This window comes from Sphingomonas sp. DC5200-1 (assembly GCF_049897245.1).
GTDB lineage: Bacteria > Pseudomonadota > Alphaproteobacteria > Sphingomonadales > Sphingomonadaceae > Sphingomonas > Sphingomonas aquatilis.
Map to the genome: position 1 here is coordinate 332,056 of NZ_JAFCVW010000002.1, position 57,671 is coordinate 389,726.

The window sequence follows — 57,671 nt, forward strand, 5'->3', positions numbered from 1 at the left end:
CTCGCAATTCCCGCGCGGCTTCGTCTCGCTGGGCGATTTCGTTCCCTATACCGTGCCCGCCAAGGACACTCTGCGCTGATGGCATCGGGGGTCGTCCCGCGTTAGGGGGCGGGATGGACCTCGATGACCAGATGCGCCGCTATTTCGGCACCGCCGACCTCGATGCGGTGCCGCCCGCGGCCTATGACGCCGGGATCGAACGAATGCAGGTCGATCTCGGCCTCGAGACCGATCGCGCGCGACGGTTCGCCTTGTGGACGTTGCTGCACATGTTGGGCGCGGCGCCGGCCCTCGACATCGTCTTTCCCGACGCTGCCGATCGCGATGCCGCGCGCAACTGGATGGAATTGACCGAGCGGCTCGCGGACGCAGCTACATCGCCACCACACGACTGAGCCGCGACACGCCGCGCTCGTCGAACGCCTCCACCGCGACGTAATAGCGCTGGCCGACGGTCAGCGCGCGGACCGGCAGCGTTGCCGCCTCGCCACGCGCGACCCGGTCGGCGAAGACCTGATAGGTCAGCGCCAGACGATCGGGGCGGATCCCCCAGCGCACATTATAGCCGACCGCGCCCGGCACGCGCCGCCAGCGGATCGTCGCATCACGCGTGTCCGTCGCGCGCGTCGCTGCAAGCAGGTCCGGCGCGCCTGGCGGGGGGCCATCGGCATTGCCGAACACGCGCAGGTCGCTGATCGCGAGGTGCGCCCCCCCGATATGGCCGTGGACGTAGCGAACGTAGCGGGTGCGCGCTGGCTGCGGCAGCTCGATATAGGCGTTGGGCCGATCGCGACGCGGCCCCTCCGTCGTGGCGAGCGGCCGCCATGTCCGTCCGTCGAGCGACTGTTCCAGTCGAAACTCGGTGTAGATATCCGGCGCATCGCCGAAGCGGCCCGCCTTGTAATCGGCAAAGTTGACCTGCACCGCACGCACCGTCTTCGGCCCCCCCAGATCGACCGTCAGCGTCGCGCCCGGCGCCTTGCTGGGCGACAGCCAGAAGGTGCGCGGGTTTTCGTCGGTCGCCTGGTCCGGCGCGAAGCCGGGAACGCTCGCGCTCGCCGTCGCGGACTTGCGATAGGACAGCAGCATCCAGCCGGTGAACAGCGAATCCGGATCGCTGAAGCGGCGCGTCGGCATGCGCTGCGGAAAGTCGCCGAAGCGTGTCGACACGCGCATCTGGCCATCCGCGTCGAACACCGTCGGCCACATCCCGATCCGCCGCTCGAACGTCCAATTGTAGCCGATCCACGGCGTACCGGTATTCCACCAATTGCCGTTCAGATCCTGGAACGTATTGCCGTGCCCTGCCCCCTGCACGAACCCACCGGGCTTGTAGCCGACGGGGTTGTAGGCGGCGTAGGTGAACGGCCCCATCGGCGACGTGCCGACGTAGGTGCCCGTGGCATAGGCGTTATATTCGGTGCCCGGAGCGCCATATTGCAGATAGTAGCGGCCGCCGACCTTCGTCATCCAAGCCCCCTCCATGAAGGGCTTGATCGGCGTGCCGTTCGGTAACGTGCCGCTATGATCCTGACCGAACCGTTCCCAGCCGTGATGATCGGGATCGAGCAGGATGAACGATGCGCGAGGCGTGCCATAGGTCATCTTGCCATCGGCGAAGTGGACCGGCGCGCCGTAGATCGGAAAGACGTTCGACGAGTTCCAATAGAGATACCAGCGCTTGTCGTCGTCCTGGAACAGGTCGGGGTCCCACGGGCCCGGCGGCACCTGCCCCGGCTTGATCGTATCCTCCAGCCCCGACTTTACCGCGCCAGGCAGCGGCGGCATGCGGCGGACGAAATAGTCGATTTTACCGCTCGCCGGGTCTTCGGTGCTGTAGATCGTGCCCTGCGTCGTCATCGACGGCATGATGAGCAAACGCTGGCCGTCCGACGTGACGGCGGACGCGACGATCCCTTCGGCCGGCCAGCGGCTTGGCGTGATGAAGTGCCACGTGAGGAGGTCGGTCGATCGCCAATATCCGTCGGCGAGCGTCAGGAACAGATAATAGGCGCCCTTGAACGGCACGATGACGGGATCGGCGCCGGTGCGATACGACACGCCCTCGTTCACCTGCTCGAAATTGTAGCGATAGTCGATGTCGACCGGATTGGCGTAGGTCTGCGGCGTCGCAGCCGCCATAATCGAGAGCAGCAGGGTCATCGGTGCGCCTGTACGAAGAGGTTGGTGGTCAGCCGCCCGACGCGCGGGTCGGCGGACAGCGGCATGTCGGCGGGGATGATACCCGAATGGAGCAGGCAACCCTGATAGAGAACGACGCGGTCCCGCTTCGCCGCAACCGCGCCGATCTGATCGAATGCGGCGTTGCTGGCATTGGTATAGCCTGACAGCAAAGCGCTATCGCGCCGGGCAGCGGCGATGAAGGCGTCGCGGTTGCCGGCATCGACCCGCTCGATCCCGGTACTGCGCTGGCGGTAGAAGGCGGTGCCGCTGCCGGGCGTATCGGACAGATAGTGGAGCACGGCGAGATAACCCGGATCGACCGCATCGAAATGCGGCGCGCGTTGCGCCGGTGACAGCGTCGCGGGCGGCGCCGTGACCATCGAGAAGCTGCCCTCGATCCAGTCGAAGCCCTCGACGTCGAACGCCCCGCCGATGAAGGGCGCCAGCGTCTGGAGCAGCGCGGTCGCATAGTCATGCGCCGCGCCGTCCGCCGGCGTCAGCACACGCCGTACGCCGGGGTAATAACTGCCCGCCACCGCCGGAAACGGCGCCAGCGCCGCAGCCAGGTCGACGATCCTGCCGACATCGCCGACGACATCGTCGACCACGACGACGGGACTGTCGCTGGCCCCGACCCGGATCAGCCGCGGCGTCATGCGAACGCCGAGGCCACGCGGGCAGGCGCGGGGATCGTCACGACCCCCGCCCCCGTCGGATCAGAAGCTGAACTTCGCACCGACCTGGAACGACCGCGGAACACCCGTCGTGCCGTCGCCGTCATTCTTCTTGATCGGGTTGGTGCCCGATCCGGCGCCCCAGGCCGAATAGTTGCGGTTGATGGAGTCGAACAGGTTGAACGCAGCGAAGCTGACCTCCAGCCCGCGGCCCCAAGGCAAGTTGAACGTCTTCGAGATGCGCGCATCGACACTGCCGTAGCCCACGACCTCACCTGGCCAGAACACGCCACCGAAATTGCCGTAGCAGCAGGCGTTTTCGGGCGGGTTGGAGCGGAAGATGACGTTGCCGAACGACGGACCCGAGCTGAACGTGCCGGTCAGCGAGACCTTCGTATCCCACGGGCCGCGCGCGATGCCGGTGCCGACGAAGCGCCACTTTTCGACCCCCGCGACATAGTTCATGCCATAGGCACCGAAGCGCGGTGCGTTGTACATCTCGTCACCCTGCAGTTCCTGCGGCACGTTCGAGCGTGCGCGCTGCAGCGTCAGCGTCGAGGTGAACCCCCACCTCGATCCGGTCACGAACGGTTTTTCAGCCGTGAAGTAGATCGCGGTGTAATAGGCCTTGCCGTCGTTCGAGCCGATGTTCAGCTTGCCCGAATAGCCCGGCAGCTGGCCCGACTGCGGGAAGTTGTCCTCGATCCACTGGTCGCCCTGCGTGGTGTACAGGCCGTTGGGCAAGCGGTTGCCGCGCACGAATTTGAAGATGTTGTGGCTGCGGACGTGGCTGAACGTCACCGCCGTTTGGATCCCGCCGAAGCGCTTGCGCACGCCGAAGTTGAACTGATCCGAATAGGGCAGCTTGGTGTCGTTGTTGAGCAGCCAGACGTCACCGCCCAGACCCGAAGCGGTCACCGCCGAGCGCAGGCCATCGACCGTCTTCAGCGACGCATTGTAGGCGAGGTAGTTGTTCGGCAGCACGCCGCCGTTGGATGCGCGCGCCTGCGCACAGGTCGGCTGGCCGGCGCCATCGCAGAAATACACCGTCGGCGCCGACTGGTAAATCGCCTTTACCGTCTCGATGCCCGCCGTGATGAACAGCGGACGGTCGTAATAGCGACCGGCACCGGCAAACAGGATCGTGTCGCGATCGCCGTACACGTCGTACGACACGCCGAGACGCGGCTGGAATGCCTTCCAGTAGGGCTTACGGTTGTTGCCGGTCGAGATATAGTCCTCGGGGTTAATCCCCGCGGCCTTCCAGCCCTGATAGTTACGCAGCGCAGTCGCGATACGCGCGGGTGTTACGAAATTCTCGTTCTTGGCGTTGCTTTCATAGTCCCAGCGGATACCGGCATTGATCGTCCAATGCTCGTCGGGCGACCAATCGTCCTGCAGGAACAGGCCCACCTGCGTGTTGTTCGCCGTTGCCGCACGCACGGGCACCGTCGTCACCGAACCCGCGATCGGGGTCGATGCGTCGAACGTGGTGTAGGACGGCGCAGCGAAGAAGAAGGTGCCGTTGCTGCGGAAGTCCTCCGAGCGGCCGTACTTGTTGAACGACAGGCGCACGCCTGCCTTCACGATGTGCTTCTCACCGAAGAAGGTGACGTTGTCCTTGATCGTCCAGCTCTTCTGATCGTCGAACTGTTGGAACGAGGCGGCGCCCAGTTCCGCCTGCGTATCGAGCGACGCACCGACGCCGACCGGACCCGATGCCGGTCCCTGCGACAGAATGATCTCAGGCCCGTTGCTGACCCGCGGGGTGCCGTTGAACACCTTCTGGTACGCGCCGGTGAACTCGTTGAGGAAGCCCTCGCTGCGGTGGGTCCATTCCAGCTGGTACGTGTCGTTATTGCTGGTCAAGAACCGGCCATGCGACGGGACCGACGTTCCCTGGAAGTCAGCCAGATTGCTCTCGCGGCGCAGGAACGCGCTAGCGTTGATCGTGTCCTTTTCGCCCGCGAACAGCGTCAGCTTGCCGAAATACAGGCGCTGCTTGAAGCTCTGCGGATAACTGCCGTTGAACTGGCTGGCGATCGCCTGCGGCACGTTCGGCACCGCGACGCCGTCGACGTTGCGGGTCGTCAGCAGGTTGATTGCATTCGACGGCAGCTTCTGATCGGTCGCCTCGAACGCGCCGTAGAAGTGCAGCACGTCCTTGATGATCGGACCGCCCAGATCGGCGCCGTACTGCTTGCGATCGTAATCCGCCTTCGGGCGGCCCTCGCGGTTGTTCGTCTTGCCGGGCCGATCGAAATACGGAATGCCGATGAACGCCTTAGGCTGCCATTCGCCGAAGATGTCGCCGTGGAAGCTGGTGCCACCGGTCTTCGTCACCGCGCTGATGATGGCGGATCCGGCCTGTTCGTATTCCGCCTTGAAGTTCTGCGTATCGACGCGGAATTCCTGCACGGCCAGCTGCGGGAAGGGGTTGCCGCGACTGAAGTTCTGGCCCGCGACGCCGCCGTGATTGACGGCGTTCTTCTGGCTGAGGCCGTCGATGAAGACGTTGATGTTGTCGGCACTGACCGCACCGGCCTGCACCTGGCGGCTGCCCGGCGAGGTCGAGATCGCGACGCCCGGCGCGAGCGCGGCGAAGTTCAGGAAGTTGCGATCGTTCTGCGGCAGGCTGTCGATTTGCTGCGTCGACACGTTGGTCGACACGATCGCCGAGCGGACTTCCTGCCCACGGCGACCCGTGACGACGATGTCGGTGCCCGTGCCTGCGTCCGTGCCGGCGGTATCTGCCACAGGCGCCGCCGCACCGATGTCGAAGGTTACGACCTGACCGACCGGAATGACCAGCTGCTCGGCCGGCAGACCGGTCGCCTCGACGCGATAGGTGCCCGGGCGCAGGCCCGCGATGGTGTAGCTGCCGTCGGCGTTGACGCGGCCGCTGATGCGCTGGCCGGTATTCACGTCGGTCGCAGTGACGGTCGCGCCGGCCTGCGCACCGGTCACGCGGCCGCGCAGCGTCGAGTTGATCTGCGCCATCGCGGGCGCGCTGATGACCAGCGTTGCGGCGAGGGCCGCTGCCGAAATGCCGCGCCCGAAGCGCGCACGATGAATCCTGGATGCCATTTCAAACCCCTCCACGTCGGTCCCATCGCCCCGTTTTTGCTCCCGTGGAAACCGCCGACGCGCGACGGCTCCACGGATCGCGGAGGGCGTATGGAACCGGTTACTCGCCCGCGTAACCGGTTACAACCGCCTGTCTGACGCGCCGGTCAGGATCGGTTCATTATCCGCCGGATTGTTGCTTGCGTGTCACAGTCGGTGGCGGGCGGAGCCGCTCAGCCGACTTTGGGCGCCTGGCAGTGGCGCGCGATGAAGGCTTCGTGCGTCGGCAGGCCGGCGGCGACATCGGCGACCACGTCCTCGACATCCTTCAGAAATGCGGTGGTTTGTTCGGCGGGAATCATGTCGACCATCGGGTCGTGATGCGCCTGCAACCCCTGCCCCAGCAGCACCTGCACCCAGCTTTCCTCACGGAACAGTTCGGCCTTGGCATGCATGAAGAACCGGCCTGAGGATCGGAACAGCTCCAGTCGCTCGGTCAGGCTGTCGGGCACGGGCATGTGCTTCAGGTAACGCCAGAACTCCGTGTCCTCGCGCGCCGTCACCTTGTAATGCGCGATGATGAAGTCGCGCACGTCGCGATATTCGAAATCGGTCTGGCGGTTGTATTCGTCCGTATCGGCGGCGTTGAAGCCGCGTCCCGGGAACAGCGCGATCAGCCGCAGGATGCCGGTCTGGATCAGATGGATGCTGGTCGATTCGAGCGGCTCGAGGAAGCCGCCGGCCAGACCCAGCGCGACGACGTTCTTCTCCCATGCGCGGTGGCGCTTGCCGGGGCGGAAGCGGACGGGGCGCGGATCGCCGAGCGCGGGCGTGTCGAGATGCTGGAGCAACGTCGCCGCCGCGTCCTCGTCCGACACGAAGCGGCTGGCATAGACATGGCCATTGCCGGTGCGATGCTGCAACGGGATGCGCCACTGCCAGCCCGCCCCGTGCGCGGTCGCGCGCGTATACGGCGTCAGCGGTCCCGCCCCGCGCGCGCTCGGCACCGCAAGGGCTCGGTCGCACAGCAGCCACTCGCTCCAGTCCTCATAGCCCACGCCCATCGCGTCGCCGATCAGCAGACCGCGCATGCCGGAGCAGTCGATGAACAGGTCGCCATCCACCCTGCGGCCATCGGCGAGCAGGACATGGTCGAGGAAGCCGTCACTACCCCGCCGGTTGGCGGCGACGATGCGCCCTTCGATCCGCTCGACGCCCGCCGCCTCTGCCCGGCCGCGCAGGAAGCGCGCGAATAGCGAGGCATCGAAATGATAGGCGTAATCGATGTCGGCGATCGGCGATTGCGGATTGCTGGGGTCCGGCATCGCAAAGCGGTTCATCCGCGCCGCCAGCGTGTTGAGCGCATAATGGTCGAGGTGCTTCGCTCGTCCGCCCGCGCGCTCCTTCAGCCAGAATTGGTGGCAGTGCAGCCAGTACAGGTCCTGCCCGATCTTGCCGAAGCCATGGATATAGCTGTCGCCGGGCGCGCCCCAGTTGCGGAATTCGATGCCGAGCTTGAACGTCGCCTGCGTCGCGCGCACCATCTCGAACTCGTCGATGCCGGCGAGGCCGTTGAAGGTGCGGATCGCGGGGATGGTCGCTTCGCCGACGCCGATCGTGCCGATCTCTTCCGATTCGATCAGGCGGATCGTGTAGGCGCCGAGCGTCAGGCGCGACAGCAGTGCCGCAGCCATCCAGCCGGCGGTGCCGCCGCCGACGATCGTGATCGTCTTGAGCGGGGGATTGGGATGGGCGTCGGTCATCGAAGGCTCGCTCAACATAGTACGTCCCAATAGCCGTCATCCACGCGCAGGCGGGGATGACAGGCGGGCTTATCTCACCCCAGCCATCCCCCGGTGAAGCCCGCCCGCTGCAAGCCGCGGCGGATCGTGGGCGAGCGGCGCATCACGCGCCACACGCCCTCGTCGCGGGTGTTCGCGATGGCGCCGGCGATCGCGCCCTGGTCGATGCCGAGGTAATCGCGCGCCACCCAGCCGCTCTTGGGGTCGACCGATCCCGTCTCCAGCTTCACGTCGGTGTAGCGGAACGAGGGGTTGAAGCTGTCGAGGAAGCCGTACTTGCCATACAGGTGCGGCCAGCGCTGCATCGCGTTCGCCGCGGGTACGCAAATCTCGGGCGCGAAGGCGAGGCTGCCCAGCGCCGCAGTCGGCGCGATCGTACCGTCGTCGCGCTCGTCGGGCTGGCCCAGCGGTCCGCGCGCGGCATAGCCGAAGAACTCCGCGCTCCGCCCCTTGAACGGCAGCTGGAAATTGCCGGGGCCGTCACAGGCGGTCAGGCCCCAGATGTCGCGCGAATAGCCGTCCCAGTGCATCGGATTGGCGATGCAATAGGCGCGATTGGCATAGGTGGCGCGGCGGCTGTTTTCGAAATAATCGAAGCCGGCCTGCCGCATCGTCGCATCGCGAATGCCGCGGAAGTCGATCCACATCTGGCTGTATTGATGGCCGAACAGCGGCGCGAAGGCGAGGTGCCGCGTGTCCCCCTGCCCGCGCCAGAAGGCGGGATAGGTCTGCGCCCAGGCGTCCCACGCCCCATCGGCGAGCGGCTTGCCGCGGCTGCCAAGGCCGACGACATAGACCATCATCCCCTCGTTATACCCGTCCCACGCGCGCTCGATGAAGCCCTTGCCGGGATGCCAGCCCATCGACACGGTGCCGCGCGCATTGGTGAACCACGGCCAGTCGGCCCGGTCGGTGATCGTTTCGGATAGCCGGCGGATCTCCGCCTCCACCGGATCGGCCTGATCGTACCAGGCACCGGCGAACAGGATGCCGAGGAACAGCAACGTCGTGTCGACGCTGGACAGCTCGGTGTCGCGATAGCGCTGCCCGGTTTCCATATCGAGGAAGTGGTAGAAGAAGCCCTTGTTCCCGGTCATGCCGGTCGGCGCATCGCCCTGCGGCGCGGTCGCGAAGAAACGCAGCGTCGTCAGTGTCAGGTCACGGGCTTCTTTGCGGGTGATCCAGCCGCGCTCCACCCCGATCGGATAGGCGGTCAGCGCGAAGCCGACCGCGGCGATGCTGGCGAAGGACGGCGTCGGCCAGCGGTCGGGCACCAGCCCGTTCTTGCGATTGGCGAGGTCCCAGAAATAGCGGAAGGTGCGCTGTTCGAGGTCGCCGAACCATGCCGGCAGCGTGGTTGCGGCAGGGGCGGCCAGCGCGTGGCGGGGCAGCGCGCTCGCGGCGGCGGCAAGCGGCGCATGGCGCAGCAGCGCGCGGCGATCGAGAGACAGGGTCATGACGTAAGGGCTTCCGTGGTGGTGCGGATGACGAGATCGGTGGCGACGACCTGCGTGTCGGGGGTCAGCGTGCCGCCCTCCAGCGCGTCGATCAGCCGCGCGACGGCCCGCGCGCCCATTTCAGCGAGCGGCACGCGCATCGTGGTGAGACCGAGATACCGCGCGAGCGGAATGTCGTCGAAGCCGGTGACCGCGACGTCGCCCGGCACCGACAGGCCCTGTTCGCGCAAGGCCGCGAGCACGCCCAGCGCCATCATGTCGTTGGCCGCGACGATGCCATCGAAGGCGACGCCGCGCGCGCGCAGCATGGCGACCGCCGCCGCGCCCGAATCCTCGCGGAAGTCGCCCTCGATCACCACCGGTTCGATGTCGGGCGCGTGGCGCGCCATCGCGGTGAGGAATCCCTCGCAGCGTTCGCGCGCGTCGATATTGCCCGCAGGCCCGCCGACATGGACCAGCCGCCGCCGCCCGGTCGCGGCGAGGTGCGCGACGACCGTCGCGATCCCTTCGGCATTGGCGATGCGGAAGCCGGCGCGCCCTGCCCCGTCGAGCGAATTGACCAGCACCGCCGGCACGCCACCCGGCAGCGCCTCGCGCAAGCCCTCCGCATCCAGCTGCGGCGCCATGACGATCAGCCCGTCGACACGCCCGCGCATCGATCGCATCGCCTGCGCCGCCAGTTCGGCATCGGCGTGCATGTTGGACAGCAGCAGGTGATAGCCGCGGGCGCCGACCTCGCGATCCATGCCGCGCACGATTTCGGAAAAGAACTCTCCGTGCAGGTCGGGCAGCACCACGCCGATCGCATGGCTGCGCGCCAGCGACAGGCTGCGCGCGCCGGCGTGCGGCACATAGCCCAGCGCCTTGGCCGCCGCGAGCACGCGGGCGCGCGTGTCGGGATGGACGCTGCTATGGCCGTTCAACGCACGTGAGACAGAAGCGACCGATACTTCAGCGACTTGCGCGACGTCGCGGATCGTGGCCGATGCCGACTTCAACCCTTGTCCTCCCCCTGCCGTCCGCTGGTCGCGAACGATCATCCGTGCGTGAACCGACACGTCTTGTACCGCACGCCCGGCCTGTGTAACCGGTTACAGGCAACGGTCAACGCGAAAAGCCGGAAGCATCCGTGCAAGCGCGGACGCTGGACGATAGCAGATCAGGGGAGAGGCTGGAACATGACGGATCACACCATTTCGCGCCGCGCGGCGCTGCTCGGCGCCGGCGCGGTCGCCGCCTGGGCGGCCAGTCCGGCGCGCGCGCTGCTGGCGCAGGCGGACGGCGTCGCATTGCCGCCGCGGGTCGAGGCGATCCTCGCCGCGATGACGCTGGAGGAAAAGGCGGGTCAGCTGCAGCTCAACGCCGCGGCGTGGAGCGGTGGCGTCGCCACCGGCCTCAACCCGCCGTCGAACGGCCCCAACTTCGACGGCCAGGTCGCCGACGCGGTCGCGGGCAAGCTGACCGGCGTGTTCAACGGCAATGGCGCGGAGATGGCGCGGCGGATGCAGGCCGCGGTGATGCGCGATTCGCGCCTCAAGGTCCCGCTGATCTTCGCCGCCGACGTCATCCACGGCCACCGCACGATCTTCCCCGTGCCGGTCGCCGAAGCCGCCAGCTTCGACCCCGATCTGGCGATGCGCACCGCGCGCATGGCAGCGTTCGAGGCGGCGGCGGCCGGCATCGACTGGACCTTCTTCCCGATGGTCGACATCGCGCGCGATCAGCGCTGGGGCCGCACGATGGAAGGCGCGGGCGAGGACGTGTTGCTCGGCAATCTGTTCGCCGCCGCGCGCGTGAAGGGCTTCCAGGGCAAGAGCCTCGACGCGAACGACGCCGTCATGGCCTGCGTCAAGCATTTCGCCGCTTATGGCGCGGCGGAAAGCGGCCTCGACTATAATATCGTCGACCTGTCCGAACGGACGCTGCGCGAAGTCTATCTGCCGCCGTACAAGGCGGGGTTCGATGCCGGCGCGATGAGCGGCATGGCCTCGTTCAACGAGATCGACGGTATTCCGTCCACCGGCAACCCCTGGCTGATGAAGCAGGTACTGCGCGACGAGTGGAAATTCCCGGGCATCATCGTGTCCGATTACACCGGCGACGAGGAAATGATCGCCGCAGGCTTCGCCAAGGACGGCAAGGACGCCACGCGCATCGCCTTCCTGGCGGGCGTCGATATGAGCATGCAGTCGAACTATTACGCACAATACCTCCCCAGTCTCGTGCGTGAAGGCGTGGTGCCGCAGGAGGTGCTCGACCGCTCGGTCCGGCGCGTGCTCGCGGTCAAGCAGATGCTCGGCCTGTTCGACGACCCCTTCCGCCGCATCGACCGCAAGCGCGAGGTGGCGCGGTCGCGCACCAAGGCGGCGATCGCGCTGTCGCGCGAGGCGGCGCAGAAATCGATGGTGCTGCTGAAGAACGACGGCGACCTGCTGCCACTCGATCCAATCCGCAAGATCGCGCTGATCGGCCCCTTCGCCAGCGGCCAGCACGACCTCAACGGCCCGTGGGTCGTCTATGGCGACAACAAGCAGGCGATCGACCTCGCCACCGGCCTACGCAATGCGGGCGCTGCCAACGTCACGGTGACGCAGGGGTCGAACGTCGAGGAGTCGCTCGCCGGCGGCATCGACGCGGCGGTCGCGGCGGCGCAGGCGGCGGATGTCGTCGTGCTCGCGATCGGCGAGAGCGAGAATATGTCGGGCGAGGCGCAGTCGCGCACGTCGATCACCGTGCCGGCGCCGCAGATGGCGCTCGCCGAAGCGGTGGCAAAAACGGGGAAGCCGATCGTCGTCCTGCTCAAGAACGGCCGCGGCCTCGCGCTGGAGGGCGCGGTGAAGGACGCAGCTGCGATCCTCGTCACCTGGTTCCTCGGTTCCGAAACCGGCAACGCCATCGCCGACGTGCTGTTCGGCAAGGTCGGGCCGTCGGGCCGCCTGCCGCTGAGCTTCCCATATGAAAGCGGGCAGGAGCCTTATTATTACGCGCACAAGGCGACCGGCCGCCCCGCCCCCGCCGGCCCGCGTCAGCCTTACAAGGCGCAATGGCGCACCGCGCCCAATGCCGCGCTCTATCCGTTCGGCCACGGGCTGACCTATGGCGCGGTCAGCTACGACGCGCCCGTGGTGCCCGCGACGCTGTCATGGGATGGCAAGATCACCGTGTCCGCCACGGTGACCAACACGGGCAAGCGCGCGTGCGAGGAACTGGTACAGCTGTACATCCACGACCGCGTCGCCAGCATCACGCGGCCGGTGCGTGAGATGAAGGCGTTCCGCAAGGTCGCGCTGAAGCCCGGCCAGAGCGAGACGGTGACGTTCACGCTCACCCGCGCGCAACTGGAATTCCTGGGCAAGGATCTGGCGCCGACGGTCGAGCCGGGTACGTTCGACGTCTGGATCGCGCCGTCAGCCCAGGCCGACGGCGTCCACGGAACGTTCGATCTGGTGCGCTGAATGCCCATAGCGTGATGACAGGGCGTTGATCCCACCGCACCGTTCGCCCTGAGCCTGTCGAAGGGCGGGGCGCCCCTTGCAAGGTCTGTCCTTGCGGGCGCCTGTGCTTCGACAGGCTCAGCACGAACGGTTCTCCGTTATGCCGTCCGGCTCTATGCCCGCCGACGCGGGCGGATCGGGTTGAACGCCATCACCAGCGCGGACAGCGCGAAGCAGGCCAAGGGGATCAGCGCGATCGTCGTCCGCATGGTCGCCAGCATCTCGGGCGTCTGCGCGACATTGGCGACATAGCCCGCCTGTCCGAACGCCTGGCCGATCACCACCGTCGCCAGCCCGATCGCAACCCGCTGCAACAGCGCGGCGAGGCCGAACAGCGTGCCCTCGACCCGCACGCCGGTGGTGCGCTGGCCATGGTCGACCGCATCGGGCAGCATCGCCCAGAAGGCGAAGTGCAGGCCGACCGTCGCCGCCTGCATCGCGATCAGGAACAGCTGCGCCGTGCCCGCTCGGGTAACATCGGCCAGTGCGAAGACGATCAGGCCGGCGGCGCACAGGCCGACCGCGACGAACCACAGCCGCCGCACGCCAATGCCGCGCGCCACCGCCATCCACGCCGGCACCGCCACCGCGCTCACCGCCATCATCGATGCCAGCGCCAGCTGCCCCGCGCCCTCGTCGCCGACCGAATATTTGAAATAATAGAGCACCGATTTGTTGAGCACGGTGGTCGCGACGATCATCGCCATCATCGCCCCCGCCAGCGTCACGAACGCCCGGTTGCGCACCGCCAGCAGCAGCGAGGTGGCGATCGAGGGCACCGGCCCTACCGGCCCGTCCTGCGCCGCGATCGCATCGCGGAACGTCCAGCCGACACCGACCAGCACGAGGCTGGCGATGCCGGCGAACAGCCACGCCGCGCCCAGGAAGGCGCGCGGCCCCTCCCCCACCTGCATCAGCGCGCCGCCCAGCGGGACCGTGCCGATCGCCACCACCACCGCGGCGAGCGTGCCCGCCAGCATGCGCAACCCCGCGACGAACGCCCGGTCGCGATCGTCCCCGCTCACCCGCGCCGACATGGCGAGATAGGGGATGTTGACGCAGGCGTAAGCGGTGCGGAACAGCAGATGGCCGCCGACGACGAACACCGTCGCCGCCACGCCCGTCACCGGCGGCGGCGCATAGGCGGCGACGAAGGCGAGCCCCAGCGGCACCGCGCCCCCGACCAGCGCCAGCCGATAGCGGCCGGGCGCCGCGTGCCGATCGACCAGCGCGCCGACCGCGAAACTGACAATCCCGTCCCACACCGATGCGGCAAAATAGATCGCCGCCGCCGTCTCCACCCCGATGCCGAGCGCGTCGGTGTAATAGAACAGCAGATAGAGCATGGCGCTCTGCCAATAGAGATTGAAGGCGAAGTCGCCGGCCGCGAAGCCTGCAAGGCGCCATCGGCCGACGCGGCCCGGCTCACGCTGATCCTGCTCCATCCCCGCCCCATCGACTGCGCGGGCGGCGATGTCGAGAGGGCGTTACCCCAGCGTCCGGTCGAGCCAGCGCGCGAACAGCTGCGGCCACAGGCCGGCGGGTGCGTTGTCGGGGCCGATGCCGTAGCCGTGGCCACCCTCTTCGAAAAAATGTGCCTCCGCCTTCACCTTCGCGGCCTTCAACGCGGTGAGGAACAGCTCGCTATTCTGCCACGGCACCGCGCCGTCATCCATCGAATGCGCGAGGAAGGTCGGTGGGGTCGTCGCGGTGACATGCTGCGCGGGCGAGCGTCGTGCCACCAGCGCCGCATCCGGGTTCGGCCCCAGCAGCAGTTGCGCGGACAGTGGGTGGGTGAGCGGCGGCGCGGCGGCGATCACCGGATAGAGCAGCCCGCCGGCATCCGGTCGCGCGCTGCCCCGGTCCGCGGCGTCGCGTGGTGCATAGACGCGCTCGTCATACCCCGTCAGCAGCGAGGCGGCGAGGTGCCCGCCCGCCGAAAAGCCCAGCACCGCGACCTTGGCGGGATCGACGCCATATCGCGCCGCCCGCGCCCGGATGAGGCGCATCGCCCGCTGGGCATCCTGCAACGGCACGTCGGCGCGCGGCGTCCAGCCCTCGCCGGGCAGGCGATAGGTCAGCACGAACACGGTATAGCCCAATTTGGCGAACACGTTCGCCACGCCGACACCCTCGTTGCGGATCGATACGAAGCTGTAGGCGCCGCCCGGAATGACCAGCAGCGCCAGGCCGTTCGCCTTGGCGGGCTGGAAGACGTGCAGGTCGGGCATCGTCACGCCGGTAACGAAGGTGGGGCCGCGCCGGTCGAGGTCCTTGCGCGCCGCGAACGGACCGCCCGGCGGCGCTCCATCCCACAAGAGTATCCGCTCCGCCGCCTCCCAGGCCGGCGGCAGTTCGCCACCGCCGGGCGGCGTGTGCAGCGGCTCGCGCGCCGCGGATGCCGCGCCGGCCACCATCGCGGCCGCACCTGCGCCCAGCAGCAGCGCGCGCCGATCGATCCGTCCCGTGGCGTCGTCCATGCGGCCCCTCCCTCGTCACTCCGGTCCGGACGGATGCCATAGTGGAGTCCCGGTGCATAGGCCGTCGCTGCCCGGGCCACGATGCCGGAATGCGACCAGTGGCGATTGCCTTGGTGCGTCGCGGGAGTAAGAGGCGAGGCCGTGACCGCTACCGCCCTCGCCCGCCGGACCCGCGTCCTGTTCGCCGCTTGTGCGCTCGCCGCGATGGGTGTCGGCAACGCCGGGGCGCAATCGACGGGGTTCGATCTGGCAGGCCCGTCGCTGACGGTCAGCGTCACGCACGGCGGCGTCACGCTCCCTTTGTCGCAGGTGCCCAATCTGGCGGTGGGTGACCGCGTCCGCGTCGCGGTCGACCTGCCGCGGGCGCAGGGTGCGCGCTACCGGCTGGTGCTCGCCTTCCTGCGCGGCGCGACCAATCCGCCGCCCAAGGACTGGCTGTTCGACGCCGAACCGTGGAAGGCGAAGAAGGCGACGATCGACGCGACCGTCCCCACGGGCGCGGAGCAGGCGATCGTGCTGCTGGTCCCCGATACCGGCGGCGCGCTGGATGCCGTGTCGTCGGCGATCCGCGGGCGACCCGGTGCGTTCGTGCGCGCATCGCAGGAGCTGAATCAGGCGATGCTCGACCGGGCGCGGCTGGAGACGTTCATCGCCAACGTCACCCATCGCGATCCGGCAGAGCTGGCCGACGTCTCGCCGCAGCTCGCGCGCAGCCTTGCGGTAAAGCTCGATACCGACTGTCTGCTGCGCCAGCCCGATGCGCGCGCCGCCTGCCTGACGCAATCGAGCAACGCCGCCGTGCTCGCCGATGCGCAGACCAGCTCGATCGCGCAGACCCTGGCCGGGACGCCTGCCGACATCGCCTTGCAGCTCAGTTCGACGCCCCAGGCGGGCTATGGCTATTACAGCCCCTATATCGGCGTGATCCGCGACGTCGTACGCCTGTTCGGCGCGTTCCAGTCGGCGCAGCTCCAGTTCATTCCGGCGCTCGGTGTGCAGCATGACGCGAGCACTGCGTTGCTGCTCAACACCGTGCCCTCGTTCCGCAAGCCGCAATCGGTGCTGGTCGCCGCGCTGCCCGGCGTCGCCGCGCCGATCCTGCCGCCGCTGTCGGCGCGGGTGGAGGGCGCGCTGTGCGCCAGCCGGCCCGGATTGCTGCTGCCGGTCGCGGGGGCGCCTTTGGTGTTCGCGACCCGCTATGCCCGCGACCTGTCGCTGCGCGTGAAGAGCGCGGACGGACAGACGCGCGAGGTGCCGCTGACGATCGATCCGGTCGGCGGCGGCTTCGTCCTCGGCAAGACCGACGGCGCCTTCGGCCCCAGCGCGGACGCGACGGTCCACGGCTTGTGGGGCTATCAGCCGTTCGAGGGGCCGACGTTCCGACTGGTGGCGACCGCTGGTCGCACGTGGCGCGTGGCGGACGACGCCACGCTGATCGTCGGGCGCGAAACGCCGCTACGGCTGGTTGGCGGCGCGGCGCCCTGCGTCACGCGCGTGGTGCTGGAACAGGCGGACGGTGCCGCCCGCCCGGTCGCCTGGACGGCAGCGGATGCGGACAGCCTGGCGCTGAAGGTGCCGCTCGCCGATGCGACGCCGGGGCCGGTGACGCTGGCGCTGTACGGCTATGGATCGGACCAGCCGCAACGGCTGGCCTTGCGGACCTTCGCCGAATCGAGCCGGATCGCCGGGTTCGACCTGCACGCCGGCGACCGACAGGGTGTGCTGACCGGCACGCGGCTGGATCAGGTCGCCAGCCTCGACATGGCGGGCGTGCTCTTCCGCCCTGGCGCCCTCGAGCGCTCCGGCACGGGCGACCGGCTGCCGATGGTGACGGACATGGCCGATGTCGGCGCCTTCCAGCCCAAACAGGCACGCGAGGCGAAGGTGACGCTGCGCGACGGCCGCCAGATCGCGTTGAAGGTGACGATTGGCGCACCCCGCCCGCAGGCGACGCTGGTTGCGAAATCCGCGGAACGGGTCGGCCCCGCCCCTGCCCTGCCGATCGCGCTGACGGGGGATGATCTGGTGCCGCAGGATGCGCGGCTGACCTTCTCGCTGCGCGTTGGAGGCGACGCGCGCCTCTCGCCCGGCGATGCGGTGGAGGTGACGGCAAGCGACGCCTCGCGATCGGTGACGCTGCCGCTCCAGCTACAGGATGCGGAGGTGGGGATCGCGTCTCTCGTCCCCGCCGCCGCGCTCGGCGCATCGGCACACGGGGCGCTGCGCTTCCGGCTGGTGCAAGGCGGCGTCGCGGGTCCGTGGCAGCCGCTGGCGACGCTGGTGCGCCTGCCGACGCTGACCGCCTGGCTCTGCCCGAAGAGCGGGTCCTGCACGCTGACCGGCGACGCCCTGTTCCTGATCCGCAGCATCGCCAGCGGCGGACAGAGCGTGCCGGTGCCGGACGGATTTACCGGCACCTCGATTCCCGTGCCGGCCCCGGCGGACGGGACGCTGAGGCTGACGTTGCGCGATACGCCGCAACCGGTGGTGACGGTGCGTCTGGCGCCATAGCCGGACAGAACGGCGCCACGCGCGGGACAGGCGGCGTGCGATCGGCGGACGAACCCAGCCTTCACCGGGATGACCGCCTAAGCGTCCCCGCTGCCCGCTAACGCCAGCCGGGCAGGTTGGCGGCGATCGCCGCGCCGATCCGATCGGCGATGATGCGCTGATCGGCGAGCGAGGGGTGCGCGTTGCAGCCGCCGAAGGCGAGGCCCGTCACCGGCACGAAGACGATGCGGCGATCCCCCGCCGCGCGCATCGCGGCGACCACCTTGCCTTCCTCCGCCGCGATCTCGCCATCGGCGAGGTCCGTCGCCCATAGGACAATCAGCGCATCCGGATCGCGCGCGCGCAGCGTCCGCAGGAAGCGCAGATAGGTCGCCTCGTAATCGGCGTGCAGCGCCGCGCGCGTCGCCCATCGCTCACCGGCATGCAGCGGCGTGCTGAAGTCATTGGTGCCGAGCGCCGCGACGATCACCTGCGGGTGCCACTCCGGCTCCGACGCCTGCGTCGCGCGATCGAACAGGACATACGGATACGCCTCGGGCAGTTTCGGTGCCGCGAAGCCATTATAGTTGCGCACGACGCCGCGGCCGGAAATCGCGTTCACCTGATAGTCCGCCCCATAACGCCGGGCCAGCATCGCGCCGAAACCGCGGGACGTATCGGTCGTCGCCCATACATCCGCCTCCGAGCAGGTGCGTGTGGGCGATGTGACGCCATAGCCGACGGTGTGCGAGTCGCCGACGAACTCGATCTGTCGCGCACGGCGGGGCAGCGGCGCGGCCACGGTGCCGGGCTCGGCGTAGAAAGGGCCGAAGCCGGTCGGCGCCGCCTGGCTTTCGGACGCGACCTCGACCCGTACGACATGGCGCGCGTTCGACAGCCCGCCGATCCGGTAGAGCCCCAGCGCGGGCTTGACGAGCGTGTCCACCGCTTGCCCGTCGACGAGGACATGGAGCGCCACCTCCCCCGCGCCGACCCGGAACAGCACGCCGCCGCCGCGCACCGCCGTTTCCGCATATCCACCCGGCCACTGACGGACGATTCCCCCTCCGTCCCGCGCCGCGCGCCCATGGACCGCCATCGGCAGCGCAGTAAGGCGCGGCGGCGTGGTCGATACGCGCGTGACGCGTTGCGCCAGACCCGCGGCGGGCGCGGCCGCGATCAGGACCACGCCGGCCAGCCATCCCGTCATCGCCCGTCGCATCGCCCTCATCCTCTCCGCCGTGTGGCCCCCTCATGGCAGAGCAAGCCGAGCAACGCCAAGGGCGTCTGCGCCGCGCCACCATGTCGCCCATCGGCCACACGTCCGTCGCAATCGCAATCGATTGAAAATGAGCGTTGCAATCGATTGCCGTCATGCTATTGGCGGTCTCGCAGACTTCGAAAGAGAGTCGGTGTCAGGGAGGATCGCATGAAGGCTCGCCATTATCTGTTGACCACTGCCGCGCTGCTGATCGCCGGCACCGCCCATGCGCAGGTCGCGCCCGCGCCTGCGGATACGACAGCGAACGATACCGCGCAGACCGACGCCGCGCCGGCGCCCGATCAGGGTCAGGACATCGTCGTCACCGGCGTCGCCCAAGGGCGCAATCGCCTCGACACGTCGATCTCGGTCAGCTCGCTCGACGCCGATCTCACCTCGAAGATCCCGCCGCGCAACACCGCCGAAATCCTGCGCAACCTGCCCGGCGTCCGCGTCGAGGCATCGGGCGGCGAAGGCAATGCCAATATCTCGGTCCGCGGCCTGCCGGTCGCCTCGGGTGGTTCGAAGTTCCTGCAACTGCAGGAGGACGGCCTGCCGGTGCTGGAATTCGGCGACATCATCTTCGGCAATGCCGACATCTTCATCCGCAACGACCTGTCGCTCGCGCGCATCGAGTCGGTTCGCGGCGGCTCGGCCTCGACCTTCGCCAGCAATTCGCCCGGCGGCATCATCAACTTCATCTCGAAGACGGGAGAGAAGGACGGCGGCTCGTTCCAGCTGTCGAGCGGCCTCGACTATCGCGAATATCGCGCCGACTTTGCCTATGGCGGCCATATCGACGCCAACACCCGCTACGAAATGAGCGGCTTCTACCGGATCGGCGACGGCCCGCGCCATGTCGGCTATGACGCCATGCGCGGCGGCCAGATCAAGGCGAACATCACCCGCGAATTCGACGGCGGCTATATCCGCCTCTACGGCAAGTATCTCGACGACCGCAGCATCGCCTTCCTCCCCAATCCGGTGCGCGTAACGGGCAGCAACGGCGACCCCAATTACCAGAACGTCCCCGGCTTCTCGATCAACGAGGATACGCTGCACAGCCGCTACATCCAGTCGGTGTTGACGCTGGACGGCAACAACAATCCGGTCCGCCGGCAGATCGGCGACGGCATGCATCCGGACGTGAAGTCGGTCGGGTTCGAAGGGCAGTTCCGCATCGCCGACGGCTGGAACATCACCGAACGCTTCCGCTATTCGGCGATCTCGGGCGACTTCGTCTCGCCCTTCCCCGCTGCGGTGGGTGACGCGCAGACGACCGCCAACGGCTTTGCCGGTGCCAATGCGCAGCTCTTCTACGCCAGCGGGCCGCTCGCCGGGCAGCGGATCACCAACCCGTCGGCGCTCGGCGGCAACGGCCTGCTCGCCAGCGTCGTGCTGTTCGACGTGAAGCTCAACAGCCTCGACAACATCACCAATGACCTGCGCATCAACGGCAAGGTCGATCTGGGCGGCGGCGCGCTGTCGATCGCAGCCGGCATGTACAATTCGCGGCAGGACGTGAAGACCGACTGGCTGTGGACGTCCTTCTTCCAGACGGTGCAGGGCGATGGCCAGTCGGTGCTGGTCGACATCCGCAACGCGGCGGGCGTATCGCAGACCGCGGGCGGCACGCTCTATTCGGCGGCCTTCTTCGGCAATTGCTGCCGCCGCAGCTATGACGTGCGCTACACCACCAACGCACCGTTCGCGCAGCTGGGCTTCGAGGTCGGGCGGCTCAACGTCGATGCCAGCGTCCGCTACGACTTCGGCTCGGCCAAGGGCGGCATCCGCGGCGATCTGCCGGGCGCGGTTACGACGCGTGCACAGGACATGGATGGCAATGGCGTGATCTCGCCCGCCGAACAGACGGTGGCGTTCCTGCCCGCCAACCGCGCGCCGGTGAACTACGATTACAACTATCTGTCCTATTCGGCAGGCGCGAATTATCGCCTCAGCGACACGCTCGCGGTCTTCGCCCGCTACAGCCGCGGCGGCCGCGTCAACGCCGATCGCCTGCTGTTCGGCCCGCTGGTCAACACCACCACCGGCGCGCTCGTGAACGGCGCTAAGCCCTACGACTTCGTCAAGCAGGCCGAAGGCGGCGTGAAGTTCAACTCCGGCCCGATCGGCCTGTACGCGACCGTGTTCAACGCGCGGACGCAGGAGACGAACTACCTGCTCTCGCAGCAGCAATTCACCAGCCGCGATTACGAAGCGACCGGTGTCGAGCTGGAAGGCCGCTTCCGCCGCGGGCCGTTCTCTTTGACCGCCGCGGGCACTTATACGGACTCGAAGATCACGCGCGATGCGACCGACGCGACGCTGAACGGCAAGCGCCCGCAGCGGCAGGCGTCCTTCGTCTATCAGGCGACGCCGCAGGTGGACTTCGGCCGGATCAGCGTCGGCGCCAACGTCATCGGCACCACGTCCAGCTATACGCAGCCGGTCAACCAGCTGAAGATGCCGGCCTATACGCAGGTTAACGGCTTCATCGTGATCCGCCCGGCGGACAATGTCAGCATCAACGTCAACGCCAACAACATCTTCAACGTAAAGGGTATCACCGAAGCGGAAGACGCCGCGATCCCGGCCAATGGCCTGGTCCGCGCGCGCTCGATCAACGGCCGCACGATCGGCGCCGCGATCCGCTTCGACTTCTGACGCGCGAAGGCGGCAGGCGGAGACCGGCATCCCGGTCTCCGCCTGTGCCGTCACCTCCGATCCGCTATCGCTCCGTCCGGACGCACAGCATCGTCAGCCCGCCACCCACCGCCAGGACGGCCAGCGCCAGCATCACGCCGACGAAATCGTGCGGCGTCGCAAAGACCCAGGCGAGCGGCGGCCCTAGCAAGGAGGGCAAGGTGTTGGCGAGGTTGAGCAGACCCAGGTCGCGCCCGCGATGGCGTGGATTGGGCAGCAATTGCATCGCGACGCCTGCGTTGAGCGCGACGAACACCGACGACCCCAGCGTATAAACGACGAATGCCGCCGCCCCGGCCGTCCATCCCCGCGCCAGCGCCATCCCTGCGAGCCCCGCCGCCGCGATCAGCGCGGCCAGCAGGATCGCGGGCTTCCGCCGTCGCGTCAGGTCGGACAGACGGCCCAGGATCAGCGCCGCGGGCAACGGGACGATGAACGCGATCGTCAGCAGGTGTCCGATCCGGCCGGGCAATCCGGCTCGCTCCGCCGCGGGCACGATGCTTTCGAAATAATAGAGCAGATAGGTCTGCGTCACGACCCCGGCGATCTGGACGAACAGGCGCGCCACGCCCGCGACGATCAGGTCGCGCCGCGATGCGCGCACGTCGCCACGCGGATCGCGATCCGCCACCGCGATGCGCGCGCGGGCCAGCAGGAGCGGCGCGATACAGGCGGCAACCGCCGCCGGCAGGATCGCGAACCGTGCCGCCTCCGTCAGCGTCGCCTGCCCGACCAGCACGGTCGAAACGATCGACGCGAGCGGTCCCCCAAGCGCGAACAGGCCGCCCGCGACGCCCTTCTGCCCGTCCGGCACCTCTTCCGCCATGATCGCCATCATCGGCGCGAGCAGCGCATTCACCGCGATTTGAAACGCGACGAGCGCCGCGACCAGTGCGACCGGCGTCGCTGCGATGATCAGCCCGCCATAGCTCGCCGCGGTCGCGGCCACGCCGCCCGCCATCCACGCCCGTCGCCCGCCGCCGCGCGTCACCGATCGGTCGCTGAGCCAGCCGAACAGCACGTTCGATATGCTGGCGGCGATGGCCCCGGCGAACACCGTGGCGGTGAAGACGCCGATCCGCGCCTCACCGCTCAGCCCCTCGACCTTGAGCGGCAGCAGCAAAGTCAGCAGCGGCAGATAGGCGATGACGCCACCGGCATTGGCCAGCGCCACCGCCCCGAGGAAGCCGGGCGAGCGCAAGGGAAATCGGGACGCCATCGCCCTCCCCTGCGCTCCTTTGCGCCGCCCGGCAATCCACGTCAGCGGCCGTGCCCTATGGCTTCATCGTCTGCGCTTCGAGCGTCGTGGTCGACACCATCGTGCGATCCGCCGCATCCTGCGCCAGCGCGACCCGATAGCGCCCGCCCGCGATCCGCCAGCCGGGCAGTCCGGTGTCGTAATCGGCGACGATGCGCGGCTCGGCGGTCAGCGTCACGCGCCGCGTCTCGCCCGGCTTCAGGGTGAGGCGGGTGAAGGCACCGAGCCGCATCGGCGTCGCGCCGTCGTCGCGCGCGACGTACATCTGCGGCACGTCCACGCCCTCGCGCCGTCCGACGTTGGTCACGGTGAACGACACGCTCAGCGTCTTGCCGCCGGTCACCACCGGGTTGCTATAGGCGAAGCGCGTGTAGGTGAGGCCATGGCCGAACGGGAACAGGGGTTTCAGCCCCTTCTTCTCATACCAGCGATAGCCGACATCGGCACCCTCGACATACTCGACCGGAAAGCTTTGCAGCTGATAATTGGAGGCCGCCGCCGGGTTCGCCGCTGCCGCCGCCTGCAGGTCGGTCATTGTGTCGAGGCCCACCGGTCGCGGGCGCGGCGGCTGCGAGGCGTCGGCAGGGAAGGTGATCGGCAGGCGTCCGGACGGCGCGACCTTGCCGATCAGGATCGCGGCCAGCGCCTCGCCGCCGCGCTGCCCCGGATACCAGGCCTGCACCACGGCCGGCACCTTGGCGATCCAGGGCATCAGCACCGGGCCGCCCGTTTCCATCACCGCGATCGTCTTCGGCTGAGCCTCCGCGATCGCCGCGATCAGCGCGTCCTGCTGGTTGGGCAGATGCAGGTCGGGCACGTCGTCCGCCTCGGTCGTCCATTGCGTCGCAAACACGATGGCGAGATCCGCCGAGCGCGCGGCGTCCAACGTCGCGTTGAAGTTGCGCCCGTCGACCCAATCGACTTTCACCCCCGGCAGCGCCTTGCGCAATGCGTCGAGCGGCGAAGAAGCGTGATAGGTGATCCGCGCGAACGATGCCGATCCCCCGGTCGACAGCGGAATCTCCACCGGCGCCCCGCCGACCGAGCGCACTTGGCTGGACCCGCCGCCCGACAGCACGCCGACATCGGCATTGCCGCCGATCACGACGATCCGCTTGGCGGTGCGCGCGATCGGCAGCAGGTCGCCCTGATTCTTCAACAGCACGATGCCCGCCTCGGCGGTACGCTGCGCCACCAGCGCATGCGCGGCATAATCGGGCGTCACGGTGCGTGCGGACACCGCCCGGTCGAACGCGCCCGTCTCGATCAGGCCGGTCAGATAGCGCGCGACCATGTCGTCCAGCCGCGCCTCGGATACGCTGCCCTTTGCCACCGCCTCAGCCAGCGGCGCGCCGAAATAGATCGCCTTGTCGAGTTCCTGGCCCGATTCCTGGTCGAGCCCCGCATTGGCCGCCTTCACAGTCGAATGCACCGCGCCCCAATCGCTCATCACCCAGCCGGGATAGTTCCAGTCGCGCTTCAGCACATCGGTCAGCAGATGCTTGTTCTCGCACGCCCAGTCGCCGTTGACCTTGTTGTAGGCGCACATGACCGATCCGGGATGCCCCTTCTCGATCGCGATTTGGAAGGCGAGCAGATCGCTCATGCGCAGCGCCGCCTCGCCGATCCGCGCATCGACCACCATGCGGCCGGTTTCCTGCGAGTTGAGGGCGAAATGCTTGATCGTCGAGACGATGTTGTTCGACTGGACCCCGGCGATATGCGCGCCGCCCAGCGTGCCCGCGAGCAGCGGATCCTCGCCCAGATATTCGAAGTTGCGACCGTTCCACGGATCGCGCGTCAAATTGACGCCACCGGCCAGCAGCACGTTGAACCGCTTGTCGCGCGCCTCCGATCCGATCATCGCGCCGCCCGCCTGTGCGATCGCGGGATCGAAGCTCGCCGCCGTGGCGAGGCTGGAGGGCAGCGCGGTGGCGACGTCGCCCTTGCGCTGCTCCACCTGATTGGCGACGCCGAGCGACGCGTCGCTTTCGCGCACCAGCGGCACGCCGAGGCGCGGAATGCCGTCGATATGGCCGGCGGAGGGAATGAGTTCGTTCGGCGTCTTGCCCGCCGCCATCGGCGGGAACAGGCCGTGGACCAGCGCGAGCTTCTCCGCCTGCGTCATCCGCGCGACGATCCGGTCGGCGCGGGCACGGGGCGACGAGGGCCCGCGTGTTTTGTCGCTCGCCGGGGTTTGCGCTCTTGCCGAAGCCGCCTGTGCCGTTTGCGCCTGCGCCTGTGCGGTCATGCCCGCTGCGACCAGCGCGATCGTCGCCAGCCCGCCGGCCATCCTTGCCTTCGTCACCGTCATCCTCCCGAATATCCGATTTTGGCCGCTTGTGTTGCATTTCTGCCAGCCTGTCCAGAGAACGTTCACAATTGCGGATCGCCCACCCCGGACACGTCTTGACACATTCGGGCCTTTGCACGAGTGAACGTTCCCAAGAAGCGCGGCGACAACCGCGCCCTTTTGTTATTGGGGAGGATTTCCATGCGCAGCGTCCATGCTCGCCTGCTTTCGCACTTCGCTATCGGCGTCTCGACCGCCGCCCTGATGCTGCCGGCTGCCGCCGCGGCGCAGGATGCCGCCGCGACCGTCGGCCAGACCGGCCCGGCGCAGACTGATCCGCAGCCCGCCACCGCCGATGGCACCGCGGGCCAGGCGGACGGCGACATCGTCGTCACCGGCATCCGCGCGTCTCTGCGCGATTCGGTCAACATCAAGCGCAACGCCCAGGGCATCGTCGACGCGATCAGCGCCGAAGACATGGGCAAGTTCCCCGACACGAACCTCGCCGAATCGCTGCAGCGGATCACCGGCGTGTCGATCGACCGGTCGAACGGCGAAGGCCAGTTCGTCACCGTTCGCGGCTTCGGTGCCGACTATAACCTCGTCACCCTCAATGGCCGCCAGATGCCGACGTCGTTCATCGGCGACGGCAACAGCGCGCCGGGTTCGCGCGCGTTCGACTTCGCGACGCTCGCGTCCGAAGGCGTGGCCGCGCTGGAGGTCTACAAGTCCGGTCGCGCCAGCATTCCGACCGGCGGCATCGGCGCGACGGTCAACGTCCGCACTCCCCGTCCGCTCGACAAGCCCGGCCTGCGCGGGTCGATCGCCGCGCGCGGCGTCGTCGACACCTCGCAGAACGGCCGCAAGGACGTCACGCCCGAAATCTCGGGCATCATTTCCGATACGTTCGCCGACGACCGGATCGGGATCCTGATCAACGGCACCTACCAGCGCCGCAACTTCAGTTCGAACAGCGCCAACATCGGCTGGCGCGACGGCTATCTGGGTAACGAGAACAACTGGGGGTCGCTGGCGATGCCGGGCGACCCGCGCTACGCCAACATCACCAACCGGCCCAAGGCGACCGACGTCTATCAGGTGCCGCAGAACGGTGGCTACGACGTCGTCAACGGCCGGCGCGAGCGCATCAACGGCCAGGCGGTTCTGCAATTCCGTCCGACCGACGATCTGACCGCAACGATCGATTACACCTACGCACGCAACACGATCGACATTCGCGACAATAGCGTCGGCATCTGGTACAACCACAACGACACGCTGAGTGCGTGGACCAACGGCCCGGTCGCCGGCCCGATCTTCTACACCGAGCGCTTCGGCGCGGGCGAAACCAAGGATCTGGCCTATTCGGCGTCGCAGACCTCGGTGCGCAACGAGAACAAGTCGCTCGGCGGCAACCTGACGTGGAACGCCCCGGGTGGCGTGACGATGACGCTCGACGCGCATCACTCGACCGCAGAATCGAAGCCGAACAGCCCGTACGGCAACAGCAACTCGGTCGGCACCGCCGTCTTCGGCGTCCAAAACCAGACGCTGAACTTCGATCACGAACTGCCCGTGATCTCGTACAATATGTACTCGGGGATCGATCCGCTGAATGCGGCCAATATCGTTCCCACCGGCAACGCGTTCCGCAATTCCTATTTCCGCGACGAGATCAACCAGGTCATGGTGCGCGGCCATTACGATCACGGCCACGGCTTCATGGACAGCCTGGACTGGGGCACCGAATATACCGACAACAAGGTACGCTCGGCCTATAGCGTCCTGCAGAACGATACCTGGGGCGGCACCGGCGGCGACAGCCCGGCGCAGCGCGCCGCGGCGGCGGCATTGCTGCCCGACAATCTGTTCAAGCTGACCAGCATTCCCGATAAGTTCTCCGGGATCAGCGGCGCGAACGACCCGAACATCATCAAGTCGTTCTACAGCTTCGACCTGCCGAGCGTCGTCAAGCTGCTCGATCAGGCGTACAAGATCTGCGGTGGCAACGGCCAGTGCCTGATCCCGTACAACACCGATTCGCGCGTCCATGAAAAGACGATGTCGGCCTATGCCCAGTTCAACGGCAAGTTCGACCTGTTCTCGCGCACCGCGCACCTGATCGCCGGGCTACGGTACGAACATACCGACGTCTCCGCGTCTGCGCTCGTGCCCACGCCGGTCGGCGCGCGTCAGAATTCGCAGAACGAATTCAACGTGCTGTTCCAAGGTAGCGGCTTCACGACGTTCAAGGGCAATTACGAGAACTGGCTGCCCTCGGTCGACTTCGACTTCCAGCCGCTGGAGAACGTCAAGCTGCGTGCATCGTATAGCCATACGATCGCCCGTGCGGATTACGGCAGCCTGCAGGGCGGTCGCCGGATCGACCAGCTGTTCCGCGTCGGTGGCGGCACCGGTGCGGTCGGCAACCCCAACCTCGTGCCCTACAAGTCGAAGAACATCGATCTGTCGGCGGAATGGTATTACACCCGCGACAGCTACATCTCGGTCGGCTACTTCCACAAGGACGTGTCGAACTACATCAGCACGACCCAGGTCAACACGACGATCCCGGGCATCACCACGCCGTATAACGGCCCCCGTTATCAGGCGGCGGTCGCAGCTCTTACCGCGCGTGGCCAGGATCTGACCTTCGCCAACATCCGCGATTACATCGGCACCAACTATCCGGGCTCGGTGGTCAACGGCACGATCATCGCGCAGGCGAACGATCCGCTGGTGAATTTCATCGTCTCGACGCCGTTCAACAGCAGCCAGACCGCCGCGATCGATGGCTTCGAATTCGCGATCCAGCACAATTTCTGGAACACCGGCTTCGGCACGATCCTCAACTACACGATCGTCAACAGCAATCAGAAGTACGACAACACCAAGCCCTCGAGCGTTGCGCAATTTGCGGTGCTGGGTCTGTCGGACAGTGCCAATGCCGTGCTGTTCTTCGACAAATACGGCATCAACGCACGTGCGGCCTACAATTGGCGCAAGGGGTTCTTGGCCGCGGCGGGCACCAACCCGGTCTACGTCAACACCTATGGTCAGCTCGACGGCACGATCAGCTATGCGATCACGCCACGCGTCACGATCTTTGCCGAAGGGATCAACATCCTCGGCGAGAATCGCGGCGGCCACCTTCGCTCGGACCGCAACATCAATTTCGTGACCAAGCAGGATGCGCGCTACTCGGCGGGCGCCCGCTTCACCTTCTAAGTCCCCCACGGGCCTGCCAGCTTTCTCCCTCCAGAGAAGGCTGGCTTTTTTCGTGCAGGGACGGCACCCCTGCGCACGAACAGATTTTGACCGAGAGTGGTGCGTTCGATGACCAGCCAGCACGCGATCCTGACCGCGGAGGCGCACCGCGATCTCGCCATTCGTACCGAGCGGGCTGCGGCCCTAGGCGACGCGCAGATGTGCTGCATCACCGTCCCCACCGAATTTCGCGCGGTGCAGGGCACCTACCCCATCCTGTTCCGGCTCAGCGACACGCGCGATCGCTTCACCGCGCTCGCCATGTTCGGCTTCGAAAACGGCGAGAATCTATTCCTCGACGGCGATCGCTGGGACGCGCGCTATCGTCCGCTGGCGATGGAGATTCAGCCCTTCCTGATCGGCGGCAGTGCCACGCATGAGGGACCGGGGCAGGTCCACATCGACCTCTCCTCCCCCCGGATCAGCGCCACGGGAGAGGGCACGCGGCTGTTTGACGAGCTGGGACAGCCCACCCCCTATCTAGATCGTATCGCCGGTCAGCTGGGTACGCTCGACGAGGGCTATCGCGCCGCCCCCGCCTTCTTCGCCGCGCTCCAGCGCTACGACCTCCTCGAACCCTTCACGCTCGACGTGACGCTGGACGACGGCGCCCGCAACCGACTGGTCGGCTTCCACATCATCGATGAGGATCGGCTCGCCGGGCTCGACGCAGCGGCGCTCGCCGACCTGCACGCCGGCGGCCATCTGGAGCCTATGTACATGGCGATCGCCTCGCTGGCGCATCTCGGCGACCTGGTCGAGCGCCGCAACCGCCGCCTCTCCCATGGCTGAGGCGGATCCGGGGCCGCTGGCCGGCCTTGCCGCCGTGCCCGAAGTCACGGTTGCCGACGCCGCCGATCTCGACGCGCGGCTGCGCACGGCCGACACGCCCTTCGTCGTGCGCGGTCTTGCGCGCGACTGGCCGCTGGTCCGCGCCGGCCTGCAATCGGCGGACACTGCGCGCGACTATCTGTTGCGCCACCATCGCGACCGCCCCTTCACCGTCGCGGTCGGCCAGCCGGGCAGCGGCGGGCGCCTGTTCTACGACGCCGCGATGGCGATGAACTTCCGGACGTTCGATGCGAAGCTGCCCGAAATTTTCGCGCGCATCGCCTCCTTCGCGGGACAGGCGGAGGCGCCCGCCGTCTATCTCGCCTCGATCGACATGCACCAGTTTTTCGACGGGCTGCACGCCGCCAACCATATCGATCTGGGGACGCGCGAACCGCTCGCCAGCATCTGGATGGGCACGCGCACGCGCATCGCCGCGCACAATGACGTGCCGGACAATCTCGCGGTGGTCGCGGTCGGGCACCGGCGCTTCACGCTGTTCCCGCGCGACCAGTTCCGCAACCTCCATCTCGGCCCCGTCGACAACACCCCCGCCGGCCGCGCGGTGAGCATGGTCGATTTCCACAACCCCGATCTCGCCCGCCATCCGCGCTTCGCCGAGGCGATGGCGCATGGGCAAATGGTGGAGATGGCGCCCGGCGACGCGCTCTACATTCCGGCTTTATGGTGGCACCATGTCGAGGGGCTGGACGATTTCAACGTGCTGGTGAACTATTGGTGGCGCCAGACGCCGCGCTGGATGGGCCAGCCGCAGGAAGCGCTCAATCACGCGCTGATGGCGATCCGCGACCTTCCCGCTGACCAGAAGGCCCATTGGCGCGACATGTTCGACTATTACGTCTTCGACAATGACGACGCCGTGACGGCACATATTCCCGAAGGGGGCCGCGGCGTGCTCGACCCGATGACACCCGAGCTCGCCGCGCGGCTGCGCGCCTATCTGTTGCGGGCGCTCAGCCGATGAACGCCGTCACCCCGCGCCGTATCGTCATCGCCGGCGGCGGCACCGCCGGCTGGATGGCGGCCGCCGCCCTCACCCGCACGCTCGGCCGCACCGCGACCGTCACGCTCGTCGAATCCGATGCGATCGGCACCGTCGGCGTGGGGGAATCGACGATTCCGCCGCTCATCACCTTCAACCGGCTGCTCAGCATCAACGAGGCCGAGTTCATGGCGGCGACGCAGGCGACCTTCAAACTGGGCATCCAGTTCGACGGCTGGAAAGGCCCCGACGACAGCTACTTCCACGCCTTCGGCCTGACGGGGAAGGACCATTGGGCCGCCGGCTTCCAGCATTTCTGGCTCGACGGCCAGGCACGCGGCCATACCGAGTCCTACGACGACTATTGCCTGGAACTGATGGCCGCGCGCGAGAGCAAGTTCGCGCACCTACCCGACGACCGGATGAGCTACGCCTACCAGCTCGATTCGACACTGTACGGCCGCTTCCTGCGCCGCATGGCGGAAGGCGACGGCGCGACGCGGATCGAGGGCAAGATCGCCCGCGTCGACCTGGACGGCGAGAGCGGCGACATCGCCGCGCTGGTGCTGGACAGCGGCACGCGGGTGGAGGGCGACCTGTTCCTCGACTGCACCGGCTTTCGCGCACTGCTGATCGAACAGGCGCTGCACGTCGGCTATGACGACTGGACGCACTGGCTGCCGTGCGACGCGGCGATCGCCGTGCAAACCGAAAGCGTCCGCCCTCCCGTCCCCTTCACCCGCGCGATGGCTCATGACGCCGGCTGGCAGTGGCGCATCCCGCTGCAACATCGCGTCGGCAACGGCATCGTCTATTGCAGCCGCTATCTGTCGCAGGACGCCGCGCTCGACCGCCTGCTCGGCAATCTCGAAGGCGCAGTGCTGACCGAGCCCAATCGCCTGCGCTTCGTCACCGGTGCGCGCCGCAAGCAATGGCACCGCAACTGTATCGCGATCGGTCTGGCGGGCGGGTTTATGGAGCCGCTGGAATCGACCAGCATCCACTTGATCCAGCGCGCGATCCTGCGGCTCATCCGCCTGCTGCCGCCGGCCGGTGCGATCTCGGCGCACGACATCGCCGAATTCAACGACCAGCAGCTGACCGACATGGATCAGATCCGCGACTTCCTGATCCTGCATTACAAGGTCACCGAACGTCGCGATTCCCCGTTCTGGCGTCAGTGCGCCGCGATGGACATCCCTGACAGCCTCGCCCAGAAGATCGGCCTGTTCCGCGAGACCGGCCGCGTCTTCCGCCGCAACGACGAACTGTTCGCGGAAAACAGCTGGATCCAGGTGATGCTGGGCCAGGGCATCGTGCCGCAGACACACCACCCGATCGCCGCCAAGCTGCCCGACGACGAACTCGCCCGCTTCCTCGGCGGCCTGCGCCAAGGCGTCGCGACGACGGTGCGCGGCCTGCCCGCCCATGCCGATTATGTCGCGCGCTATTGCGGCGCGGCGCCCGCCTGATGGTCCGCCGTCGTCAGGCGGTGACGATCCGCCACGTCGCCGCCGATGCGGGCGTGTCGCTCCAGACCGTCAGCCGCGTCATTAACAAGGAGCCGAACGTCCGGCCGGAGATGATGGAGCGCGTGCAGGCGTCGATCGCCAAGCTCGGCTACGTCCCCTCGATCGCGGCGCAGCGCATGGCAGGGTCGCGATCCTATCTGATCGTCGCGCTCAACGATCGCGAACGCACCATCGCCGGGTGGCGCAATCGCGAAGGCACCGACTGGGTCGACCAGATGCTGCTCGGCGGCATGCTGACCTGTGCCGAACACGGCTATCGCCTGATGGTCGAGCTGATCGACACGCATAGCGACCATATTGCGCGCGAATTGCTCGGCGCCATCGCCGCGCTGCAACCCGATGGCGTCATCCTGACCCCGCCGCATTCGGAAAATCCGCTGATCACGCAATTGCTCGAGGCGCAGGGCATCAGCTTCGCGCGCATCGGCTCGCGCCAGCCCGGCAGCGGCTTTGCGGTGGCGATGGACGAGGATGGCGCCGCCCGCCTCGCGACCGACCATCTGATCGGCCTCGGCCACGAACGGATCGGCTTCATCGCCGGCCCCGACGATTATGCGTTGAGCGGCTGGCGCGTCGATGGCTGGCGCCAGGCGATGGCCGATGCCCAGCTTTCGACCGATAACCTGCTGGCGCAGGGCGATTTCGGCTTTGCATCCGGCCGCGCCGCCGCCACCTTTTTGCTGGACGGCGCGACCCCGCCGACTGCGATCGTCGCGAGCAGCGACCAGATGGCGCTCGCCACGCTGGAACTGGCGCGCGAGCGCGGCCTCGACGTCCCCGCCGACCTGTCGATCGTCAGCTTCGACGACACGCCGATCGTCCGCTTCGTCCACCCGCCGCTCACCGCGATCGTCCAGCCGATCGCCGAGGTCACCGCCAACGCCGTCGAGCGCGTCATCGCCGACAAGGCGGGTCGCGAACCGTCCACTGAACCGCTTATCGTCCCCGCGACGCTCGCGATCCGCGCCTCCACTGGCGCACCGCGTTAGCGGGCATCACCGCGGCGTCATCGCTCCGTCGCGACGCGGCGCGACGGCCTCCGGACGATCGATCAGATCGCGGATCGCGGCGGGATCGCCCTGATCGACGATGCCGAAGACCGGCGTGCGCGCGGCGCTGCGATCGGTCAGCGACAGTTCGTCGGCAGGACGGACGGCATAGCGATTGACCGCGTCGATCACCTCCTCCAGCGGCTCGCCGTGGAAGACGAGCTGGCCGCGCGTCCAGGCATCGGCATCGGCCACGCCGACCGGTTCGGCCTGGCTGATGAAGCCCATGCGTGCGCCGCCCTGTTCCATCGTCCCGAACGCCACGCGTTCGCCCTTGCGCGCCAGCTTGGCGACCGGTGTGCCCTCGTCACGCGCATCGACCGCGACCGTCACGCGGACCGTGCCGTCGGTCACCGCGACATCGGCGGCCCGGCTGCCGATCGTCACGTCGAAGGCCGTGCCGACCGCGGTCACCGCGCCGAACGGCGTCTGCACGACGAACGGCCGGCTGGCGTCGTGCGCCACCTGGAACAGGGCCTCGCCCCCCTCCAGCGCCAGTCTGCGCCGGTCCGCCGTGAAGCTTACGGTCAGCGCGCTCCGCGCGCCCAGGATCACGGTGGAGCCATCGTCCAGACGGATGACCTTGCGCTCCGCCCGCCCGGCGACATAGCGCGTCGACGGCGCATGCGTGTCGCCATCCGCCAGCCACGGCTGCGTGCTGGCGCCGACCGTCAGCACCAGCGCCGCGGCCGCCGCCCATCCGATCCACACCGGCCGGCGCGGCACGTCGCGCACCGGCGCGGGGCGTGGCTGTTCGCCCAGCCAGTCCCAGAACGCGGCGGCCTCGGCGCGATCGTCGGGGTGGAGATCGTCGGCCCGCTCGCCGAGCAGCGCCTCGAACACCGCATCGCGGCGCCGGCCCAGATCGTGACGATCGCTCACGGCGTCACCTCGCGCAGATGGCCCAGCCGGGCGTAGAGGTGGCTGACCGCATGCGTCAGATGCTTCTGCACCATGCGCGGGCTGATCCCCAGCGCGCGGGCGATATCGCCCGTCCCCATCTCATCGAACCGGCGCATCACGAAGATCGTGCGTGCCCGCGGGCTGAGTTCTGCGAGCGCCGCCTCCAGCGCCTGTTGCAGATCGACGACGCGGCGGCGCTCTTCCTGTCGCGGCGCGATCGACGGATGCATCTCGTCGGTCAGCGGCACCACCACCAGCCCGCGGCGGCCGCGATCGGCGATCAGATTGGCGGCGATGCGGAACAGATAGGCCTGCGGCTCCTCGAGCGACCGCTGCTGTGCGGTGGCGATCAGCCGCGCGCATGCCTCCTGCACCAGATCCTCGGCCTCGTGCGGATCGGCGATGCGCCGCGCGACGAACGCCCGCAGCGCAGCACGATAGGCGCCGAGCGAGTCGGCCACGATCGTCGCGCCCTCCCCCTCGCCAGTCGGCGGTATCCGGTTGTTCGCATCCTGCTGCACGTCTGTGCGTCCCCCCTGTCCTCTATGACGCGGGTTCGCGCGGATCGCGAACCCCGCGACGTAAAAATGTAAAGAAATGTCGTGCATGGGGTTCGCATTGGTGGCCGCGTTGCGTCGATAGGATCGGGGGCAGCGGAAAGCTGCGATACCGATCCGGGGGGACACGACATGACCAGGGCCTATCGACTGCTGCTGTCCGCATGCGCGACGGCGATGATGTTGCCGAGCGCGGCGGCGGCGAAAGAACAGCGGATCGTTGCGATCGACGTCCCGGCCGGCCGTCTGGACGAGGCGTTGATGCGTGTGGCGCGGCAGGCCGGGCTGCAGCTCGTCTTCACCGATCCCGCCGTCGCCGATCGCCAGGCGCCGCGGATCGCCGGCCGCTATACGCCCGACGCAGCGCTGAACATGCTGCTCGCGCGCAGCGGCTTCGGCTGGCGCTATACCGGCCCGCGCACCGTGCGCGTCATGCCGATCGACACGGCGTCGCTCGCGCCCGTCAACTTCGTCCAGGCGGCGCCGGCCCCGCAACAGGTGGGCGACGAACGCCTCGCTCCTTCGAACGCCGCGGTCGAAGCGGCGGTCAACGCCGACCCCGGCGCCGCGGCACCCGCATCGGACATCGTCGTCGTCGGATCGCAGATCAAGGGCGCGAAGAACACCGCCGCTCTGCCCGTCACGATCGTCGACGAACAGCAGATCGCCGCCACCGCCGCGGTCAGCGGCGACGAGTTGTTCCGTTCGATCCCGCAGCTGGGCGATGTCACCTTCAACAGTTCGTATCTGCCCAACAGCTCGAATGCGGCGCGCGGCGACGTCGGCTCGGTCAATCTGCGCAACCTCGGCGTCGGCAACACGCTGGTTCTGCTCAACGGCCGCCGCGTCGTGAACCACCCGACCAGCCGCGCCGACGACAATCTCGTCCCCGTGCTGACCTACAACACCAATGCCATCCCCGTCTTCGGGCTGGAGCGGCTGGAGGTGCTGCGCGACGGCGCGGCCGCCATCTACGGCTCGGACGCGGTGGCGGGCGTCGTCAACACCGTGCTGCGCACCGACTTCACCGGTGTGCAGATCGAAGGGCAGGTCGGCTACCCCGAGCGCACCAGCCAGACCGAAAGCACCGTCAACCTGCTGGTGGGCACCGACATCGGCAAGGGCCGCGGCAACATCACGCTGTTCGCCAATTACACCAACCGCACGCCGCTGCGCAGTTCGGAACAGGATTACACCGCCTCCGACGACAAGCGCCCCTTGTTCGTCGGCACGCGCTTCGACGGAGCGACCGCGCTCGACGGCCGCTCGTCGATCACGCCCTGGGGTTCGTTCCAGACGGTCGGCAACGTTCAGGTGCGGCAGGGCACGACCGTGCTGACCAACGCCTCGGGCCAGTTCCACATCCAGCCACTCACCAACACCGGCTGCCAGACCAATGCGACGACCGGCCTCAAGAACGGCCTGTGCATCGACGATGGCACCAACACCGCCGCCGCCGACCGCAATCTGCGCTTCGATCCGCGCGCGGCCTACGACACCTACATCATCCCCTCGGTCGAGCGGATCAACCTGTTCGCCAACGGCCATTACGAGCTGACGCCGGGCCTCGATCTGTTCGGCGAGGCGGGCTATTACAAGGCGACGACCGACAGCATTCAGTCGTCGTCGGGCACGCTCAGTTCGCTGCCGATCATCGTGCCGGCGACCAATTACTACAACCCCTTCGGCCCGACGATGCTGAACGGCGCGGCCAACCCCAACCGCCTGCCCGGCATCAACGCACCCGCCAGCGGCCTCGCCGTCACGCTGTCGAGCTACAATGTCGCCGACGCCGGCCCGAACCTCGTCCATGTCGAGAACGACCAGTACCGAGTGCTCGCCGGCCTGCGCTGGGACTGGCTCGGCTTCCAGTGGGAAAGCGCCGCGCTCTATTCGGAAGCGCGCGTGCGCGACACGTCGGACGGGATCAGCGCGACGCTGCTCCAGCGGCAGCTCGCGCTGTCGACGCCGGATGCCTACAACCCCTTCAACGGCAGCGACCTTACCACGCCCTCGGGCCGCGATGCGACGCCCAGCAATGACGCGGCGCTTCGGGCGATCCGCATCAAGACGACGCGCTTCAGCAAGGCGACGCTGGCACTCGCCGACCTGAAGCTATCCAACGCCCGTCTGCTGTCGCTGCCCGGCGGCAATCTCGGCCTGGCGCTCGGCGCCGAGATCCGCCGCGAAACGCAGCTCGACGACCGCGATCCGCGCGTCGATGGCACGACGACCTTCACCGACAGCGTCAGCGGCATCACCTATGGCTCGGACCTCGTCGGCACCAGCCCGTCGCCCGACACCAGCGGCCGCCGCACCGTCTTCGCCGCCTACGCCGAACTTGCGATTCCGGTCATCGGCCCGTCGATGAACGTGCCGCTGGTGCGCAATCTCGAATTCCAGCTGGCGGGACGGTTCGAACATTACAGCGACGTCGGCTCGGTCGCGAAGCCTAAGATCGCAGGCGCCTGGGACGTGGTCAGCGGCATCCGCCTGCGCGGCAGCTATGCGGAAGGGTTCAAGGCGCCTAACCTCGAACAGATCAACGCGCGCGTCGTCACCCGCTCGAACACCCGCGTCGACTATGTCCGCTGCGAGGCGCAGCTGCGCACCGGGGCGATCAGTTCCTTCGCCAATTGCGCCCAGTCGTTCGCGATCAGCGCGCAGCGCGCCGGCAATCCGGACCTGAAGCCCGAAACCTCCACCACCTGGAGCGCGGGCGTCGTGCTGGAGCCGCACTTCCTCGATTCCGCGATCGGACGGATCACGCTGACCGCCGATTATTGGAACGTGAAGCAGAAGGGGATCGTCGGCATCTTCGGTGAAGGCAATGCGCTAATCGCCGACTATCTGGCCCGCGTACAGGGCACCACCAACGCCAATGTCGTGCGCGCCGCGCCGACCGCGGACGATATCGCGCTGTTCGCCGGCTCCGGCCTGCAACCGGCGGGCCGCGTGCTGTTCGTCAACGACCGCTACGTCAACCTGCTGCCGCAGGAGGCGTCGGGCCTCGACCTCGGTCTCAACTGGCGACTGCCGGACTTCGGCGCGGGGCGCCTGACGCTGTCGGCCAACGCCGCCTACCTCGGCCGCTTCTTCCTCGAACCCTCGCAACCGATCCAGCAGCTGATCGACGCGCGCGCGGCGGGCACGATCAACGCCGGCACCGCGATCGCCGATGCGGGCGACCTCGTCCGCCAGAACGGCAAGCCGCGCTGGCGCGTGACGGGCACCGCGACGTGGAATTACCGCTGGTTCCAGCTCGGCGGCTTCACCCAATATACCAGCGACGTCGACGACACCGGTCTCATCGATTCGACCGGCGCGGCGTGGTTGATCAAGGACCAGATGACGTACAATCTGTACGGCCAAGTCAGCGTCGGCAACAAACGCGAAGGCCAGTATCGCATGCGGATCGGCGTCCGAAACCTCACCAACGCGGCCCCGCCGCTGTCGTCGAACGGCTTCCTTGGATCGCTGTACAATCCGTACGGCCGCTATTGGTATGCCAACATCCGGGCGTCGTTCTGATGCGCATGCGGCACCTCGCCCTCACCCTGCTGCTCGTCCCGTCGCTCGCCATCGCGCAGGAGGAAGAGCCGCAGGCGCGCTCGCCGTCGGGCGGTGACATCGTCGCCTATGACCAGATCCACAAGCCGATCGTCGGGCGCGGCGGCATGGTCGTCAGCCAGAACAAGCTCGCCGCCGCGGTCGGTGCCGACATCCTGCGCAAGGGCGGTAATGCGGTCGACGCCGCGGTGGCGGTCGGCTTCGCACTGGCGGTGACGCTGCCGCGCGCGGGCAATGTCGGCGGCGGTGGCTATATGCTCGTCCATATGGCGGCGAAGGACGGCAAGCCGGCGCAGGACATTGCGATCGACTATTATGGCCAGGCGTCGCGCCACATCACCGACGATCTGTTGCTTGGTCCGGACGGCAAGGTCGACGCCAAGAAGGTGATGTCGATGAAGGGCGTCGCCATCCCCGGCACCGTGGCCGGATTGTGGGAGGCGCACCGCCGCTTCGGCTCGCTACCCTGGGGCTCGCTCATCGCTCCCGCGATCGCGATGGCCGAACAGGGCGTCATTCTATCCGATGACGAGGCGCAGGCCCAGTCTGCACAGCGCAAGCTGATGGCCGACGATCCCGCGGCGATGGCGATGTTTTTCAAGCCCGACGGGGCGGCCTATGCCGCTGGCGAGACGTTCCGCCAGCCCGATCTCGCCGCAACGCTGAAGACGATCGCCGCCAAGGGTCGCGACGGCTTCTATACCGGCTCGCTCACAACCCGCATCGCGGCAGGCATTCGCGCCGGCGGCGGCGTCATCGATGCCGCCGACCTCGCCGGCTATCGCGCGATCGTCTCGACGCCGATCTGGTCGAGCTATCGCGGCAAGCGCATCGCGTACATGCCGCCGACCGCCTCGGGCGTCAGCGTCGCGGAGGCGATGAACATCCTCGAAACCTTCCCCGTCGGCGCGCAGAAATGGGGCAGTGTCGCCAATCTGCATCTGCTGTCCGAAACGATGAAGATCGTGTCCGCCGACCGCCGGCTGGTGGGCGGCGGTCCGGACTGGCGGACACCGGCGATCGGCCTTGCCAGCAAGGGCTATGCGTCGCAGCGCGCCAAGCTGATTCGCCCCGACCGCGCCCTCGGCAAGGACGACGTGCCCGACGGCAACCCCTATCCGTACGAAAGCCGCGACACGACGCACTTCTCGGTCGCCGACGCGGCGGGCAACGCGGTCAGCAACACCTACACGCTGTCCGCCTCTTATGGCGCGCACGTCGTCGCACCGGGCACCGGTATTCTGCTGAACAACTCGCTCGGCAATCTCGCCTGGGGTCGCCGCGGCGCCGCGGCCGAACGCCGCGCCACGCTGCCGGTGCCGGGCAAGCGCGTCGGATCGACGATCACACCGATCATCGTCTTCGAAAACGACCGCCCCTGGCTGGTCACCGGCACGCCGGGTGGCGGCTATATCATCGCGACGATGGTGCAATTGCTCTCCAACGTCATGGACCATGGCCTCAACGTCAGCGAGGCAGCCGAACGGCCCCGCATCAACCAGGGCGGCGGCGATGCAGCGCTGGAGCTGGAGGAAGGCTTCTCGCCCGACATCGTGCCGCTGCTCGAGGCGAAGGGCCACAAGGTCCGTCGCTCGAACACGATGGGCTCGATCCAGTCGATCATGGTCGAGGGCGACCGCTTCCTCGGCGCCGCCGACACCCGCCGCCCCGACGCCGCCGCTGTTCCCGTCAAGTGACGCACCGAAGTAGGATGCCCGCCATGCACCGCCCCGCCATCACTCCCATCATCGCCCTTCTCACCGCGACCCCGGCCACGGCGCAGATTGCCGCCCCGGAGCGGCAGGCAATCCTCGCCGACGTCGACGCCCGCTCGCCCGATCTCGGCAAGACCGCGCTCGCGATCTGGAATGCGCCGGAGGTCGGCTATCAGGAAACGAAGAGCAGCGCGCTGCTCCAGGCCGAACTGAAGCGCGCCGGCTTTACCGTCACGCCGGGCGTCGCCGGCATGCCGACCGCCTTCGTCGCCAGCTTCAAGCGCGGCGGCAAGGGGCCGGTGATCGGCATCCTCGCCGAATATGACGCCCTCCCCGGCCTCGCCCAGCGCGCCGATACCAAGCGTGATCCCATTCCCGGCCAGGCCGCCGGCCACGGCTGCGGCCATAATATCTTCGGCGCAGCGTCGGTCACCGCAGCGATCGCGGTCAAGGACTGGATGGTTGCGAACGCGATCGATGGCGAAGTCCGCGTCTACGGTTCGCCGGCAGAAGAAGGCGGATCGGGCAAGGTCTATCTGGTTCGCGCCGGGCTGTTCAACGACGTCGACGCCGTCCTTCACTGGCATCCCAGCGATTCGAACGGTGTCAGCACTGGCGCCAGCCAGGCCAATATCTCGGGCAAATTCCGCTTCCACGGCGTGTCGGCGCACGCCTCCGCCGCGCCTGACAAGGGCCGCTCCGCGCTCGACGGCGTCGAGGTGATGAACGTCGCGGTCAATTACCTGCGCGAACACATCCCGATGAAGACGCGCATCCATTATGTCATCACCAACGGTGGCGAGGCGCCCAACGTCGTCCCCGATTTCGCCGAAAGCTATTATTACGTCCGCCATACCGACCCGCAGGTCGTCCGCGACGTCATGGCGCGCGTCCAGAAGGCGGCGGAGGGCGCGGCGCTGGCGACCGGCACGACATCCGAGTTCGAGGCGACCGGCGGCGTCTATTCGATGCTGGCGAGCGAAACGCTGGCCAAGGTGATGGATGCGAACCTGCACGCCGTCGGCGGTCCCCGCTGGACGGCGGAGGAGACCGCCTGGGCCGGCCGCCTGCAGCCGACGCTGCCGACGCAGCGCGCGCTGGACAGCGTCTCCACCGTCGCGCCGATCTCCGATGGCGATGGCGGCGGATCGACCGACGTCGCCGACGTATCGTGGGTGGTGCCGACCATCGGCCTCGGCGCGGCGACCTGGGTGCCGGGCACGCCCGCCCACAGTTGGCAGGCGGTCGCTGCCTCGGGCATGTCGATCGGCGCGAAGGGCGGTACGGTCGCGGCGAAGACGATCGCGCTCACCGCCGCCGATCTGATGCGCAGCCCGCAGACCCTCGCGGAGGCCAAGGCCGAACTCAACCGCCGCCGCGGCCCCGGCTTCACCTACAAGGCGATGCTCGGCAATCGCAAACCCCCGCTCGACTATCGCAAGACCGCGACGCCGGCGAGCTGACCGGCCTAGCGCGCTAGCAGATCGGGGAGCGCATCCGCCAGCCGCCCGAGAAGCCGCGTGGCGAGCGCGTCGTTGCCCGCCGCGTTCGCCGACCATCAATACGGAACGGGGTGGCCTCGCCGCTCGCAGATGCGGTTCCGACGCAGGACGGGGCGCAACATCAGCGGCGTATCACGCCGGTAAAGGTGGCAACGTGGCCGTCACCTTCGCGATGTCGGCGCGTAGCGCGGCCAGCTGGCACAGATTGTCGTCGCGACCCACCGCTTCGATCAACGGGTTATGATCGCCCGGCCGCACCCCCTGCCCGTCGAGCACGGCGAACCAGCTCGCGTCGCGGAACAGCTCGTCGCTCGACAGCACGATCCGGCCCGATGCACGAAAGTGCGCGACCTTCTCGGCGAGCGTATCCGGGATCGCCATGGCCTGCCGCTCCTGCCACATCGGCTCGGTACGGCCCGTCGTGGCGTGATAGTGCAAAATCAAAAAGTCGCGCACGTCGAGCATTTCCTGCCCGAACACGCGGTTGAACTGCCGCGCCAGCAGCGGCGAGCAATCGGCCGCCGGGAACAGCGATAGCAGCTTGGCGATGCCGCTCTGGATCAGGTGGATGCTGGTCGATTCCAGTGGTTCCAGAAAGCCACTCGACAGACCGATCGCGACGACATTGGCGCGCCACGCCTCGCGTCGCATGCCGGGCGTGAAGCGGATCAGGCGCGGATCGGCGAGCGGCGGCCCGTCCATCCCGGCGATCAGCGACGCGCGCGCCGCCTCTTCGTCCTGGAAGCGGCTCGCGAAGACATAGCCGTTGCCGACCCGGTGCTGGAGCGGGATACGCCAGCGCCACCCCGCCTCGGCTGCGGTCGCACGGGTGAAGGGCGTGCGGCCGACCTCCGCCGCGCTCGGCGCCGCCCAGGCCCGATCGCAGGGCAGCCAGTGCGACCAGTCGTCATAGCCCACGCCCAACGTCTCGCCGATCAGCAGGCCGCGCAGCCCCGAACAGTCGATGAAGAGGTCGCCGGCGACGACCTGTCCATCCGCCAGCGTCAGCGATCGGACGTATCCGCTGTCGTCATGCCGTTCGACCGACGCGACCATGCCCTCGATCCGGGTGACGCCCGCGCGTTCGGCGAGCCCGCGCAGGTAGCGCGCGTACAGCCCGGCATCGAAGTGATAGGCATAGCCCAGCGTCGACAGCAGCGAGCGTCGATCGGGCACCGGTCGCGTGAAGCGGCCGGCGCGCGCGGCCTGCGCGGTCAACGAATAGGCTTCGGTGGACGCGGTATCGCCATCGGCGCGCGCGCGGATCAGGCGGTGGAGGAACATCGCGCCGTCGCCCGGCGGCCCGAACGTGCCGAAGGGGTGGAAGTAGCGGCTGCCCTCGCCGTTCCAGCCGACGAACTCGATACCGAGCTTCACCGTCGCCTTGGTCTCGGCCATGAACTGCCGCTCGTCCAGGCCGATGATCTGGTTGAACCAGTGAATGGTCGGGATCGTCGCTTCGCCGACCCCGATCGTCCCAATCGCGTCGGATTCGACCAAAGTGATGGCGACCCCCTGCCCCGCCAGCGCGCGCGACAACGCCGCGGCGGTCATCCAGCCCGCCGTGCCCCCGCCCAAGATCACGATCCGACGAATGCGTGTGTCGCTCATACCGCCGAGCCTATCCGATCGGGATTGTGTCGGCGAGCGTCATCGCCCCGTGCAGGCCACCGCTGTCCCGGTCGGTCGGCGCAGCGCGAGATAGACCGTGCTCCACAATTGCGCTGCGTTGGATTCGTCGACATCCGCGCCCGCCGCGCCGAACGGCACGACGCTGTAGCGGCCATCGGCATAGCGCCACGACCATAACTCCGAACTCTGGACGCTCTTCGTCGCATCGATCCCGTCCCACAGGCAGGATTGCGCGCGGGTCAGTTGCACGCGGACGTCGGCCGGCAGATCGCGCCGTTCCAGCTGCCGCGCCAGCCCGGCCGCGACCAGCGCCTGCTGCCAGCTCCACACCACCGTGCCGTGATAGGCGTTGGGCGAGAATTTCCGCTGGATCGCCGCATCGGCAAAGGCGGGATTGGCGACGAGCATGCCCGCGCCCGTGCGCAGCCCCGCCGGGAACGCATCGATGAAGCCACCCGCCATCACGCGCAACGCGTCGTCCGACGGCGTTTCGAACAACAGGGCAAAGCCCGGATCGCTGTTCTGCACTGGGATCGGACGTCCCTGTGCGTCGAGCGCGATCGCCGGGAAGCGGACCGGCGCAGTGCCGATTGCCGCAAGCGCGGGCGCGGCGGGCACGCCGATCGTGCCAGCGTAGCGGCTCACCGCCTGCCGTGCCGCGGCGGCGGGTAGCGTCACGTCGAACAGCGGCGGGGCCTTGGCGCGCCATATATCGGCGACCGCACGGGCGCCCGCGAACGCCGGCGCGTCGCTGGCAGACAGATAGGGACGGAGCAGCCCGCTCGCCTGCAACGCCGCGGCGGAATCCAGCGCGGCGGGGACCAGCACGGCGTTGACGTCATAGGGAATGCGCCCGCCCGCCAGCCCGTCGTTGCTGTCGCGCCATTCGCCGGCATCCATGCCGGGCTTCAGCGCGATCAGTTTGGCGGCGACCGGGTCGCTGGCGAAGGGTGCCGCCTGCTGCAGCACGAAGCGCAGGTTGCGCACCATCCGCGCGCCCATCGTCTCAGCCCCGACGCGCTGCGCCAGGAACGCCGCCGCCCGCGTCCGCCCACGCGGATCATCGAGCAGCCACGCCCGCGCGACCGGGGCGAGCATATAGTCGCTGTCGACCATGTTGTAATTGTAGACCGGCGCGTCGGATAGGCTTCCGTCCGTCTTCTGATGGTCGAGGATGGCGAACTCGCCGATATCCTCCTCATGCGCCACCTCGCCCTGCGGCGACAGGCGGGCGAGGACGGAGGCCAGCCCCGTTTCCACCGCCGCGGGTTGCAGCGCGGGCATTAGCAGCCGGACGGACATCAGGGTGTCGCGCCCGAAATAGGTGTCGAAGCGCCACGACCCCGCCAGATATTTCTCGGCATAGCTGAGGAAGGTCAGCGCGTTGCGCGCACCCGGATCGGGCTGCGCCCTGGTATTGAGCAGGTCCGCGCCGCCACGCGGGGTCAGCGGCGTCTCGCCCGTCAGCGCGGTGACGGCGAAGCGGATCGTTCCGTCCTTGCCGGCACGGATGGCGCCATCCTTGATCGCACCGCCGGTCACCCGCATCGCGAGGTCATACCCCGCCGCCCCGTCGAGCCGATCGCGCGACCAGCGGATCGTGTCGCCGGTCATCCGTGCCGGCGTCAGCACCTCGGCGGGTGCCTTGCCCAGCGCCTGATAGTCGCGCAGCACACGGATGCTGGAAAGCACCGCCTGGCGCGGCACCAACCGGTCCGCTGCGATCGTCGCCACGAAGCGTACGCCGTGCAGCGGGCGCCCCTTGGCATCGCGCGTCGTCACCGGTTGCGGTTCGCCCTCCAGCCGCCATTCGGCGTCCTTGGCCAGCGGTTCGAACCAGAGAGCGGTGCCGCTACTGCCCGCCGGAAAGGCGACGAGCAGGCGGGGTTGCTTGCCCGATCGCAACACGACATGCGCCGCGACCGGGCCGGCGCGCGTGAAGCTGTTGACGTTCAGCCCCTCACGCACCGCATAATGCTCGACCTGAGCAGGCGCGGCGCCCGCCCCGGTCAGCACCAAAGCCATCGCCAGACCGAGCGACAGCCGCAACCCCGCCTTCACCCTCACAGCTTCAGCGTCGCGCTGAACAGCGCGTTGCGACCGACGATCGCACGGCCGTAGAAATAGCCGTTGACGATCGTCTGCGTCTGGCCCTGCCGCGGGTTGCCTTCGGTGAAGCCCTTCGTGTCGGTCAGGTTGTCGACGCTGACCGACAGGTTGAGCCGCGGCGTCGCGTCGATGCTCGCACCGACCGAGAAGACGCTATAGTCGGGCAGTGCGATGCCGTTGCCGCTGTCGGCGAAGATCTTGCCGATATACTTCCAGCGACCATAGATTTCACCCAGGCCGCCCGGCAGGATGAACGACGGCGTCACCGTCAGCAGCTTCTTGGGCGTCCGCTCCGGCGTGTTGCCGTTATACTGCGGCTGCGCCACGCCGTTGAAGCGCAGGTTGCTGAGCTTGGGGTCCTGATAGACGCCCTGCACATCGACGCTGAAGAATTGCACCGGACGCAGCGTCGCATTGACCTGCACGCCGTTGGTGAAATTGTCCGCCAGCGCATTGCTCGCCTGCGCCGGGTTGGCCGGGTTGATGAACTGATAGTTCTGGTCGCGGAATTCAGTGCGGAAGCCGATGACCGAGGCGTTGAAGCCCCGCGCATTGAACCGCACGCCGCCTTCGTACAGCGTCAGCCCGGTCGGTGCATGCGTACCGCCCGTGTCGCCGCCGTTCGTCTGGAAACCATGCGCACCGCGCACGTACAGCGCGACATGGTCGGTCAGCTCGTAGTTGATGCCGGCAGTATAGGCCCAGTCGGAGTAATTCGCCGTCTGGCGCGTGTAGGTGCCATTGAACGTGCTGCCGACGTTGTCGTAGATCCCGGGCGTGCCGGCTGGGACGAGCGCGTTGGTTCCGGCGGTATTGCCGATGTCGACGCGGACGTGCTGGTGTTCGTAGCGCGCACCGAAGTCGATGTGCAGCTTCTCGCCGATCGTCAGTTCGTCGTTGAAATAGGCCGACAGCGACGTGACCTCGTCATTGAACAGGCCCTGACCCCAATTGCCGTAATTGACCATGCCGTTGTTGGTCAGCGACCCGATCACGCCGCCCCCGGCGTTCAGCGCCACCATATCATAGACGTTGGAATCGTTGCGTACGTCGTTCAGCACGGTCGCGACCGCCGACTGGTTGTTGCGACGGCGTACGTTGTACACCATGCCGCCGACGGTCAGCGAATTGTCGATGTTGCTGCCGCCCGCATCCCACTTCACGCCAAAGTCGCTGCCGAAGTCCTTGGTCGCGAGCGTCTGGTGGTTGAGCACCGTCTGCTGGAGCAGGCCGTTGCCGTTCAGCGCGTTCAGCGTCGCCGTATCCGACGCGGCGATCACCTGGCCGGTGCGGATGTTGCGCAGGCCATATTGCGCGGTGTTGGGGAAGCGCGCCGCCGCCACCTGGAAATAGGTGAGCGTCGAGCCATTGAGCGGCGTCAGCCCGGCGAGCGGCGAGACGGCCGGATTGAGGTAGTTGACCGCCGAGGTCAGGCCCGCCGTGCCCGATCCGCTGCCCGGGAAGATGCCGTTGAAGTCGTACGATCCATCCAGATAACGCGCGCGACCGAACAGGCGCAGGCTCGGGGTGACCGGCACCTCGACATCCATGCGATAGGTCGTCGACTTGACGTGGACGCCATCGGCCGAGCTGAAGCGGCGCAGGCTCTGGCCCGTCGCGGGCGAATTGGGCACGAGGAATTGGGTGAAGCCGCGCCCGCCGACATCGTCGCGCTTCAGGTCCAGGCTCGGCACGCTGCTGATCGTGCCGTCGGTGGCGACGCGGAACGGCATGTCGGCATAATAGGGGAAGTGCTTGTCGCCATGCTTGACGGTGAAGCGCACGAAGCCGCCGCCAGCGAACTGCTTCTCCAGCATCGCCTTCACGTCATAGGCGTTGAAGGTGAACGGCGTGCGCCGCACGCCGCGCTGCGACGTGACATAGCCGCCGACGTTGAATGCCCAGCCATCTGCGATCGGTGCGGAGAAATAGCCGTCGGCGCGCAGGTCGCCATAGGTGGTGCCGGTGTAGCGCACCATCGCGGTCGCCTTGTCGTGATCGGGCTTCATCGAGATGAAGTTGATCGTCGCACCCGCGCCGTTCGGCGCCAGCACGCCCGACGTGCCGCCCTGCACCGCTTCCATACGCGCGATCGTGATGTCGTTCTGGAAGTAGAAGTCCGCGCCGCCACCGCCGTACAGGATCGGCATGCCGTCCTCTTCCAGCGTGATGAAGCTCTGGCCGCCGCCACGCAGGCCGCGCACCGAATAATTGTTCGAGATCGGGCCCGCCGTGCCTTCGACGAACACGCCCGGCACCAGTTCGAGCGTGTCGGCGGTGGAGCGCGGTGCCTTGCGCAGCAGGTCGGCGGCATTGACCAGCGTCACGTTCGATGACGAGTTGAATAGCGTCCGCTTGTCGGAGGTGTTACCGGTGACGATGATGTCGTTCTGCGGGTTATCGTCCGCGGTGGCGGTGTCGGCGACCTGCGTGGGGTCGGCGCCGGTCGGAGCGGCGGTCGTGTCCTGCGGCGTGCCATAGCTGACGGTGCGCGGGGCAGCCCCCTGCGCGCCTGCAGCGATCACCGCTGTACGGCCGTCGAACGAGACGAGGCGCAGGCGGCTGGTCGCGATCAGGCGACGCAGGCCTTCCTGGATGCTCAGCTGGCCCTTCACCGCCTCGACCGTCTGGCCGCGGGTGACGTCGCTGGGCGCGAGGATCTGGATGCCGGCCTGCTGCGCGAAGCGGACGAGGCCCGTGGCGGCGGGCTGGCGCGGCACGTTGAACGTGCGGACCGCGGGCTGGGCGGCGACGGCAGGCGTCGCGATCCCTGCGGCGATCGCCGCGACCGAAACCAGAGGCAGACTGAAGATATGACCTGTGCGCATGGAACCCCTCCCTGAAACTGTGTCCGCGCTTCGCATGGCGCGTGCCCTCAAGGATGTATTGCGGCCCTATTTCCGTCAGTGGTGGACGAATTATTTTGCGGGGACGATCCGCGTTACCTCGCCCCCGCTGGACAGGGTATGCCGTTCGACGCGGCCGCCAACCATCGCGGCGCTGGCGTTGGCGAAGCCTTCCATGTCGTAGGTGCGGAACCAGCCGACCACGCGCCGCCCGGCCAGCGCCGGCGCCACCTCCAGCCGATCGCTGTTGTAGCGGTTGAACTCCGCGACGGCGTCGCGCAGCGTCATGTCGTCGAGCACGATGCGCCCGTCGCGCCACGCCAGTTGCTGGTCCGACGTCTGGGCGGAGACCGTGCGCACCGCGACCCGCTCGCTGGCGTCGATCGTCGCGGCATGGCCGGCGCTGACGTCGATCGGTGCGACGCCGCTTCCCTCGGTCCAGATGCGCACGACGCCCTTTGTCACCACGACCCGCGCCGCATCCCCCTGCCGCCGGACGTCGAAGGCGGTGCCGACCGCCTGCACCCGCACGGGTCCGCTCGCCACCACGAACGGCCGCTTGGGATTGTGCGCGACCTGGAACCACGCCTCGCCGCTCGCCAGTTCGACGTTGCGGCGCGCGGGCGTGAAGGCCACGCGCAGCGCCGTGCCGCTGTTGACCACCGCGACCGATCCGTCGGCCAGCGGCATGCGCCGGATCTCGCCGAGCGCGGTGTCGATCCGCGCCGCCCGATCGGGCCACAGGCCGATCCCGACCCCGGCAACCAGCGCCGCCGCGACCGCCGCACCGCCCATACGCCACCATCGCCGGCGCGATGGCAGGGGGTCCTCGTCCTGCACCTCCGGCTCGATCCCCGACAGCGCGCGCCCGCGGTCGAGCAGGCTCAGCGCCGCCTGCGCGCGCAGCAGCGCGCCGCGGTGGCGCGGATCGTCCTGCAACCAGGCGGCCAGCTGGGCCTGCTCCGGCGCATCGAGCCCGCGATCCAGCGCGGCCGCCCAGCGGCTGGCGGTTTCCGCGATCATCGCCGCGTCTCCCCGTCGCGGCCGCGCGCGCGCGGCACGGCCGCCGGTCGGCGGCGACGGATCGGCAGTTCCGCTTTCTCTTCCTCGGTCAGCTGTTCGAGGATGCGGCGCAAGCCCCGCGCCACGTCATTCTCGACCACCGTTTCCGATATCCGCAGCCGTGCGGCGATATCGCGCTGGCCGATGCCTTCGATCTTGCGCAGGCGAAAGATGGTGCGCGCGCGGTCCGGCAGCGCGTCGATCAGCCGCTCGATCCGCGCCAGCGCATGGCGGCCGGCGACGATCTCCTCGGGCGATCCGGCGGGTTCGGGCACCAGTTCCAGCTCGGCAAGCCCGCTCGCCGCCTCGATGCTCACCACGCGTTCGCGCCGGATCTGTTCCAGCACCACGTTGCGCGCGGTGCGGAAGACGTAGCGCAGCGGATCGTCGATATGATCGAACCGGTCCAGCCCGCTGATCCGGCAATAGGTTTCCTGCACCACATCGTCCACGTCCACCGTCGGGAAGGCCGCACGCAGCCAGACGCGCAACCGCCGCTCATGCGGCAGGATGTGACGACCGACCCAGGCAACTAGCTGATCCGAATGCACGGCTTCTCCCCGACACCCCTAGATGCAGCAGCACGCACTTTCCGTCGATGGCCTGTCGCAATTGCCACCGGACATGTCGGAAACCTGTCGTCGAGTTCACTTGCCTCGGCCCCGCGCCGCGCCGCATCCTGCGCCGCATACGACGCTGGAGGGCAGTTCGAATGCGCAAGGTCCTGATCGTGGCACTGACGACATGCGGCCTGGCCATCGCGTCGCCCGCGATGGCGGCGCCCCGCGCAACGGTGGCCGACGGCACGCTGCCCATCACGATCGACGGCACCGGCTATCAGCTTGCCGCGCGCGTGTACCGACCGGCGGGGTCGGGACCCTTCCCGCTGGTCGTGATCAACCACGGCACGCCGCCCGACAAGAGCAAGTTCCCCGGCGTCGAACTCGGCTTCGTCCGCGCCGCCGCCTGGTTCGTCGACCATGGCTATATGGTCGTCACCGCCCTCCGCCCCGGCTTCGGTACGTCGAGCGGTTCGTATCTCGAGGCCGCCGGGCGATGCCAGGACGAGAATTACGTCGCCGCAGGTGAGAAGACCGCCGCGGTCGAGCGCGCCATCGTCTCCGCCGCCGCAACGCTGCCGGGTGCCGATCCCAGCCGGATCGTCGTGGTCGGCCAGTCCGCCGGCGGCTTCGGCGCGGTCGCGCTCGCCGATGCGCCGCCGCCGGGCGTCGTCGGCGTCATCAGCTTTGCCGGCGGGCGTGGCGGCGACGGCAAGGAGCATATCTGCGGCAGCGAAGACCGGCTGATCGCCGCCGAGGGGCATTTCGGCGCGGGCAATCGCGTGCCGCAAGTGTGGCTCTACGCCGCCAACGACCATTTCTTCCGCCGCGATCTCGCCCATCGCATGTATGCGGCCTATGCCGGAGCTTCGACGCCGCCAGTCACCTTCGTCGGCCTGCCGTCCTTCGGCGACGACGGCCACAAGACCTTCGCCAAGGCCGATCCGTCGGTGTGGGAACGGCCGGTCTCCGCGTTCCTGAAGCGCGTGATGCCGGCGGGGCGATAGCGGCCGCTACAGATATTTCAGCCAGGCGATGTCCCGCCGCCGCGCCTTGAACCGCGCGAACCAGGCCGTCGGCAGGTAGAGCGGCACGATCAGCGCGACATACCACAACAGCACCCAGCCGTAGTCATCGACGCCGAACGTCGCGCCATGCGTCGCCCCCCAGATCGCAAACGCGCTGTGATAGAGCAGGCGCAGGACGGTGAGGTGCAGCAGGTAGAAGAACATCGGCGCCGCCCCGAACACCGCGAGTGCCGCAACCAGCCTAGTGCCATCCAGCCGGTCGAACGCCGCGAGCAGCAGCGCGCCGCAGCCGAGCGTCAGCAGCAGGAACAGCAGCGAGGGCGGATATTTGGTGAGCGCGAAGACGCTCATCCACGTCCGCATCGCATCGCCCGCGACGACGAACCACGGCGCATCGCCATAGACGTTGGCCAGCCGCAGCGCCGCGAACAGCAGCAGCATGGCGCCGCCGGTCATGACCAGCCGCCGTCGGCGGGCGGCCGCGGGTACGTCGCCGCCGAACCACGGCCCGATCGACCAGCCGAGCAGGATGACGCCGATCCACGCCAGCACCGGATAGGTCGTCTTGGCGGCCAGTCCGAACGGCAGCGCGATTACGTCACGCTGGTGCAGCATCGCCCACAGCGGGAACAGCGGATCGCCGGCACGCAGATGGATCGGATCGAGCAGATTGTGCCCGCACACGATTCCCAGCCCCACCGCCAGCAACACCCGACGCGGCAGGCCGATCAGCGCCGCGAGCACGATCATGCACACACCGATGCACCACATCACCTGCAGCCAGATCGTCGGACTCGCGACGCCCCAATACAATTCGGACAGGTAGAAGACGTCGAGCGCCATCAGCACCAGCCCGCGCTTGACCAGAAACGCGCGCGTTTCCGCCAGCGTATGCCGGATGGCGAACAGATAGGCCGACAGGCCGGTCAGCACGACGAACACCGGCGCGCACAGGCTCGCCGCCAGCCGCCCCAGATACAAAGCGGGCAAGATCACCCGCGCATCGACCGGATCGGGCACGGGAACGTGCAGGAACCATGTTTCGCGTAGGTGATCGAGCAGCATCACCAGCATGACGAAACCGCGCAGCGCGTCGATCCCCTGCAATCGCAGGCGCGTCACGGGACGAGCGGCGCGCCGCTCCCCCGTGTCCGCCACCATCGTCGCCGTGGCGGGCAAAGCAGCCGTCATCGTCGCCAGTCTCCGTGGGTTCGCCCGGTGCGCAGGACCACGACGATGCGGCGCAACGGCCGGTGCCCTTTGGTCGATCAGGGCATCCGGCACAAGCCGAATGTTACACTATATCAGCACCGATACGGTCGAACGGTGCCTCGGCTCGTCAGAAGACCGCCGGCATCTCCGCCGACGGCAGGCTCGCGCCCAGCCGCCGTGCGATCGACGGCGCGATCGCGCGCATGTCGAGGACGCCCAGGTCTTTGCCTTTGGCGATCCCCGGCCCGGCGACGATCAGCGTCGATCGCATCGCCGGGTCCCAGGGGACGTAACCGTGCATGCCCTTATAGACGGACGGCTTCGCGATCGGCGCGGCCGGGTCGCGCCCCGTCTCCGTGCCCGGCTGCATCGCGACGAGGAAGCTCGCCTCGCCATCCCCGCCCGCCTTGGCGATGGCGCTGCGGTCGAGAACGCTGGCGATCTTATACGCCGGATTCGCCGCCATCGCCGCGAGCACGCCGCGCACCTTGGCGAGCAGCGCGGCATCATCGGGCCGGGCGAGGCGGATCGCTGCCGTGCCGCCCGCAATCCACGGCATCGCCTGCCAGCCCGTCACCTGCCCCTTGGCATCGAGCGTGATGAGCCCCGCATCGATGAACGGTTTGAACAGATTGATGTCCGTGCTCACCGGCAGGAAGCCATGGTCGGATACGACGACCACCGTCACGTCCGGCATCGCCGCGCGGGCCGCGCGCACCAGCCGCCCGACCAGCGCATCGGTCGCCTCGATCGCCGCCTTCGCCGCCGCCGAATCCGGGCCGTCGTGATGTTCGGTGTGGTCGATGCCGGCGAGGTACACCGTCGTGAACTGCGGCTTGTCGGCCAGCAGCGCCTCGGCAAAGGCCACGCGCTGCGCATCGCCCTCCACCGTCTCGTCGATCCCCTGCGGATAGCGGGCACCGACGCGCCGCTCCAATCGCGCGACGAGGCCGGGCGTCGCCAGCGCGGTCAGCAGCTTGCGATCGTCCTCGGTGCCGGCCCGCCAGATCTGCGGCAAATTCTCATCGATCCCGGTCGCGCCGACGGTCACCGGCCAGTGGACGTTGGCGGTCAACAGGCCCGCGGCATGCGCCGCCTGCCACAGGGTCGGCACCTTCACGTCCGACGTATACCAATACCAGCCGCCCTGGTTCTTCTGTTCGGGGTCGAACGTCAGGTTGTTTACCACGCCATGCCGGCCGGGCGACACGCCCGTCACCAGCGTGGTGTGGCTGGGGTAGGTGAGCGTCGGCAGCACACCCACCACCCCTTGTGCGCTCGCGCCCTCCGCCCGCAGGCCGCTGAGCACGGGGAGGTTCATGCCCCGTGCCTTCGCGTCGCTGATATCGCCGGGGCGCAGGCCGTCGAGCGAGATCAGCAGCACCGGCGATGCCGCTGCCGGGCTTGCCAGCAGCAGCGCGATGAGGGTCGCGAGCCGCCGCATCAGAAGCCCCGACGCAGCGTGACGAAGAACTGGCGCGGCGCACCCGCCAGCAGCGTCTGATTGTCCCCGCTCGCGGTGAAGCCGTTCGACCCGATCGTCGAGATGTACTTCTTGTCGGTCAGGTTGGTCACGCTGCCCTCGATCGCGAAGCCATGGAACATACCCGTGCCTTCGCCGAAGCGATAGCCGATGCTGGCATCCACCAGCACGCGGCCGGGCACCGACTGGTCGTTCAGATAGGTGAAGTAGCGCTTCGACATATAGTCCGCGCCGGCGCGGGCGAACACGCTGCCGTCGTCATAGACGATCTCGCCCTTCACCATATGCTCCGGCGTATCCACCACCGTCTTGCCCGCGGTCGCGGTCAGCACGGTGCCCGCAGCATTCCGCACGTCATTCTGATAGGTCGCGTGATTGTACGAATAGCTGGCGAACAGCGAGAGCGGCTGGACGACACGGTAATAGGCCGACACTTCGGCGCCATAGCTGTGGACGCTGCCCGCATTGTTCAGCGTCGGCGGGTTGCCGATGATCCCCGCGCCGTTCGAGAAGGTGAGCAAGCGGTTCGAGAAGTCGATGAAATAGCCCGCCGCCGACAGCTGCAATCCGCCGCTGCGCACGCGCGCGCCGCCCTCGACCGTCTTCGACGTTTCGGGCTTCAGCGTGTTGCGGATGCCGTTGAAGCCATCCTGCGTCGTCGCGAACGGACCGGTCGTCGCCGACGAGACGAAGGCGCGCATGTTTTCGGTATAGCTGGCGAACAGTTCCGCACCGCCACCCAGGCGATAGACCGCACCGACCTGCGGCAGGAACCAGTCCTCCGCCTTGATCTTGCCGTTGACCAGCGTGCCCACCAGCAGGTTCGCCTGGTTCTTGACGCGCATGCCCTTCCAGCCGCCGTTGAGCGTCAGGTCGCCGAGCGTCAGCGTATCCGCCACGAAATATTGCAGCGTCTCGGTGTCGTACTTGCCGTTCCACTGCGAGCGATAGGCGTTCGACTGGAAATCGCGGGCGTTGCGATCGGGCGTCGTGTTGCTCATCCCATAAAAGCGCCGCGCCTGGGTAAAGCTGTTGCTTTCGTACCAGCCGCCGAACTCCAGCCGGTTCGCGCCCGTCTCCAGCGTCAGGCGCGTGATGTTGCCGCCCCGATCGATGCCATATTCGGTGGTGCGGAAGCCGAGCGGCGAGGCGAGGTTATAGGCCGCGGTCGATGCGAGCGGCAGCGGCTGTCCATTACCGCCGAGCGCGCCGGCCGGCGTCGGCGAATAGGGCGTGATCCACGACCCCTGCCCCTTGTTGTGGTGGTAATAGGTCGTCGAGACGATCGACAGCGCGTCGGTCAGCTTGCCGTCGAACGTGACGCCCGCCAGCCAGTCGCGCCGCAGGCCCGCCGCATCATAATAGGCATCGTCGGCCGTGCCGAACCCGCTCGGCAGCGTAAAGCCCGCGCCGGTCCAGGGCGCGACATACCCCACCGACGATCCATTGTTCGCCGCCTGATAGGCCGCCAGCGTCGCCTGATTCTGGTAGACGCGCGCGATCTGCAGCGCGAGCGGGTAGTTGTCCGAGATATTATCGTTGTTCAGCCCGCGGCGACGGATGATGTCGATGCTGAGGTCCTGATAGTCGTTTTCGCGACGGTCGGAATAATCGACGAAGGCGGTGATGCTGCCACGCGATCCCAGATCCTCCATCAGCTTCGCATTGACCTGATGCTGGCGCTGCGAACCGAAGCCCTTCCACTTGTCGGTGGTGAGATAGCCGTAGCTGATATAGCCCTTCAGCCCGCCGCCGAGATCACCCGTGTCGAGCCGCGCGAAGCCGCGCCACGTGTTGTTGCTGCCATAGGTGCCGGAGCCGACCAGGTCGAACGTGTCCGACGGCTTGCGGCTGACGAATTCGATCGTACCGCCGAGGTTGCTGGTCGACGCGGTGCCGAGCGCACCCGCGCCCTGCGCCACGGTGGTGCTGGCGAGGTTTTCCGAAATCACCGCGCGGCTGATGTGCAGGCCGTTGACGTTGCCGTAGCTCATGTCGCCCAGCGGCACGCCGTCGAGGGTGAAGCCAAGCTGGTTCTGGTTGAAGCCGCGCAGCGATATGCGCGTCGACCATTCATAGGCCCCGAAGGCATCGGCCGACTGGAAGTTCACGCCGGGCAGCTTGGCGATCGCCTTCAGCGGCGACGTGCCGGGGGTCAGGCGTTCCATCTCGATCGCCGACACGGTCTGCACCTGACGCGTCCGGCCGAAGCCGAGCACGACGATGTCGCCCGACGGAGCGTCGGTGGCATCCGCGGTGGCGGGCGTTTCGGTCTGCGCCATCGCGGCGGCATCCGCCGACACGGTCTGCGCCGCGGCATTACCTGCGACGAGCGCAATCGGCGCGGCACACAGAAGCCATTTGCAAGCGATCATGATGTAGGTCCCCTTTGGCCCATTCGGCCTGTCGGGGCGGCATTGGGCGGCGATCGTTACGGCCGTGCTACAATTCGGCATGCCCGTCATGACGCATCAAAGACAGTTCCGTGACACCCCCCGCCCTTGTTCGGGCCTTGCGCCACGGCGTCATCGAACCGCCGCAGACATGTCACCGATCTGTTGTCGCGGTGCAGCAAAACTGCCGCGAAAGCGCTCTACCGCGCCGCTCAGCCGCATACGTCTTTGCGGTTGTGGGGGAAAACCGAACATGATCCGTCCGTCCGTGTCGCTACTGGCCGTAGCCGTCGCATCCGTCAGTCCCGTCGCCGTCCGTGCGCAGCAGGCGCAGACGGCCCCCGCCCCTGCGGACGATACGACGGATGCCGCCGGGGAGCCCGCCGCCATCGTCGTCACCGGTGGCCGCACGCGCACCGCGGTGGAACTGCCCGGCACCGAGATGCAGAAGATTCTGCCCGGCGTCAGCCCACTGAAGGCGATCCAGACGCTGCCCGGCGTGCTGTACGTCACCGCCGACCCGTGGGGGAACAACGAACAGAACGCCCAGATCTTCATCCATGGCTTTGCCGGCAACCAGCTCGGCTATACGATGGACGGCATCCCGCTCGGCGACCAGAGCTACGGCAATTACAACGGCCTGTCGCCGCAGCGCGCGGTGATTTCGGAAAACGTCGGCCGCGTCGTCGTCGCGACCGGCGCGGGCGATCTTGCCACCGCGTCGAACAGCAATTTGGGCGGCACCGTCGAAACCTATTCGTCCAGCCCGCTGCCGACGCTCGGCATTCAGGCCGCGCAGACCGTCGGCAGCTACGACACGTCGCGCACCTTCGTGCGGATCGACACCGGCACCTTCGGCGGCGGCACCAACAGCGCCTATGTGTCAGGCGTCCGCCAGCGGGCCCGCGCCTGGGACTTCAACGGCATCCAGGGCGGCTGGCAGGCGAACGCCAAGTTCGTCCACGATGACAGCCTCGGCAAGCTGACGCTGTACTTCGACTATAACGACATGACGCAGCCGAACGAGGATTCGACGGTCTTCTTCAAGCCCTCGGCCGGCAACACCGCCAGCGCGACGCAGCTCTACACGCCCTATACCAAGCCGTTCTTCTACCCGGACTTCAACGGCTATCGCACCAATTACCTCAGCGCGCTCGGCAACTCGCCCGCGGCGGAAGGCGGCAATTACCGTAACTATTACTCGGATGCGCAGCGCACCGATTACCTCGCCTATGGCCGGTACGAGGCACGCCTCGCCAAGAACATCACGCTGACCAACACGGCCTATTATCATCACAATGACGGCGTCGGCGTCGTCGCGGGGCCGCTCGGCCAGTCGATCACGACCGCGCAGGCCTATCTCGATCCGGCGTATGCGACCTTGCCCAGCAACTGCCGCTTCACCGCCAATACCAACGGCATCCGCCCGACGAACTGCACCGCGCGTACCGATGCGCAGGCGGCGGCGGCCGGGGCCGCGCTGGTCACCGCGACGGGCGGGTCGGGCCTGATCACCCGCACCACCGAATATCGCATCGACCGCTGGGGCGTCATCTCCGCGCTCGACCTCGATCTCGGCGCGCACAAGATCGAACTGGGCGGCTGGTTCGAACACAATAGCACGACGCAGTGGCGTCGCTGGTATGGCGTCGACGTCGACACACCGGGCAACAGCACGCCTTACATCCGCCCGCTCTCGGTCGCCCAGCCGTTGTTCACGCAATATCAGGGCGATGCGAAGATCGAACAACTCCAGCTGCACCTGCAGGACAGCTGGCAGGCATTCGACCGGCTGCTGATCCAGGCCGGCTTCAAGACCAGCGCCCAATGGGCGACCGGCCGCTTCCCGGTACAGCCGGTGGCCGGCTCGCTGTCCGGCCTGACCGGCAATTTGCCGCAGGGGCGGATCAATACGCTGCGCTGGTTCCTGCCCGCCGTCGGCGCGACCTATGACGTCAACGGCCACGAACAGCTTTATGCCAACGCGCAGAAGAACCTGCGGCAATATCAGGCCTATCTGGCGGGCGGCGGCGGCCCGTGGTTCACGGGCAGTCAGGCGGCGTTCAACGCCTTCGCGCAGAGCGGCCGGCCGGAAAGCAGCTGGACCTATGAAGCCGGCCTGCGCAGCAACCGCAGCTTCGGCGGCGGCATCGGCTTCAGCGCGCAGGTCAATTACTACCACGTCGACTTCCAGGACCGGCTGCTGGCGATCTCGACCAACCCCGGCGGCATCGCCGGCGGTGCGATCACCGGCG

The 57,671-nt window shown here is 67.9% G+C and carries 36 protein-coding genes (2 of these 36 only partly in view); 15 read left to right on the forward strand and 21 right to left on the reverse strand.

From position 1 onward, the window contains the following. Nucleotides 1-79, forward strand: the end of a protein-coding gene (locus tag ACP7A3_RS04855; protein ID WP_426255145.1) for a hypothetical protein. 332 nt of this gene lie to the left of the window's left edge; 79 of the gene's 411 nt are visible here — the last part of the coding sequence; its start codon lies off the left edge, out of view; it ends in the stop codon at nucleotides 77-79. 34 nt (nucleotides 80-113) lie between these two features. Continuing rightward, nucleotides 114-395 (forward strand): hypothetical protein, encoded by a 282-nt coding sequence (locus ACP7A3_RS04860; protein WP_426255144.1) that lies wholly within the window; start codon nucleotides 114-116, stop codon nucleotides 393-395. Here the strand turns inward: ACP7A3_RS04860 and ACP7A3_RS04865 are convergent. The 6 genes from ACP7A3_RS04865 to ACP7A3_RS04890 form a co-directional block, all read right to left on the reverse strand. Further along, on the reverse strand, nucleotides 373-2,163 hold the full coding sequence (locus ACP7A3_RS04865) for a discoidin domain-containing protein (protein WP_426255143.1): 1,791 nt from the start codon (nucleotides 2,161-2,163) through the stop codon (nucleotides 373-375). The genes ACP7A3_RS04860 and ACP7A3_RS04865 overlap by 23 nt on opposite strands. Next, nucleotides 2,160-2,840: a DUF6445 family protein gene (locus ACP7A3_RS04870; RefSeq protein WP_426255142.1), complete on the reverse strand. Its 681-nt coding sequence runs from the start codon at nucleotides 2,838-2,840 to the stop codon at nucleotides 2,160-2,162. The genes ACP7A3_RS04865 and ACP7A3_RS04870 overlap by 4 nt, the downstream gene beginning before the upstream one ends. 60 nt (nucleotides 2,841-2,900) lie before the next feature. After that, nucleotides 2,901-5,945, reverse strand: coding sequence for a TonB-dependent receptor domain-containing protein (locus ACP7A3_RS04875; protein WP_426255141.1), 3,045 nt, complete (start codon nucleotides 5,943-5,945; stop codon nucleotides 2,901-2,903). A 212-nt stretch (nucleotides 5,946-6,157) separates the two neighbouring features. After that, nucleotides 6,158-7,705: a tryptophan halogenase family protein gene (locus tag ACP7A3_RS04880; RefSeq protein ID WP_426255140.1), complete on the reverse strand. Its 1,548-nt coding sequence runs from the start codon at nucleotides 7,703-7,705 to the stop codon at nucleotides 6,158-6,160. 56 nt (nucleotides 7,706-7,761) lie between these two features. Further along, a complete protein-coding gene (locus ACP7A3_RS04885; RefSeq protein ID WP_426255139.1) occupies nucleotides 7,762-9,183 on the reverse strand; it encodes a glucoamylase family protein in 1,422 nt (473 codons plus the stop codon). Next, nucleotides 9,180-10,181 carry a LacI family DNA-binding transcriptional regulator gene (locus tag ACP7A3_RS04890; RefSeq protein ID WP_244056257.1) on the reverse strand — a complete coding sequence of 334 codons (1,002 nt, stop codon included), beginning with the start codon at nucleotides 10,179-10,181 and terminating at the stop codon, nucleotides 9,180-9,182. Before ACP7A3_RS04890 ends, ACP7A3_RS04885 begins: the two co-directional genes overlap by 4 nt. Before the next feature lie 180 nt (nucleotides 10,182-10,361). Between ACP7A3_RS04890 and ACP7A3_RS04895 the strand changes: the two genes are divergently transcribed. Next, the gene (locus ACP7A3_RS04895) at nucleotides 10,362-12,638 is read left to right on the forward strand and encodes a glycoside hydrolase family 3 N-terminal domain-containing protein (protein WP_426255138.1); all 2,277 of its coding nucleotides are present in this window, start codon (nucleotides 10,362-10,364) and stop codon (nucleotides 12,636-12,638) included. A gap of 152 nt (nucleotides 12,639-12,790) precedes the next feature. On the opposite strand, the gene ACP7A3_RS04900 is transcribed toward ACP7A3_RS04895, so the two are convergent. Together ACP7A3_RS04900 and ACP7A3_RS04905 are read right to left on the reverse strand one after the other, a co-directional pair. Then, nucleotides 12,791-14,122, reverse strand: coding sequence for an MFS transporter (locus ACP7A3_RS04900; RefSeq protein ID WP_426255137.1), 1,332 nt, complete (start codon nucleotides 14,120-14,122; stop codon nucleotides 12,791-12,793). A 42-nt stretch (nucleotides 14,123-14,164) separates the two neighbouring features. Beyond that, nucleotides 14,165-15,157 (reverse strand): alpha/beta hydrolase, encoded by a 993-nt coding sequence (locus ACP7A3_RS04905; RefSeq protein WP_426255136.1) that lies wholly within the window; start codon nucleotides 15,155-15,157, stop codon nucleotides 14,165-14,167. A 141-nt stretch (nucleotides 15,158-15,298) separates the two neighbouring features. Between ACP7A3_RS04905 and ACP7A3_RS04910 the strand changes: the two genes are divergently transcribed. Continuing rightward, nucleotides 15,299-17,668: a hypothetical protein gene (locus ACP7A3_RS04910; protein ID WP_426255135.1), complete on the forward strand. Its 2,370-nt coding sequence runs from the start codon at nucleotides 15,299-15,301 to the stop codon at nucleotides 17,666-17,668. A 97-nt stretch (nucleotides 17,669-17,765) separates the two neighbouring features. Here the strand turns inward: ACP7A3_RS04910 and ACP7A3_RS04915 are convergent, their stop codons facing one another. After that, on the reverse strand, nucleotides 17,766-18,869 hold the full coding sequence (locus ACP7A3_RS04915; RefSeq protein WP_426255134.1) for a GDSL-type esterase/lipase family protein: 1,104 nt from the start codon (nucleotides 18,867-18,869) through the stop codon (nucleotides 17,766-17,768). A gap of 207 nt (nucleotides 18,870-19,076) precedes the next feature. Here ACP7A3_RS04915 and ACP7A3_RS04920 point away from each other — a divergent pair, with 207 nt between their 5' ends. Then, nucleotides 19,077-21,572: a TonB-dependent receptor domain-containing protein gene (locus ACP7A3_RS04920; protein WP_426255133.1), complete on the forward strand. Its 2,496-nt coding sequence runs from the start codon at nucleotides 19,077-19,079 to the stop codon at nucleotides 21,570-21,572. Nucleotides 21,573-21,636: 64 nt separating this feature from the next. Here the strand turns inward: ACP7A3_RS04920 and ACP7A3_RS04925 are convergent, their stop codons facing one another. Next, entirely contained in the window at nucleotides 21,637-22,830 is a 1,194-nt protein-coding gene (locus ACP7A3_RS04925; protein ID WP_426255132.1) for an MFS transporter, read from the reverse strand. 55 nt (nucleotides 22,831-22,885) lie between these two features. Then, nucleotides 22,886-25,162: a beta-glucosidase gene (locus ACP7A3_RS04930; protein ID WP_426255338.1), complete on the reverse strand. Its 2,277-nt coding sequence runs from the start codon at nucleotides 25,160-25,162 to the stop codon at nucleotides 22,886-22,888. A 201-nt stretch (nucleotides 25,163-25,363) separates the two neighbouring features. Between ACP7A3_RS04930 and ACP7A3_RS04935 the strand changes: the two genes are divergently transcribed. The 5 genes from ACP7A3_RS04935 to ACP7A3_RS04955 all read left to right on the forward strand — a co-directional run bounded on the left by ACP7A3_RS04935 (nucleotide 25,364) and on the right by ACP7A3_RS04955 (nucleotide 32,784). Then, nucleotides 25,364-28,390: a TonB-dependent receptor gene (locus ACP7A3_RS04935; protein WP_426255131.1), complete on the forward strand. Its 3,027-nt coding sequence runs from the start codon at nucleotides 25,364-25,366 to the stop codon at nucleotides 28,388-28,390. A gap of 108 nt (nucleotides 28,391-28,498) precedes the next feature. Further along, nucleotides 28,499-29,221 (forward strand): SapC family protein, encoded by a 723-nt coding sequence (locus ACP7A3_RS04940; RefSeq protein WP_426255130.1) that lies wholly within the window; start codon nucleotides 28,499-28,501, stop codon nucleotides 29,219-29,221. Further along, complete coding sequence (locus ACP7A3_RS04945; RefSeq protein ID WP_426255129.1) at nucleotides 29,214-30,245, forward strand: cupin-like domain-containing protein; 1,032 nt, start codon at nucleotides 29,214-29,216, stop codon at nucleotides 30,243-30,245. Before ACP7A3_RS04940 ends, ACP7A3_RS04945 begins: the two co-directional genes overlap by 8 nt. Beyond that, the gene (locus tag ACP7A3_RS04950) at nucleotides 30,242-31,735 is read left to right on the forward strand and encodes a tryptophan halogenase family protein (protein WP_426255128.1); all 1,494 of its coding nucleotides are present in this window, start codon (nucleotides 30,242-30,244) and stop codon (nucleotides 31,733-31,735) included. Before ACP7A3_RS04945 ends, ACP7A3_RS04950 begins: the two co-directional genes overlap by 4 nt. Continuing rightward, nucleotides 31,735-32,784, forward strand: coding sequence for a LacI family DNA-binding transcriptional regulator (locus tag ACP7A3_RS04955; RefSeq protein ID WP_426255127.1), 1,050 nt, complete (start codon nucleotides 31,735-31,737; stop codon nucleotides 32,782-32,784). Before ACP7A3_RS04950 ends, ACP7A3_RS04955 begins: the two co-directional genes overlap by 1 nt. A 6-nt stretch (nucleotides 32,785-32,790) precedes the next feature. Here the strand turns inward: ACP7A3_RS04955 and ACP7A3_RS04960 are convergent, their stop codons facing one another. Next, complete coding sequence (locus tag ACP7A3_RS04960; RefSeq protein ID WP_426255126.1) at nucleotides 32,791-33,726, reverse strand: FecR family protein; 936 nt, start codon at nucleotides 33,724-33,726, stop codon at nucleotides 32,791-32,793. Continuing rightward, entirely contained in the window at nucleotides 33,723-34,268 is a 546-nt protein-coding gene (locus ACP7A3_RS04965) for an RNA polymerase sigma factor (RefSeq protein ID WP_294282595.1), read from the reverse strand. The genes ACP7A3_RS04960 and ACP7A3_RS04965 overlap by 4 nt, the downstream gene beginning before the upstream one ends. A gap of 168 nt (nucleotides 34,269-34,436) precedes the next feature. On the opposite strand from ACP7A3_RS04965, the gene ACP7A3_RS04970 reads away from it, so the two are divergent. The 3 genes from ACP7A3_RS04970 to ACP7A3_RS04980 are packed head-to-tail and all read left to right on the forward strand — an operon-like array spanning nucleotide 34,437 to nucleotide 41,052. Next, a complete protein-coding gene (locus ACP7A3_RS04970; RefSeq protein WP_426255125.1) occupies nucleotides 34,437-37,835 on the forward strand; it encodes a TonB-dependent receptor domain-containing protein in 3,399 nt (1,132 codons plus the stop codon). Beyond that, the gene (gene ggt, locus ACP7A3_RS04975) at nucleotides 37,835-39,571 is read left to right on the forward strand and encodes a gamma-glutamyltransferase (RefSeq protein ID WP_426255124.1); all 1,737 of its coding nucleotides are present in this window, start codon (nucleotides 37,835-37,837) and stop codon (nucleotides 39,569-39,571) included. Before ACP7A3_RS04970 ends, ggt begins: the two co-directional genes overlap by 1 nt. Nucleotides 39,572-39,594: 23 nt before the next feature. Next, on the forward strand, nucleotides 39,595-41,052 hold the full coding sequence (locus ACP7A3_RS04980; RefSeq protein ID WP_426255123.1) for an amidohydrolase: 1,458 nt from the start codon (nucleotides 39,595-39,597) through the stop codon (nucleotides 41,050-41,052). Nucleotides 41,053-41,223: 171 nt separating this feature from the next. On the opposite strand, the gene ACP7A3_RS04985 is transcribed toward ACP7A3_RS04980, so the two are convergent. The 5 genes from ACP7A3_RS04985 to ACP7A3_RS05005 all read right to left on the reverse strand — a co-directional run bounded on the left by ACP7A3_RS04985 (nucleotide 41,224) and on the right by ACP7A3_RS05005 (nucleotide 49,291). Further along, nucleotides 41,224-42,702 carry a tryptophan halogenase family protein gene (locus ACP7A3_RS04985; protein ID WP_426255122.1) on the reverse strand — a complete coding sequence of 493 codons (1,479 nt, stop codon included), beginning with the start codon at nucleotides 42,700-42,702 and terminating at the stop codon, nucleotides 41,224-41,226. Nucleotides 42,703-42,741: 39 nt separating this feature from the next. Continuing rightward, complete coding sequence (locus ACP7A3_RS04990) at nucleotides 42,742-44,790, reverse strand: hypothetical protein (protein WP_426255121.1); 2,049 nt, start codon at nucleotides 44,788-44,790, stop codon at nucleotides 42,742-42,744. After that, nucleotides 44,787-47,660: a TonB-dependent receptor domain-containing protein gene (locus tag ACP7A3_RS04995; RefSeq protein WP_426255120.1), complete on the reverse strand. Its 2,874-nt coding sequence runs from the start codon at nucleotides 47,658-47,660 to the stop codon at nucleotides 44,787-44,789. The genes ACP7A3_RS04990 and ACP7A3_RS04995 overlap by 4 nt, the downstream gene beginning before the upstream one ends. Before the next feature lie 90 nt (nucleotides 47,661-47,750). Further along, entirely contained in the window at nucleotides 47,751-48,701 is a 951-nt protein-coding gene (locus tag ACP7A3_RS05000; protein WP_426255119.1) for a FecR family protein, read from the reverse strand. Then, nucleotides 48,698-49,291, reverse strand: a complete 594-nt coding sequence (locus tag ACP7A3_RS05005; protein ID WP_226341845.1) for an RNA polymerase sigma factor — start codon at nucleotides 49,289-49,291, stop codon at nucleotides 48,698-48,700. The genes ACP7A3_RS05000 and ACP7A3_RS05005 overlap by 4 nt, the downstream gene beginning before the upstream one ends. 161 nt (nucleotides 49,292-49,452) lie before the next feature. Between ACP7A3_RS05005 and ACP7A3_RS05010 the strand changes: the two genes are divergently transcribed. Beyond that, nucleotides 49,453-50,307, forward strand: a complete 855-nt coding sequence (locus ACP7A3_RS05010) for an alpha/beta hydrolase family protein (RefSeq protein ID WP_426255118.1) — start codon at nucleotides 49,453-49,455, stop codon at nucleotides 50,305-50,307. 6 nt (nucleotides 50,308-50,313) lie between these two features. Here the strand turns inward: ACP7A3_RS05010 and ACP7A3_RS05015 are convergent, their stop codons facing one another. The 3 genes from ACP7A3_RS05015 to ACP7A3_RS05025 form a co-directional block, all read right to left on the reverse strand. Further along, nucleotides 50,314-51,519, reverse strand: coding sequence for a DUF1624 domain-containing protein (locus ACP7A3_RS05015; protein ID WP_426255117.1), 1,206 nt, complete (start codon nucleotides 51,517-51,519; stop codon nucleotides 50,314-50,316). A gap of 148 nt (nucleotides 51,520-51,667) precedes the next feature. Beyond that, nucleotides 51,668-52,984 carry an alkaline phosphatase family protein gene (locus tag ACP7A3_RS05020; protein ID WP_426255116.1) on the reverse strand — a complete coding sequence of 439 codons (1,317 nt, stop codon included), beginning with the start codon at nucleotides 52,982-52,984 and terminating at the stop codon, nucleotides 51,668-51,670. Beyond that, nucleotides 52,984-55,398 carry a TonB-dependent receptor domain-containing protein gene (locus ACP7A3_RS05025; protein ID WP_426255115.1) on the reverse strand — a complete coding sequence of 805 codons (2,415 nt, stop codon included), beginning with the start codon at nucleotides 55,396-55,398 and terminating at the stop codon, nucleotides 52,984-52,986. The genes ACP7A3_RS05020 and ACP7A3_RS05025 overlap by 1 nt, the downstream gene beginning before the upstream one ends. Nucleotides 55,399-55,669: 271 nt before the next feature. Here ACP7A3_RS05025 and ACP7A3_RS05030 point away from each other — a divergent pair, with 271 nt between their 5' ends. Continuing rightward, nucleotides 55,670-57,671, forward strand: the 5' portion of a protein-coding gene (locus ACP7A3_RS05030; protein WP_426255114.1) for a TonB-dependent receptor. The gene runs 563 nt beyond the window's last position; only the first 2,002 of its 2,565 coding nucleotides appear in the window; the start codon lies at nucleotides 55,670-55,672; its stop codon lies beyond the right edge, outside the window.

Coding starts and splice junctions, on each gene's coding strand:
- ACP7A3_RS04970 (WP_426255125.1), top strand. CDS start 34,437: ATGACCAGGGCCTATCGACTGCTGCTGTCCGCATGCGCGACGGCGATG.
- ACP7A3_RS05020 (WP_426255116.1), bottom strand. CDS start 52,984: ATGCGGCGGCTCGCGACCCTCATCGCGCTGCTGCTGGCAAGCCCGGCA.
- ACP7A3_RS04860 (WP_426255144.1), top strand. CDS start 114: ATGGACCTCGATGACCAGATGCGCCGCTATTTCGGCACCGCCGACCTC.
- ACP7A3_RS04875 (WP_426255141.1), bottom strand. CDS start 5,945: ATGGCATCCAGGATTCATCGTGCGCGCTTCGGGCGCGGCATTTCGGCA.
- ACP7A3_RS04920 (WP_426255133.1), top strand. CDS start 19,077: ATGAAGGCTCGCCATTATCTGTTGACCACTGCCGCGCTGCTGATCGCC.
- ACP7A3_RS05015 (WP_426255117.1), bottom strand. CDS start 51,519: ATGACGGCTGCTTTGCCCGCCACGGCGACGATGGTGGCGGACACGGGG.
- ACP7A3_RS04955 (WP_426255127.1), top strand. CDS start 31,735: ATGGTCCGCCGTCGTCAGGCGGTGACGATCCGCCACGTCGCCGCCGAT.
- ACP7A3_RS04945 (WP_426255129.1), top strand. CDS start 29,214: ATGGCTGAGGCGGATCCGGGGCCGCTGGCCGGCCTTGCCGCCGTGCCC.
- ACP7A3_RS04950 (WP_426255128.1), top strand. CDS start 30,242: ATGAACGCCGTCACCCCGCGCCGTATCGTCATCGCCGGCGGCGGCACC.
- ACP7A3_RS04870 (WP_426255142.1), bottom strand. CDS start 2,840: ATGACGCCGCGGCTGATCCGGGTCGGGGCCAGCGACAGTCCCGTCGTC.
- ACP7A3_RS04880 (WP_426255140.1), bottom strand. CDS start 7,705: ATGTTGAGCGAGCCTTCGATGACCGACGCCCATCCCAATCCCCCGCTC.
- ACP7A3_RS04995 (WP_426255120.1), bottom strand. CDS start 47,660: ATGCGCACAGGTCATATCTTCAGTCTGCCTCTGGTTTCGGTCGCGGCG.
- ACP7A3_RS05010 (WP_426255118.1), top strand. CDS start 49,453: ATGCGCAAGGTCCTGATCGTGGCACTGACGACATGCGGCCTGGCCATC.
- ACP7A3_RS04915 (WP_426255134.1), bottom strand. CDS start 18,869: ATGCGACGGGCGATGACGGGATGGCTGGCCGGCGTGGTCCTGATCGCG.
- ACP7A3_RS05000 (WP_426255119.1), bottom strand. CDS start 48,701: ATGATCGCGGAAACCGCCAGCCGCTGGGCGGCCGCGCTGGATCGCGGG.
- ACP7A3_RS04930 (WP_426255338.1), bottom strand. CDS start 25,162: ATGGCCGGCGGGCTGGCGACGATCGCGCTGGTCGCAGCGGGCATGACC.
- ACP7A3_RS04940 (WP_426255130.1), top strand. CDS start 28,499: ATGACCAGCCAGCACGCGATCCTGACCGCGGAGGCGCACCGCGATCTC.
- ACP7A3_RS04865 (WP_426255143.1), bottom strand. CDS start 2,163: ATGACCCTGCTGCTCTCGATTATGGCGGCTGCGACGCCGCAGACCTAC.
- ACP7A3_RS04925 (WP_426255132.1), bottom strand. CDS start 22,830: ATGGCGTCCCGATTTCCCTTGCGCTCGCCCGGCTTCCTCGGGGCGGTG.
- ACP7A3_RS04985 (WP_426255122.1), bottom strand. CDS start 42,702: ATGAGCGACACACGCATTCGTCGGATCGTGATCTTGGGCGGGGGCACG.
- ACP7A3_RS04980 (WP_426255123.1), top strand. CDS start 39,595: ATGCACCGCCCCGCCATCACTCCCATCATCGCCCTTCTCACCGCGACC.
- ACP7A3_RS04885 (WP_426255139.1), bottom strand. CDS start 9,183: ATGACCCTGTCTCTCGATCGCCGCGCGCTGCTGCGCCATGCGCCGCTT.
- ACP7A3_RS04905 (WP_426255136.1), bottom strand. CDS start 15,157: ATGGACGACGCCACGGGACGGATCGATCGGCGCGCGCTGCTGCTGGGC.
- ACP7A3_RS04895 (WP_426255138.1), top strand. CDS start 10,362: ATGACGGATCACACCATTTCGCGCCGCGCGGCGCTGCTCGGCGCCGGC.
- ACP7A3_RS04935 (WP_426255131.1), top strand. CDS start 25,364: ATGCGCAGCGTCCATGCTCGCCTGCTTTCGCACTTCGCTATCGGCGTC.
- ACP7A3_RS04900 (WP_426255137.1), bottom strand. CDS start 14,122: ATGGAGCAGGATCAGCGTGAGCCGGGCCGCGTCGGCCGATGGCGCCTT.
- ACP7A3_RS05025 (WP_426255115.1), bottom strand. CDS start 55,398: ATGATCGCTTGCAAATGGCTTCTGTGTGCCGCGCCGATTGCGCTCGTC.
- ggt (WP_426255124.1), top strand. CDS start 37,835: ATGCGCATGCGGCACCTCGCCCTCACCCTGCTGCTCGTCCCGTCGCTC.